The 57,671-nt window shown below is 57.7% G+C and carries 45 protein-coding genes, 1 pseudogene and 1 riboswitch (2 of these 47 running past the window's edge); of the genes and pseudogenes, 16 read left to right on the top strand and 30 right to left on the bottom strand.

Features of this window, described 5'->3' with window-relative positions; all coding sequences use genetic code 11:
• From brnQ to CRD20_RS01635, 5 genes and pseudogenes are all read right to left on the bottom strand, one after another.
• Positions 1-383, bottom strand: partial view of a branched-chain amino acid transport system II carrier protein gene (gene brnQ, locus CRD20_RS01650; protein WP_187404721.1) — the start only. 1,021 nt of this gene lie to the left of the window's left edge; 383 of the gene's 1,404 nt are visible here — the first part of the coding sequence; it begins with the start codon at positions 381-383; the stop codon falls past the left edge of the window.
• 467 nt (positions 384-850) lie between these two features.
• Positions 851-2,542, bottom strand: a complete 1,692-nt coding sequence (gene ptsP / locus CRD20_RS01645; protein WP_016423057.1) for a phosphoenolpyruvate--protein phosphotransferase — start codon at positions 2,540-2,542, stop codon at positions 851-853.
• 88 nt (positions 2,543-2,630) lie between these two features.
• On the bottom strand, positions 2,631-2,897 hold the full coding sequence (locus tag CRD20_RS11090) for an HPr family phosphocarrier protein (protein WP_224433282.1): 267 nt from the start codon (positions 2,895-2,897) through the stop codon (positions 2,631-2,633).
• Between the two features lie 162 nt (positions 2,898-3,059).
• A pseudogene (locus CRD20_RS11085) lies at positions 3,060-3,875 on the bottom strand (PRD domain-containing protein); the annotation flags it as partial.
• A 65-nt stretch (positions 3,876-3,940) separates the two neighbouring features.
• The gene (locus tag CRD20_RS01635) at positions 3,941-6,061 is read right to left on the bottom strand and encodes a glucose PTS transporter subunit IIA (protein WP_049189584.1); all 2,121 of its coding nucleotides are present in this window, start codon (positions 6,059-6,061) and stop codon (positions 3,941-3,943) included.
• Positions 6,062-6,322: 261 nt separating this feature from the next.
• Here CRD20_RS01635 and CRD20_RS01630 point away from each other — a divergent pair, with 261 nt between their 5' ends.
• Positions 6,323-7,240: a 2-dehydropantoate 2-reductase gene (locus tag CRD20_RS01630; RefSeq protein ID WP_049189583.1), complete on the top strand. Its 918-nt coding sequence runs from the start codon at positions 6,323-6,325 to the stop codon at positions 7,238-7,240.
• Positions 7,241-7,292: 52 nt separating this feature from the next.
• Complete coding sequence (locus CRD20_RS01625; protein WP_049189582.1) at positions 7,293-7,910, top strand: DNA-3-methyladenine glycosylase I; 618 nt, start codon at positions 7,293-7,295, stop codon at positions 7,908-7,910.
• A gap of 83 nt (positions 7,911-7,993) precedes the next feature.
• Here the strand turns inward: CRD20_RS01625 and CRD20_RS01620 are convergent, their stop codons facing one another.
• From CRD20_RS01620 to glnA (CRD20_RS01595), 6 genes are all read right to left on the bottom strand, one after another.
• Positions 7,994-8,653 carry a hypothetical protein gene (locus CRD20_RS01620; RefSeq protein ID WP_070546241.1) on the bottom strand — a complete coding sequence of 220 codons (660 nt, stop codon included), beginning with the start codon at positions 8,651-8,653 and terminating at the stop codon, positions 7,994-7,996.
• Between the two features lie 309 nt (positions 8,654-8,962).
• Complete coding sequence (locus CRD20_RS01615; RefSeq protein ID WP_187404720.1) at positions 8,963-9,253, bottom strand: PspC domain-containing protein; 291 nt, start codon at positions 9,251-9,253, stop codon at positions 8,963-8,965.
• Positions 9,254-9,305: 52 nt separating this feature from the next.
• Positions 9,306-9,500, bottom strand: coding sequence for a PspC domain-containing protein (locus CRD20_RS01610; protein ID WP_048732581.1), 195 nt, complete (start codon positions 9,498-9,500; stop codon positions 9,306-9,308).
• A 163-nt stretch (positions 9,501-9,663) separates the two neighbouring features.
• Positions 9,664-11,121 carry a type I glutamate--ammonia ligase gene (glnA, locus tag CRD20_RS01605; protein ID WP_048732579.1) on the bottom strand — a complete coding sequence of 486 codons (1,458 nt, stop codon included), beginning with the start codon at positions 11,119-11,121 and terminating at the stop codon, positions 9,664-9,666.
• Positions 11,122-11,193: 72 nt separating this feature from the next.
• Positions 11,194-12,366: a tyramine oxidase subunit B gene (locus CRD20_RS01600; protein ID WP_187404719.1), complete on the bottom strand. Its 1,173-nt coding sequence runs from the start codon at positions 12,364-12,366 to the stop codon at positions 11,194-11,196.
• A 959-nt stretch (positions 12,367-13,325) separates the two neighbouring features.
• On the bottom strand, positions 13,326-14,762 hold the full coding sequence (glnA, locus tag CRD20_RS01595; RefSeq protein WP_048732575.1) for a type I glutamate--ammonia ligase: 1,437 nt from the start codon (positions 14,760-14,762) through the stop codon (positions 13,326-13,328).
• A gap of 404 nt (positions 14,763-15,166) precedes the next feature.
• On the opposite strand from glnA (CRD20_RS01595), the gene CRD20_RS01590 reads away from it, so the two are divergent.
• Entirely contained in the window at positions 15,167-15,685 is a 519-nt protein-coding gene (locus tag CRD20_RS01590; RefSeq protein ID WP_016423046.1) for an RDD family protein, read from the top strand.
• A gap of 2 nt (positions 15,686-15,687) precedes the next feature.
• On the opposite strand, the gene CRD20_RS01585 is transcribed toward CRD20_RS01590, so the two are convergent.
• From CRD20_RS01585 to CRD20_RS01555, 7 genes are all read right to left on the bottom strand, one after another.
• Entirely contained in the window at positions 15,688-17,307 is a 1,620-nt protein-coding gene (locus CRD20_RS01585) for an aspartate:alanine exchanger family transporter (protein WP_180802898.1), read from the bottom strand.
• Positions 17,308-17,574: 267 nt separating this feature from the next.
• On the bottom strand, positions 17,575-18,354 hold the full coding sequence (locus tag CRD20_RS01580; protein ID WP_005511046.1) for a DUF4191 domain-containing protein: 780 nt from the start codon (positions 18,352-18,354) through the stop codon (positions 17,575-17,577).
• 93 nt (positions 18,355-18,447) lie between these two features.
• Positions 18,448-19,506 (bottom strand): lipoyl synthase, encoded by a 1,059-nt coding sequence (gene lipA / locus CRD20_RS01575; RefSeq protein WP_049192902.1) that lies wholly within the window; start codon positions 19,504-19,506, stop codon positions 18,448-18,450.
• A 9-nt stretch (positions 19,507-19,515) separates the two neighbouring features.
• Entirely contained in the window at positions 19,516-20,319 is an 804-nt protein-coding gene (gene lipB / locus CRD20_RS01570) for a lipoyl(octanoyl) transferase LipB (RefSeq protein ID WP_016423043.1), read from the bottom strand.
• A 152-nt stretch (positions 20,320-20,471) separates the two neighbouring features.
• The gene (locus tag CRD20_RS01565) at positions 20,472-22,097 is read right to left on the bottom strand and encodes an inorganic phosphate transporter (protein WP_016423042.1); all 1,626 of its coding nucleotides are present in this window, start codon (positions 22,095-22,097) and stop codon (positions 20,472-20,474) included.
• Between the two features lie 569 nt (positions 22,098-22,666).
• Positions 22,667-24,697, bottom strand: coding sequence for a 2-oxoglutarate dehydrogenase, E2 component, dihydrolipoamide succinyltransferase (gene sucB / locus CRD20_RS01560; RefSeq protein ID WP_187404718.1), 2,031 nt, complete (start codon positions 24,695-24,697; stop codon positions 22,667-22,669).
• 173 nt (positions 24,698-24,870) lie between these two features.
• Positions 24,871-26,409 (bottom strand): leucyl aminopeptidase, encoded by a 1,539-nt coding sequence (locus CRD20_RS01555; protein WP_187404717.1) that lies wholly within the window; start codon positions 26,407-26,409, stop codon positions 24,871-24,873.
• A 222-nt stretch (positions 26,410-26,631) separates the two neighbouring features.
• On the opposite strand from CRD20_RS01555, the gene CRD20_RS01550 reads away from it, so the two are divergent.
• Positions 26,632-27,747: a branched-chain amino acid aminotransferase gene (locus tag CRD20_RS01550; RefSeq protein WP_016423039.1), complete on the top strand. Its 1,116-nt coding sequence runs from the start codon at positions 26,632-26,634 to the stop codon at positions 27,745-27,747.
• A gap of 489 nt (positions 27,748-28,236) precedes the next feature.
• Positions 28,237-30,114 (top strand): VWA domain-containing protein, encoded by a 1,878-nt coding sequence (locus CRD20_RS01545; RefSeq protein WP_187404716.1) that lies wholly within the window; start codon positions 28,237-28,239, stop codon positions 30,112-30,114.
• A 561-nt stretch (positions 30,115-30,675) separates the two neighbouring features.
• Here the strand turns inward: CRD20_RS01545 and CRD20_RS01540 are convergent.
• The 4 genes from CRD20_RS01540 to CRD20_RS01525 all read right to left on the bottom strand — a co-directional run bounded on the left by CRD20_RS01540 (position 30,676) and on the right by CRD20_RS01525 (position 34,063).
• Positions 30,676-31,548 carry an adenosylcobinamide-GDP ribazoletransferase gene (locus tag CRD20_RS01540; protein WP_187404715.1) on the bottom strand — a complete coding sequence of 291 codons (873 nt, stop codon included), beginning with the start codon at positions 31,546-31,548 and terminating at the stop codon, positions 30,676-30,678.
• 5 nt (positions 31,549-31,553) lie between these two features.
• Positions 31,554-32,591, bottom strand: a complete 1,038-nt coding sequence (gene cobT, locus CRD20_RS01535) for a nicotinate-nucleotide--dimethylbenzimidazole phosphoribosyltransferase (protein ID WP_049190512.1) — start codon at positions 32,589-32,591, stop codon at positions 31,554-31,556.
• Between the two features lie 102 nt (positions 32,592-32,693).
• Complete coding sequence (locus tag CRD20_RS01530) at positions 32,694-33,287, bottom strand: bifunctional adenosylcobinamide kinase/adenosylcobinamide-phosphate guanylyltransferase (RefSeq protein ID WP_187404714.1); 594 nt, start codon at positions 33,285-33,287, stop codon at positions 32,694-32,696.
• Positions 33,288-33,298: 11 nt separating this feature from the next.
• Positions 33,299-34,063 (bottom strand): DUF3043 domain-containing protein, encoded by a 765-nt coding sequence (locus tag CRD20_RS01525; protein WP_070605656.1) that lies wholly within the window; start codon positions 34,061-34,063, stop codon positions 33,299-33,301.
• A 306-nt stretch (positions 34,064-34,369) separates the two neighbouring features.
• Here CRD20_RS01525 and CRD20_RS01520 point away from each other — a divergent pair, with 306 nt between their 5' ends.
• Positions 34,370-34,711: an iron-sulfur cluster assembly accessory protein gene (locus CRD20_RS01520; RefSeq protein WP_005512007.1), complete on the top strand. Its 342-nt coding sequence runs from the start codon at positions 34,370-34,372 to the stop codon at positions 34,709-34,711.
• 179 nt (positions 34,712-34,890) lie between these two features.
• On the opposite strand, the gene asnB is transcribed toward CRD20_RS01520, so the two are convergent.
• The gene (gene asnB / locus CRD20_RS01515) at positions 34,891-36,816 is read right to left on the bottom strand and encodes an asparagine synthase (glutamine-hydrolyzing) (protein ID WP_187404713.1); all 1,926 of its coding nucleotides are present in this window, start codon (positions 36,814-36,816) and stop codon (positions 34,891-34,893) included.
• A 500-nt stretch (positions 36,817-37,316) separates the two neighbouring features.
• Between asnB and CRD20_RS01510 the strand changes: the two genes are divergently transcribed.
• Both CRD20_RS01510 and CRD20_RS01505 read left to right on the top strand, forming a co-directional pair.
• A complete protein-coding gene (locus tag CRD20_RS01510) occupies positions 37,317-38,492 on the top strand; it encodes a cytochrome c oxidase subunit II (RefSeq protein WP_070642387.1) in 1,176 nt (391 codons plus the stop codon).
• A 35-nt stretch (positions 38,493-38,527) separates the two neighbouring features.
• Complete coding sequence (locus CRD20_RS01505; protein ID WP_048732551.1) at positions 38,528-38,974, top strand: cytochrome c oxidase subunit 4; 447 nt, start codon at positions 38,528-38,530, stop codon at positions 38,972-38,974.
• A 163-nt stretch (positions 38,975-39,137) separates the two neighbouring features.
• On the opposite strand, the gene CRD20_RS01500 is transcribed toward CRD20_RS01505, so the two are convergent.
• The 5 genes from CRD20_RS01500 to CRD20_RS01480 all read right to left on the bottom strand — a co-directional run bounded on the left by CRD20_RS01500 (position 39,138) and on the right by CRD20_RS01480 (position 45,447).
• The gene (locus tag CRD20_RS01500) at positions 39,138-40,865 is read right to left on the bottom strand and encodes an ABC-F family ATP-binding cassette domain-containing protein (RefSeq protein ID WP_187404712.1); all 1,728 of its coding nucleotides are present in this window, start codon (positions 40,863-40,865) and stop codon (positions 39,138-39,140) included.
• A gap of 168 nt (positions 40,866-41,033) precedes the next feature.
• The gene (locus CRD20_RS01495) at positions 41,034-42,662 is read right to left on the bottom strand and encodes a cytochrome bc complex cytochrome b subunit (RefSeq protein WP_070642393.1); all 1,629 of its coding nucleotides are present in this window, start codon (positions 42,660-42,662) and stop codon (positions 41,034-41,036) included.
• The gene (locus tag CRD20_RS01490) at positions 42,659-43,870 is read right to left on the bottom strand and encodes a ubiquinol-cytochrome c reductase iron-sulfur subunit (protein ID WP_070642396.1); all 1,212 of its coding nucleotides are present in this window, start codon (positions 43,868-43,870) and stop codon (positions 42,659-42,661) included. Before CRD20_RS01490 ends, CRD20_RS01495 begins: the two co-directional genes overlap by 4 nt.
• Positions 43,867-44,757 (bottom strand): c-type cytochrome, encoded by an 891-nt coding sequence (locus CRD20_RS01485; RefSeq protein WP_070642399.1) that lies wholly within the window; start codon positions 44,755-44,757, stop codon positions 43,867-43,869. Before CRD20_RS01485 ends, CRD20_RS01490 begins: the two co-directional genes overlap by 4 nt.
• A gap of 75 nt (positions 44,758-44,832) precedes the next feature.
• Positions 44,833-45,447 (bottom strand): heme-copper oxidase subunit III, encoded by a 615-nt coding sequence (locus CRD20_RS01480; RefSeq protein ID WP_141752719.1) that lies wholly within the window; start codon positions 45,445-45,447, stop codon positions 44,833-44,835.
• Between the two features lie 536 nt (positions 45,448-45,983).
• On the opposite strand from CRD20_RS01480, the gene trpD reads away from it, so the two are divergent.
• The gene (gene trpD / locus CRD20_RS01475; RefSeq protein WP_070767288.1) at positions 45,984-47,051 is read left to right on the top strand and encodes an anthranilate phosphoribosyltransferase; all 1,068 of its coding nucleotides are present in this window, start codon (positions 45,984-45,986) and stop codon (positions 47,049-47,051) included.
• On the opposite strand, the gene CRD20_RS01470 is transcribed toward trpD, so the two are convergent.
• On the bottom strand, positions 47,048-48,637 hold the full coding sequence (locus CRD20_RS01470) for a DEDD exonuclease domain-containing protein (protein ID WP_048731219.1): 1,590 nt from the start codon (positions 48,635-48,637) through the stop codon (positions 47,048-47,050). The two genes, trpD and CRD20_RS01470, sit on opposite strands and share 4 nt — an antisense overlap.
• A 414-nt stretch (positions 48,638-49,051) precedes the next feature.
• Positions 49,052-49,194, top strand: a riboswitch (cyclic di-AMP (ydaO/yuaA leader).
• Positions 49,195-49,208: 14 nt separating this feature from the next.
• Here CRD20_RS01470 and CRD20_RS01465 point away from each other — a divergent pair.
• The 7 genes from CRD20_RS01465 to CRD20_RS01435 all read left to right on the top strand — a co-directional run bounded on the left by CRD20_RS01465 (position 49,209) and on the right by CRD20_RS01435 (position 56,424).
• A complete protein-coding gene (locus CRD20_RS01465) occupies positions 49,209-49,787 on the top strand; it encodes a C40 family peptidase (RefSeq protein ID WP_048731217.1) in 579 nt (192 codons plus the stop codon).
• A gap of 345 nt (positions 49,788-50,132) precedes the next feature.
• Positions 50,133-51,203 carry an NlpC/P60 family protein gene (locus CRD20_RS01460; RefSeq protein ID WP_370545778.1) on the top strand — a complete coding sequence of 357 codons (1,071 nt, stop codon included), beginning with the start codon at positions 50,133-50,135 and terminating at the stop codon, positions 51,201-51,203.
• 53 nt (positions 51,204-51,256) lie between these two features.
• Positions 51,257-52,411, top strand: a complete 1,155-nt coding sequence (locus tag CRD20_RS01455) for a glycosyltransferase family 4 protein (RefSeq protein WP_049192937.1) — start codon at positions 51,257-51,259, stop codon at positions 52,409-52,411.
• A gap of 9 nt (positions 52,412-52,420) precedes the next feature.
• The gene (locus CRD20_RS01450) at positions 52,421-53,434 is read left to right on the top strand and encodes an ROK family glucokinase (protein WP_187404710.1); all 1,014 of its coding nucleotides are present in this window, start codon (positions 52,421-52,423) and stop codon (positions 53,432-53,434) included.
• Positions 53,435-53,535: 101 nt separating this feature from the next.
• A complete protein-coding gene (locus tag CRD20_RS01445; protein WP_016423019.1) occupies positions 53,536-54,327 on the top strand; it encodes a 1-acyl-sn-glycerol-3-phosphate acyltransferase in 792 nt (263 codons plus the stop codon).
• 151 nt (positions 54,328-54,478) lie between these two features.
• Complete coding sequence (locus CRD20_RS01440; protein WP_016423018.1) at positions 54,479-54,970, top strand: polyadenylate-specific 3'-exoribonuclease AS; 492 nt, start codon at positions 54,479-54,481, stop codon at positions 54,968-54,970.
• 68 nt (positions 54,971-55,038) lie between these two features.
• A complete protein-coding gene (locus CRD20_RS01435; protein WP_149420634.1) occupies positions 55,039-56,424 on the top strand; it encodes a class II 3-deoxy-7-phosphoheptulonate synthase in 1,386 nt (461 codons plus the stop codon).
• Between the two features lie 71 nt (positions 56,425-56,495).
• Here CRD20_RS01435 and CRD20_RS01430 read toward each other — a convergent pair whose 3' ends face one another.
• Positions 56,496-57,671, bottom strand: partial view of a Stk1 family PASTA domain-containing Ser/Thr kinase gene (locus tag CRD20_RS01430; RefSeq protein ID WP_187404709.1) — the final stretch only. 1,197 nt of this gene lie beyond the right edge of the window; the window shows 1,176 of its 2,373 coding nt (coding positions 1,198-2,373); its start codon lies off the right edge, out of view; its stop codon occupies positions 56,496-56,498.

The raw sequence follows: 57,671 nt of genomic DNA, 5'->3' as shown, positions 1-57,671 counted from the left end.
GCCAGTGAATCACTGCCGAAAATCGGCTGGACACCGGTTTCGTACGACACGGCACCGGTACGCGGCAGAGCGTAGAAAGCACCGATGGAAAGGTATGCGATTACCGGGAAGCCCAAGGAAAAGATGCGGCCCGCGCGGAACGCTAGGTCACGCAGGTTGTTGCCTGAAATGGCGATAGCGATGATGGCCAGAACTGGCAACGCCACACCGGTGAGCAAAAAGCCGGTGATTGAGGGGCCAAAATTGGTACCGGAATCCACTCCGAGCTTCGGCGGGAAGATGAGGTTGCCCGCGCCGAAGAACATCGAAAACAGCATGAGAGCTGTAACAACGATAATGGAAGCGAAAGACTTCGGGGACTCCACTCCGCTCGACTTGGTCATGAGAATTGTGTTCTTTCTAAATTAGTGTCGCCCGTAAGGTCAAGGGCGATGCTGCAAGCTGCTGTGGCGATGCCATTGTTGCCGGTGCTGCGGTGGCGCAAACGCCCGTTACAGCAGCGCAATTGCAGTTCGTGTGCCCATGTAGATGAAAGGCCACGATGTCGAAAACTGACACTCTTAATGTGAAATTGTGAATTTTCACGGGCTGGGTGGAGCCTGATGCGTGAATTAAGTTGCGGCTTGTATGATCCGTCTTTATTTGAATTATTAAGGGGCTTCGACGGCGTTGGTGGTGCCGACGAAGGCACTCTATTTATCCTAATGGGGCGTTCGAGAGAGGGAAAATCAAGAAATTTCCCAGAAAATTTGCTGCCTGTGATGGGGCAGCGAACATAAGAGAAAGAGCCTGGCGCACACGTTTACGCTGACAGCGTGTGTACGCCAGGCTTAGTGCTAATTCCGTCGCTCTACAGCAGATCCTTCACCTTCGGATCCACCAGCGCGGTCACTGCGGCCTTCGCATCGGCCGCAGTTTCGGCATCGACAGCGTATGCTGCCATCTGCTGGCAGGTAGCGCGGTCGTGGAGGCGGAGAGCGGCGCGGACGGCCGGCACCTTCTTGGAAGCCATGGACAGCGAGCTCACGCCGAGGCCCACCAGGACCAGTGCCAGCAGCGGGTCACCGCCGGCTTCACCGCAGACACTAATGGGCTTGCCGGTAGCATTGCCGCCCTTGCATGCGGACTTAATCATTTGCAGCACAGCCGGCTGCCATGGAGATAGGAGATCCGCCAGAGCCCCCTGCATACGGTCGGCCGCCATAGTGTACTGCGACAAGTCGTTAGTACCAATGGAGGCAAAGTCCACAATGGACAGCAGCTGCTTCGCACGAATCGCTGCTGCGGGGACCTCAATCATGATGCCGACCTTCGGCAGGCCACGCTCACGCGCTTTGTCCGCAAACCACTTTGTTTCTTCGACCGTTGCGATCATCGGAGCCATAACCCGTAGGTCAGCCTTGCGCCCGGTGGCGTCAAACGCAGCGGCGAGTGCATCCAGCTGCGTATCCAGCAAATCTTCCCGAGCCTGCGACAGGCGCAGTCCGCGGCGACCCAGCGCCGGGTTTTCTTCCTCGCCTAGGTCGGCAAAGCTCAGCGGCTTATCCGCACCCGCATCCAGCGTGCGCACAACCACGCGTCGCTCACCGAATGCCTTCAGCACACGAGTGTAGGTTTCCGTTTGTTCTTCCAAACTCGGAGCCTTGTCGCGGTCGAGGAAAAGGAACTCAGTACGGAACAGGCCGGTGCCCTCATTATCCTGCGCTGCCGCAGACTCACCATCTTCCGCGGTACCAATGTTGGCCAGCAGATTCACCGGGTAACCATCAGCGGTCTTGCCTGCGCCCACAGACTGCGCTAGGGCTGCTTCCCGGCGTCGAGCGCGCTCTTCCAACGCGGCGACCTCATCGGCGGTCGGATTCGCAATCACCTCACCGGCGCCGCCGTCAATGGCGACGAAGGTTCCGGCCTCGAGTTCCATGACGCCCTTCGCCTTAACGACGGCTGGAATGCCCAGCTGTGCTGCGAGGATAGCCGTGTGACTGGTCGGCCCGCCACCAGCGGTGGCAATGCCTACGACCAACTCGGGGTCAAGACCCACGGTTTCGGCGGGCGCGAGATCGTCGGCAAGCAGAATAGTTGGGGTGGAGACATCCGGGACGCCCGGTTTTGGCAGGCCACGCAGCTCGCAAATTGTGCGGTCGCGAACATCGTAGAGGTCGGTGACACGTTCAGCCATGTAGCCACCGAGACTGGTTAGGAGCTGCGCGTAGTCCTCAACGGCATCGTGAACGGCCTGGGTGACGCCGGAGCCTGCCTTGAGTTTCTTCACCACGGCCTTGGCGAGCGCCCTATCGGAAGCCAGTTGCGCAGTGGCCTCCAGAATCGGACGTGCCTGCGGGCTGGAGTGCTCAGCCTGCTTCTTCAGCGACTCTGCGACGTTGGCCATCGCTTCGCGGACGCGCTCACCATCGGCGACGGGATCGGTCGACGACGGTTCTTGAGTATCAACTCCCGGGGCGGGGAGTACCTTTACTACTTCAGCGCTGGCCGTACCGGTCGAGACACCGATGCCATAGATGACAGTGTGCTGCTCGTTCATTGCTTCCGATCTCCTTTTCGGGACCTCTGCGGGGATACTCGTCGGTCGTGGTGTGCCGTGGTGTTATCCAGGAGCGTTCTAGCTGGGCTTACTCGGCATCAAGGTCGCGCTCGAGCATGGCTGCAAGCTCGTCCAGAGCTGCAGCTGCGGAGTCGTCCTCGCAGCTCAGCGTGACTTCGTCGCCGTGCTTAGCGCCGAGGGTCATGACCTCCAGGATCGAGGCGGCATCGGCCTCTTCGTCGTCAAGGGAAATGACAATGTCGTAGTCGTACTCAGCAGCAGCCTGAGTGAACAGGGAAGCCGGGCGAGCGTGCAGGCCTACGGAGGAACCGATGGTAGCGGTACGAGTAATCATGGTTGAATCCTTTCGGGTCGAATATGTGAAATTTTCTGACTCAGGCACAGTGCCTGTACACCTCACCGCTGGTGCTTGCTTGTCATCAACGTCGCGCACGCTCCGGGAAGCCCTGGAGGCGGTGGGAGATACAGCCGCTGCCTGCACAATGCGTGCAATGTGCAGGGTGAGGTAGGAAACTTCGTCTTCCGTCAACCCCGACCCCAGACGCAGTTCAATGACTGCGGAAATACGCTGTGCGCAGCGAAACGCCTCTGGGGCGGAGTCACGGATGGCCTGGCCAATAGCGGAGGAGTGATCTTTCAACTGCTCATGCTTGGCAATCCGGACGAACAGGTAGCGCAGGTGTGTGATGAAGCGCCCCACATTGACAGTCTCTGGCTCCAGCGTGATGCCAAAATCACTTTCAATGATTGTGAGCAGCTGCTGCAGGACGCCCGTCATGGTGTAGGTGAAGCTCAAATCACCCGTGGCAAACCCGGCGTTGACCAGGTGCAACGTAATAGCCACTGCTTCGGAACGGGGCAATGGTGCTATACGACGGTCATTGAGAGCGCGATTGATATGCGACAAAATCGCCTGCGCCTGCGCGTATTCTTCACTATAAAGTTGGCTGACTTCCGCGAGCAGCGGGTAATCTGCTCGCTGCCCGTTAGCTGCCCTCATGATGGCGAAACCAATGTGATCGGCCAACGCCACAAGGAGGGAAGCGTTCTTCGTCATCGATTCCGGCAGGCCGGCTGCGGTTACCGCATCGGTCACAAGAGTCATGTGAGCCAGCGGAATTTCTGTGAGCATCGTGGCAATATGGTCCGGATCACGGCCTTCCGCTGGGACAAAGATGCGAACAACTTTGCTCGAATCAACCGGCTGCCCCGGGCGGGCCTTGAAGCCAATGCCGCGGCCGGTGATGATTTTCTCGCCGGTCGCGTCCTTGGCCAGGACCACGTTGTTATTGAATACTCTCAGGATTTCCATGTCGGTAACCGTGAACTCCTCCATAAGTTGAGGGATTTCAGGCCGGTATGCCTTCTAGAAATCAATTATGGCTGAACTTCGATGACCGTGTCGCCGGCTTGGACGGAGATGCCGGTGACCGGGGAAACCTTGGTCAGCTTCTTGGTATTGGTGATGGTCATCAGTGTCGTGGTTGGGTAACCAGCTTCCTTGACCTTGTCGAAATCGACCTCGGCAAGTACATCGCCGGCCTCGACGTGCTGCTTCTTGGAAACCTGGACATCGAAGCCTTCACCGGCCATCTTGACCGTGTCGATACCGACGTGGACGAGTACCTCTACACCGTCATCGGTCTTAATACCGAAGGCGTGACCGGTCTTTGCCACAGTCATCAACGTGCCCGATACGGGTGCGACCACGGTAGAACTGGTCGGCTTGATACCGACACCGTCACCGAGAGCACCGGAGGCAAAGACCGCGTCGCCGGCCTCGGCAAGGCTGACAACCTCACCGGCAACCGGGGCCTGCACCTGTACAGGCTTGGTATCAACGGCAGTTGCGACACCACCGGCGCCAGCTGCCGCAGCAGCCGGTGCGGCAGCCTCGGCGTTGGTACCAGCGTCACCGGAAGCCTCAGCTGGAGCCGAATCGGAGCCACTGGTGGCAGCGTGTGGGGTGGCGTCGCTGGGTTCGTCGTCAAGCTCTGCGGCGCGTGCGGCCTCGGCCTCAGCCTTCTCTTCCGGCGTGCGGTAGTCGGTGAGAATGATGGCGAACATGGCGACGAAGAATGCCACGGCGACGGAAATCAGGTAGACCCACATCGGTTTAAACACGACAGTGGTGATGAGGGAGGTGAAGACGAAGGCGTTGGTTGTCACACCACCGAACGGAGCCGACAGGATGGCGATAGTCAGACCGCCGGCGAAACAGCCGAGCAGCATGCGCGGGTAAATCCGCTTGAAGCGCAGGTGAATACCGTAGAGGGACGGCTCGGAGATACCACCGAAGAGACCGGCAGCGAGTGCACCCGTTGCAGTTTGGCGCATCTGAGTGTCGTGGTCGCGCATGGAAAGAACCAGCACACCGGCAGTTGCTCCGAAGCAGGCGAAGTTCCAGGCACCCATCGGGCCTTGGATGAAGTCGTAGCCGAGAGTCTGGATATTGACCAGCATCAGCGCATTCAGTGGCCAGTGCAGGCCAAGCGGTACGAGGAACGGGTAGAGCATCGGGATGAGAATTGCGAACACAAACGGTGCGTTCGAGTTCATCCATGCCAGGCCGGAGCCGATGCCGTTACCAAGCCAGATGCCCAGCGGGCCGATGAGGAAAGCGGTCAGCGGAATCATGATCAGCATGGAGATAAACGGCACGAAGACCATCTGCACATTCTCCGGGAAGATCTTCTTCAAACCGTGGTAGACCACTGCCAGGATGGCGACCATAATCAGCGGTACAAAGACCTGTCCGCCGTAGTCATTGAGCTGCATTGGCAGGCCGAAGATGTTGGCGGTGAAAGTTTCGGTACCGAGTTCCTCGTTGACTGTCTTGATGGTGTCCGAGAAGCGATCGGTATCCTGCAGACTCATAAACTCCGGCGTCATTAGGGCAGCCATGATGGCTGCGCCCAGCCATGGATCTACCCGCAGCTTCTTCGCTGCGTTGTAGGCGACCATGATTGGCAGGAAGTAGAAGACGCTGCGCCACATGGCATCGACGAAAATCCAGGTGGCGGACTTATCCTCAGCGCGGAAGTCGACGATGTTCAGGCCGTCGAGTACAGCCGCAATCGCGATAATCAGCGATGCACCCAACAGCACGCCCAGGATTGGGCGGAAGGAATCCGAGAGGTACTCGAAGAAGTTGTCCAACCAGGAGTACTTGCCGCGTGCCTTCGAGCGAGCTTCTGCCTTAACGTCTGCGTCGGACTTAGTGGCGACTGCGCCGGCGCCCTTCATTTCCGGTAGATGCTTAATTGCCGTGTACATCGATTCGACGCCACCGCCACAGATGACCTGGTAGCGGTTATCGCCCTGGTGAACGACACCGAGTACGCCCGGCACCTTGTCAATCTTGTCCTCGTTGATCTTGGAGACATCACCGAGTTCAAAACGCAGACGCGTCGCACAGTGCGTCATGCTTGTGATGTTTCCGGGTCCACCGAGGTTTTCAACTATTGCCCTCGCGCTGGAATCTTTTGACGACCCCATCGTGACCTTCCTTCACAGTAAGCAGGGCCGTTAAACGCAAAAAGACCCGAGGCGCCACAAACTGTGGGCCTCAGGTCTTGCCTCAAAAGAGTAACAACCCTGGGTTGATATCTATTAACTTCGACCCTACTCCGCTTTACATAGTTTTGACAAGGTAGTAATTCAAGCTCAAATTTCACATTTGGGGATAGCCTGGATTGCCTGTGGACAACCGCATGCAACCTATTTCGCGCTCAGTGCGGAAGTCGTAAGGTGGCAGCTATGAGGATTGGAGTTTTAGGTGTAGGAGCTGTCGGCGGCTGGTTTGGCGGTCGCCTCGTGCAAGCGGGTTATGATGTCGTCTTTCTCGCCCGCGGCGAGACCCTGACACGTCTTCGTGAGGTGGGGCTCACGCTTATCGACGAGCACGGGGAACGCAGCATTATCCCCGTCAAAGCAGCCGACAATTGGGGTGAACTCACTGCCGATGGCGTCGACGTCGATGTTGTGATTGCAGCAACCAAGGCGCTGCCGGGCAACGATCCTTTCCCGCAAGTTCCGGCTGGTGCAGCAGTGGTGACCACCCATAACTCGGTGGAAATCCCTTATTTGGCAGCGGGGCGGTTCGGTGAGGACAAGGTGTTCCCGGGTGTTATCCGCGGTTTCTTTATCCACACTGGCCCGGCAGAAGTCACCTTCCGACCAGGACCGATGAGCCTGAACATCGGCACATTCGATGACTCCACTAATGACCTGGTCGGGGCAGTTATCGAGGCATTGCACATGGCTGGGCTCGGTGGCGAACAGCTCCCGGATATCTGGGTCGATATCTGGGCAAAAGCGATGTTCGTGGCTAACCTCGGTGCCCTAGGTGCCCTGGCTGATAGTCCGATTGGTTACTTGCGTTCGGAAATGCGCGACAGCTTGACGCGGATGTTTGAAGAAACCGAGGCAGTCGGTCGAGCCTGCGGCGTTGCGCTGCCAGAGGACATCGTGTCGCGGACCTTGGCCTTTACTGATGCTCAAGGGTACGACAACACCTCGTCGATGCAGCGCGACTACACCGCGGGACTTACCAATGAGCTCGATGCCCAGATTGGCGCAATCCGCCGGATGGGGCAGAAGGCGAAAGTGGAAACGCCGACGCTGGATCTGGTGTATGGCGCTCTGGTTGGGCGTCAACACAAGCATAAGAATTAAGAGCTGCGGTGCTCAGCTAAGTCAAACCGGAATTGGGGGATTGGAAAGACTGATGAAAATTGGATCGGACTACACGGAAAACAATGGGCTCATCATCGGTGAGGATGGATTGGCTCGACCGGCATGGGCTGCTCACAGTGAGCTGCTGAGAGAGTACTACGACACCGAGTGGGGGATGCCGGTGCGCGATGAGCAAGGACTATTCGAACGGCTCAGCCTGGAGGTATTTCAGGCGGGGTTGTCGTGGGAGACAGTGCTGAAGAAGCGGCCCGCGTTTCAGGAAGCCTTCGCGAACTTCGACCCCGATGCGGTTGCTGATTTCGATGACGAAGATGTCGAAAGATTGATGAATGATGAACGAATCATTCGGAATCACAGGAAGATTACCGCGGTAATCAATAACGCCGCGGCGACGATTGCTCTGCGTGAAAACGGCGGCTTAGCCGAGTTGATGTGGTCGTTTAAACCGGAGAAGTCTCCCGAGCCACGTTCAATCGAAGAGGTGCCCAGCTACTCCGAGGAGTCCAAGGCGCTTGCCAAGGCATTGAAGAAAGCTGGTTTTAAGTTCGTAGGCCCCACCACGGTCTTTGCATCAATGGCTGCCGTGGGGATTGTCGATATCAACATTGTTGGCGCACATCGGCGCGGTGCCTCTGGCGTTTTTGGCTAGGGGAAAGGGGGATTTAACTAGCTAGGGGGAAAGAAAAAGAGCGTGCCACCCGGCACGCTCAAAATCTTTCGGTTCGTGTAGAACTACTTGTTCTCGTAGGAGTCGGAGTAGTTCTGGCCGTCCTCAGAGGTCCACTTCATGGTGTCCTTAGTGAACGGCTGCTCCCAGCCGTTTTCAATCTCCGACTCCGGTGCGGTCGGCAGACCAATCTCGTTTTCCAGTGCACCGTTGGCAACCCAGGTCTCGCGAATCTTACCGATCAGCGGCTGTGCACCATTAGTCTCTGGGGACTCAACGAAGGTGACGTTCTCGTATTCAGCGGCAACCGCGTCGCCGACCTTCTTAGCGGACTTGAACTCGCCAGCCTCAGAATCGTACGGGGAGGTGAAGGAAGAAGCTGCCTCGGTGATGGACTCAGGCAGGTCAGCCTCTGCCACATCCTCGCCAGCAGCGTCGCCCAGCCCCAGACCGTTCATAGCCTCGCCGGCCTTGTCCTTAGCGCCATCAGCAGCCTCGCCGGCCTTGTCCTTAGCGCCATCAGCAGCCTCGCCAGCCTTGTCCTTAGCTCCGTCCATAGCGTCGCCAGCCTTATCAGTGGCGTCGGTTGCTACCTGGCCCGCCTGATCCTTGGCGTTGTTAGCAGCATCCTGTGCGTCATCGGAAGAACATGCAGCCAGGCCGCCGAGAAGAGCGGCGGAGCCAACGATTGCGGTAGCGATACGGGTCATCTTCTTGTTCTGCATTTCAAAACCACTTTCTTGAGAGCTAACTAAGTTACCTATTCAATTATTGGCATCTTCCACTATTTGTCCGAATTAAATTCAAAGAGAAATTGACAATTCTTTTGAATATCGGACATTCGAAGATGGTGTGGCTTCAAAGCCGTACAGAAAGAACACTAGGTAATTCTGGGGCCTGTGCAAGTCAAATGGCGCGAATCTGTGCACTCTATGCTCTATTTGTTACCGAATTTGCGTGATTGCGAAATTGGAATAGTGCTGGTGAGGGCGTTGCGAGTAACGGAAAGGTATCAATCTTATTAAGCTTGACGTTTATTGCTTATTTTCTTTCTCTGCGTGGTTGGAGCCGCGGGCATCGTCGTCAAGCGTGTACTCGCCATCTGGCAGGACGAACAAGGCCAAGAGGTAAAGAGCTAGGAACCCAGCGCCAATCTTCCAGCCAAGCATCGATCCAACGCAGGGAAGGATGATGTAGACCATTCGTGTGAAAGTGATATCCCAGCCTTGGCTTTCCGCGATTCCTGCGAGGACGCCACCGAGGAGGCGGTCATTACGCGAGCGGTAAATCTTCTTGGTGGATTTTTCGGGAGCGGCGTCGCTCATTAGATAAATACTCCAAGGTATGGCTATTTAAGTATATTTCGGCAGATCGCGCTTATACGTAAGTTTCCTTCGGCATGATGATCCATGCTGCGAGATAGAGAAGAAACTGCGGACCAGGCATCAGGAAAGACGCGACAAATATAACGCGCAGCAAAGTCGCATCCCAGTTGAAATACTCAGCGAACCCACCGAGCACACCGGCAACCATTTTGTTATTGGTGGAACGGGTCAGTGACTTGTTGTTCATAACAATCAAGGGTAGCCCCAATCCGTTTAGTTCGCAGTGGTGCTAGCTCTACTCAATGTGCCGACTAAAAACAGCGTATCCCAGCTAAAAAACACCGCTACCCCAAGACAGTTAGGTGGGGTAGCGGTGTGGGCGTCGTCAAGCGAGCTTTACGGGGCGAATGCTAGCAGTCGTAGTAGAGCTCGAACTCCTGCGTCGTCGGGCGCAGACGTGCCGGCATAATCTCCTGCTCGAACTTGTAGCGGATATGCGCGTCGATGAGATCCTGTGTGAAGACATCGCCGGCAAGCAGGAACTCGTGGTCCTCTTCCAGCGCCTTCAGCGCACCCTCCAGCGAATGCGGGACGGTGGGGACGTCCTTGAGTTCCTCTGGTGGCAGCTCGTAGAGATCCTTGTCAATCGGCTTGCCAGGCTCGATGCGGTTCTTGATGCCGTCGAGACCAGCCATCATTGCGGCGGTGAAAGCCAAGTACGGGTTGCCCGACGGGTCCGGAGCGCGGAACTCGATGCGCTTGGCCTTCGGGTTTGCGCCGGTAATCGGGATTCGGATGGCGGCCGAGCGGTTCTCCTGGCTGTAGACCAAGTTGACGGGAGCCTCGAATCCCGGAACCAGGCGGTGGTAGCTGTTCATCGTCGGGTTGGTGAAAGCCAGGACTGCACCGGCGTGCTTCAGGATGCCGCCAATGTAGTAGCGCGCCATGTCGGACAGGCCGCCATAACCGTTTTCATCGTGGAATAGTGGCTTGCCATCCTTCCACAGTGACTGGTGGATGTGCATACCAGAGCCGCCATCGCCGGCCAACGGCTTCGGCATGAAGGTAGCGGACTTCTGGTTGAACTTGGCGGTGTTCTTCACCACGTACTTGAAAGTCTGCATGTCATCGGCGGCGTGCAGCAGGGTATTAAAACGGTAGTTAATCTCCTGCTGACCGCCCGAACCCATCTCGTGGTGGGATCGCTCAACATGGAAGCCAACATCCTGCAGGTGCTCGCCGATTTCGTCACGAAGATCCTGCATGTGGTCATACGGAGCAGTAGGGAAGTAGCCGCCTTTGGTGCGCACCTTGTGGCCGAGGTTGCGCGATCCGTCCGGGTTTACCTTCACACCGGAGTTCCACCAGCCCTCAACCGAGTCCACCTCGTGGAATGACTTGTTTGAACTGGAGTCGTAGCGGACGGAGTCGAAGATGTAGAACTCTGCCTCAGCGCCAAAATTACAGGTATCGGCGAAGCCCAGTTCGTTCAGGTAGTTCTCGGCCTTGCGGGCAATATTGCGCGGGTCGCGACTAAACGGCTCGCGGGTGTGCGGGTCATGGACGAAGAACTTCATGTTCAGCGTCTTCGACTTGCGGAACGGGTCGATGAAAGCCGTGTCCAGGTCGGGCAGCAGCATCATGTCGGAGTTATCCACCGAGGTGTAACCCGCAATGGACGATCCGTCGAAGGCGAGGCCCTCGTAGGCTGAGTCCTCATCAAACTCGGATACCGGAACGGTTAGGTGCTGTTCGATGCCGGGAACGTCGGTGAACTGGACGTCTACCCAGCGAATGTCATTGTCCCGGATGTATCGTTGGATTCCTTCCGGAGTTGTCTGGTCACTGCTGGGTTTGAACTTACCCATTGGTAAAACTCGCCTACTTCGCGTCTAGCTTGTTGAGCTTACTAATCGTGTTGTCGAACTTACTGGTCACTATTACTTCAGCAGCGGAACATCCCACAGGTTCAGCTTGGTGCCGATGCCCTTTGCCAGGGCGTTGTCGTAGACATCGGTGGCCCAGGCGACGTCCTCGACTGGCATGCCTCCGATGGAGTAGCAGAAGATCTGCTCGTCGTTCTGGCGACCCGGGGCCTTACCGGAAGCGATATCACCAATGTTGACAAGCTTCTCGGCGGGAAGGGTGCCCTCTTCCTTCATGTCCCACCAGCGGTTACCCGGAATACCGAGCAAGCGCTCATAGGTCACGTCTGGGCCGTTCTCGTTGAACCACTCTTCGTACAGGCCGGTGTAGTCAACGACGAGGTTGCAGTCGTCGGAACGCACGAAGTCGTCGTCGAGGCGTGCAGCGGCTGGCATGAGCAGCAGCGCGCCGGGCTTCAGGTACTCCTTCTTAAAGTACGGGAAACCGGACGGGCCATCGGAGGAAGTCGAGGTGCCGGCGATGAGGATGTCGGAGTCGCGGATGGCCTCTTCTTCGGTCTCGACGATACGGACCTCTTCCAGCTGCGGGAACTCGTTCTTAATCCAATCCACAGCCTTCTGGGTCGAAGCCTGGGAGCGGCCCTTGACCTTAACCTTCTTAATGCTCGGACGCTGCGACATAGCGGAGCCGAGAATGGTGCGGCTCATAACACCCGGGCCAATGATGCCAACGACCTCGGCGTCTTCGACGGCCAGGTGCTTGACGCCGACACCCGGAACAGCGCCAGTGCGGTAGGCCGACAGGAGGTTTGCCGACATGACAGCCTTCGGGGCACCCGTAATTGCATCGTTGAGAATGAACAGGTGGATCGAACGTGGCAGGTCGTTCTGGCGGTTATCGGCATTGGAGCCGTACCACTTCACGCCTGCGCCGTTGAAGCGACCGCCGAGGTAAGCGGGCATTGCCATGAAACGACGGTCAGGGCCATTTGCCGGCATACCCTCATGGATTGGGTTATCCGGGAAGTTGATCTGGGCACCGTGGGAGTTAGCGGAAGCGCCGGCCATGCGGTAGTCGCCGTCAGCCAGCAGAATCAGGGTTTCTTCCATGGTCTCAACACACTTGGCGAAATCCGTGACACCAGCTTCAACCATGTCAGGTTCGCTGAGGTAGAGAAAATCAATGCGAGTTGAGTTTTCTGGGTTGGCAGCGTTTTCGTTAGTCAAGAATGCTCAAATCCTTCTTACTGTTCATCGGCCACCCTATGCGGCGGCTGTGCTTAAGAAATTCCAGATGCATGCTCTCCAGAATCAATCAAAACGCCTCGGCGTGGGCTCTCGAGGCGCCATTTCCGAGGGGTATGTCGTACCACCATACGGAAAAACCACAGCGTAGGGGGCGTTTACGCAGTTTTCAGCACGCCATTTCTGCTTTACGACGGTCACAGCGACAGAGCCCAATTTCCGTCAATAAGTTGCCCGTAATAACTACTTCGACATGCACAATTGATACTTTTTGAGAACGATTACAGATGAGTGAATTATCCTCCCACGCATCAATGTTTATGAACTTTGTCACATGTCATTAAGTTGCGACACATTTCTGGTTCAACGGGCGTGATTGCCTGCATCCTACCTTCGCAGCATGCCCCATCCGCTCTTGGTGTTCGCCCCCCTTGCGGTGTCCCTCGCATCCGTCCCTCGTGTTGTCCCTAGCGCCACCCTCGCACTTATGGGCAGTTTTCTGGCACTTATCGACGATTTTTCGTCACTTATCGACGATTTTTCATCACTTATCGACGGCTGTCCGGCACTTATGCGCACGGTATCCTCCCCACCCTGTCACTTGTCGATGCGCTGTTCACTTATGGCCACGCTATAGCGCATCGACAAGTGAATATTGCATCGATAAGACTGGGGCGGAGAGCGTGCAACTCTACTCGTGCAGGAGTCGCGGCCCTTTTGTGGTGGTGTATGGCCCTGTTCAGGGGAGTGGCCCGGAACCGCGCACAAATTCGTGCTCACATACGCGCGCGTATGCGGGCCCAAGCACCCACAGCCAGCATGACCGCAACGAAAAACCGCCTGACCACATTAACTGTGGTCAGGCGGCATCTAACAAGCTCGTTGGGCGGCCACTAGGAGCAATGGGGGCTGCTTGCTGTGGCCGTCGTGAAGCGAAAACTTTAGCAGTCGTAGTACATTTCGTATTCCTGCGGAGTGGGGCGCAGGCGAACCGGCTCGATCTCGTTTTCGTACTTGTAGTCGATGTAGGTCTGGATGAGGTCCTCGGTGAAGACATCGCCCTCGAGCAGGAACTCGTGGTCATTGCGCAGGGCCTCGAGTGCGGCCTCGAGAGAGGTCGGAGCCTGCGGGATGTCGGCAGCTTCCTCCGGCGGGAGCTCGTAGAGATCCTTGTCAACCGGAGCGTGCGGCTCGATGCGGTTCTTCACGCCGTCCAGTCCGGCCATCATCATGGCAGCGAAGCCAAGGTACGGGTTGCCCGACGGGTCCGGGGCACGGAACTCGATGCGCTTTGCCTTCGGGTTGGAGCCGGTGATCGGAATGCGAACAGCGGCAGAGCGATTGCGCTGCGAGTAGACCAGGTTAATCGGAGCCTCGAAGCCCTTGACCAGGCGGTGGTAGGAGTTCAGGGTCGGGTTGGTGAAGGCCAGTACCGCACCTGCGTGGTGCAGGATGCCGCCGATGTACCAGCGAGCGATGTCCGACAGGCCTGCGTAACCGGCCTCATCGTGGAACAGCGGCTTGCCGTCCTTCCATAGCGACTGGTGAGCGTGCATGCCCGAGCCGTTGTCGCCAGCCAGCGGCTTCGGCATAAAGGTGACGGACTTGCCCTCTTCCCAGGCGGTGTTCTTGATGATGTACTTGAAGGTTTGCAGGTCGTCTGCAGCGTGCAACATCGTGTTGAACTTGTAGTTGATCTCCTGCTGGCCACCAGTGCCGACCTCGTGGTGGGCGCGCTCCAGGTCGAAGCCGGCGTCAGCGAGCTTCAGGCACATCTTGTCGCGCAGGTCCTGGTAGTGGTCGTACGGAGCGGTAGGGAAGTAGCCGCCCTTCAGACGGGTCTTGTAACCCAGGTTTGCAGAGCCGTCCGGGTTCTGGTCCTTGCCGCGGTTCCACCAGCCTTCGATGGAATCAACTTCGTAGAAGCCGCGGTTGGTGTCGGTCTCGAACTTGACGTTGTCGAAGATGTAAAACTCCGCCTCAGCGCCGAAGAAGCAGGTGTCGGCGATGCCGGTAGAGATGAGGTATTCCTCCGCCTTCTTCGCGACGTTACGCGGGTCGCGGGAGAACGGCTCGAGGGTAAACGGATCGTGGACGAAGAACTTGACGTTCAGAGTCTTTGCCTTGCGGAACGGGTCAATGCGCGCGGTGCTCAGGTCGGGCAGCAGTGCCATGTCGGACTCGTCGATGGAAGTGAAACCACGAATCGAGGAACCGTCGAATGCCAGGCCTTCGGCCATCGCGTCCTCGTCAAATGCGGATGCCGGGATGGTGAAGTGCTGCTCGATGCCGGGAACATCCGTGAAGCGGACGTCTACGAACTCGACGCCCTCTTCCTTGATATACGCGACTACTTCCTCGGGAGTTTTGAAGGACATGTGCGGTCTCCTTAGTTGGCCTTGTTTAGTACGCAGCAGGGAATTCTTGCACGCTGTTTCGTGCACCTGCCGCGCTGTCAAGGACTGGCCGGTTGACGCCTTCAAGCTTAACGAACCACGCATTCATTCTGGAATTAGAACCACGAATTTCTGGCATGGCGCGTGAGGAATTCGCCAATACGGAATGGGTTACGCAAATAGGGAGTAAGTTATCTGTTTGTGGAAACACGGCAATATCCTGCGCATTCGCGTCACACACGCTTTACGACGCGCCTTTAGCTCCCATGCTGATAAGAAAATGGAAAAGGCGACGCAACATCGCCCCCGGATTACCCCCGCACGCGCTGAATGGCTGTCCCAGCCCGTGATTTGATAGCCGGATTGCTGCATTAGACTATGAACCCATGGAAGAAAAGCACAGTTGGCTAGATGGCCCTCAGATTCCGGGAGAGTTCGATAATCCGGACAAGCTCTCGGACTATCCCGGCCAGGCATTGGGTCTTGCCCCCGATGGCCCAGGATCGCAAGCGACGTTGATGCGTCGCGTCGGCGGCATTCTCATTGACTGGATTATTTCCTTGATGATTGCCGGCGCTTTTTCGATGTTCTTCGGCCCGAGCGAGGCGCAGATTGACCAGTTCGGGGATTCGTTTATCGCCTGGCAGTCATTCCTTGCGACCTATTCGCCAGTTGTCTTCCTCATTATTGGCACGGTGTCGGTTTGGCTGTTCGCCCGCACTCCGGGCCAGTGGATGATGAAGATGGGTGTCGCTCGCGTGGACAAGCCCGGCGAGCGAGTTGGCTTTGTTCGTGCCTTCTTCCGCAGCTTGCTTACTCTTTTCTTGCTGCCGCCAGCAATCACCGACTCGGATATGCGCGGCATGCACGACCGTGCCACTGGCACGGCCGTCATTTTGGGTTAGCGCTATAGCACCAACACGACCAGGACCTGGGCGAGAATAATCTTCATGATCATGGCCATTGGATACACCGTTGTGTATCCCATTGCCGGCAACTCGTTCTTGGCCTGGTCGTTGACGTATGAGAGCACTGCCGGGTGAGTCTGCAAGCCCGAGAGGATACCCGCAGTTTGGCCGAATGGAATCTTCAGCACACGGTGACCGACAATGAGGGTCAACAGTGCGGAGCTAAACGCGATGATGGCGGCAAGACCCAGAACTGTCAGTGATGCCGGGTCAGACAACGCAGCCTGGAATCCCTTACCGGCAGTGGTGCCGATACCAGCCAGGAACAGTGCTAGACCCATGGTGCGGAACGCCAGGTTGGCCGAGTAGGGGATAGGCCAAACCAACGGGCCAGTGCGACCGACAGCACCCAGAATCAGCGCCACAACCAGTGGACCACCAGCGGATCCCAGGGCTAACGAGCTGCCGCCCGGAAGCGGAATCTTGATGAGACCCACCAAGACACCCAGCGTAAGCCCAAGGGTGAGCGGCAAGAGGTTGACGTCGGAAAGCTTCTTGTAAGAGTCGCCGAAGAACTTTGTTGCGTCCTTGATTTTCTCTGGCGGTGCAACTACGCGGACGCGATCACCAAGCTCTAGGCGCATGTTTGGTTCCGCGACGATGTCGTGGTCGCCGCGGCGGATACGCGTAATGATCATGCCATCCATGCGAGTCTGAAGCTCCGCGATGGGTACGCCAACCACGTCAGATGCAGAGACGAAGATGCGGCGGAAGTCCAGGCGGCCGTCGTGTGTCGGATCGCCTGGCATAAGCTCGCCAAGGTACTCGGCGGCACGAGCAATTTCTTCCTCTGTACCGACGACGGAAATAATATCGCCGACGGAGACAGTGTCACCCGGTGATGGGATGTAGAGGTGGCCCTTGTACTCAATGCGTGAAACCGTAATGTCCAAACCGAACTTCGACGGAAGGTCAGTGATGGAAGGCAGGTCGTCCTTGAGGATCTTGATGTCCCGAGTATGCAGCGGAAGCGCGGCGACACCTGCGTCAATAGCTTCCTGGTCGTGATCGACACGGAAGACCTTCGACATAATACCGATAGAGGCAATCACTGCCAGCACGCCGATTGGGTAGGCCAGGGAGTAACCAATCACCGGCATATCGTGCGCAGCGGCCAGCTCGCCCTTATCCGAAATGAGGCTAGGAAGAGCATCGACGATTGCTGCCATAGCCGGGGTGTTGGTCAGGGCGCCTGTGAAGGCGCCTGCGCCTTCCACCGGGTCGATAGGCAAAAACTTGATCAGCAGGAAAGACTCGATGGTGACAACTGCGAGCACACCAATGCCGAACAGGTTGTGCTTGATGCCGCGCGAGCGTAACGAGCTGAAGAACTCGGGGCCCGCCTCCAGCCCGATGGTGTAGACGAATAATGCCAGGCCCACGATGTAAATCAACGGGGAGATTTGAATTTCCGGCTCAATAGTCGCGAGGATAAGGCCGACGAAGAGGACGGCAGCCACGCCAAGCTTGAAGCCGAAGATCTTGATCTGGCCAATTGCCAGGCCAAGAAACAAAATCACTAGAAGCGCTAAGAGTTCATTTTCAGCCAAGAGTTGCACATATCCCATGGTGGCACAACTAGCAGTAATCTTCATTAAGCATTGTTTCCAGCAAGGATACGACCTTTGCTGACAGCGTGATAAGTGAGAGCAATCACTTCAACAAGACATCAATAACTGTGTGTGAAGACATGGCTTTAGGCATCGTTTTAAAGCTTTAAAGCACAAAAAAAGGGGGCCCGAAAGCCCCTTTTTTCTGCTTCAACCTAGATTGCCCCTCGGTGGGTTGCCCGAGCAACCGACCCTGGTGAAACCTAGCTAAAACCTCTAGTGCTTCTTGCCGCGATTGGCGGCACGGCGCGCACGACGGTTCATGCCGGCCTGTGGGTTAGCGCCCTTCGGCATTGGACCCTTGGGCATGTTCGCGCGCGCATCGCGAATACGGTCCATCGACTGGATGCGCTCATTCAGAGCGTTAGCCTGATCCTTATTCAGGTTGCGCGGCAAACGCATGAGTTCGCGCTGCAGCTTCTTCGGCGGGACCTGGCCCTCGTCGCTACCAGCAATCATGTCGTAAATCGGAGCTTCGCCCGCAATGCGTGCCAGCGACTTCTTTTCACGAGCAATCATCTGCTTGACGCGGTTCGGATCACCTTCACCGACCAGCACAACACCGGCGTTACCAATAACACGGTGAACAGCATCCATGTGCTGATTAGCGACAACACCGGTCTTGACGTGCCAGACATAGCCAACGCCCTGACGCATATTGTCCAGCGTCCACGCCGCAGCGCCGGCCTGGCCTTCCGCCTCTGTGTAGAAGGACGCCTCAAGACGCTTAGAGAAGATGTACATCGCGACCATAAAGCCGATCGAGATACCAATAATCGTCAGAACCCAGGGCCAGACTCCACCAATGAGCAGACCAAGCAGTAACAGCAGGATAATTGGACCGAAGAAGCCCAGCGCCATGTAAGGCACGAGCTTGTTGTCCCGCGAGCGCTGCAGCTTAAACGCCTGCCACATCTGGCTACGAGTCTGCTTACGCTGAGCGCGCTTGGCGGCGCGGTTCGCCTTCTTCATTTCTTTCGCATCATTGGTCGCCATAATCACCAACTTTAGGGCATGCGATGTAGTTTTAGGCAATAGACCGCGCCGTAGCGCCGTTTCGCTTTACGACGGCGCTGCGGCCGTCAGCCTCTAGGAAGCCGGAATAGCCGAAGTGACTGGCGTATCCTCCGATGCGCCATAGCGGTCGAGCAGAGTCGAGGCTTCCTGAAGCGCGAGGTTGTTGTCGTTGTCGTCGGCAAGCGCGGACAGATGCGCCGGCAGTTCCTGACCGCGGTGCGCCAGTGCGCGGGCGTAGAGCCGTCCAGCGCGGTAGGAAGAGCGGACCAGCGGGCCGGACATGACGCCGGCAAAGCCCATCTCTTCAGCGGTCTTGGAGAGCTTGACGAACTCCTCCGGCTTAACCCAACGTTCAATTGGATGGTGCAGTGGAGTGGGGCGGAGGTATTGAGTAATCGTCAGAATATCGCAGCCGGCATCGTGCAAATCCTGCATAGCGGAGATGATCTCGTCATAGGTTTCGCCCATGCCCAGGATGAGGTTGGACTTGGTAACCAGTCCAGCTTCGCGAGCGCGAGTGATGAGTTCCAAGGAACGCTCGTAGCGGAATGCGGGGCGGATGCGCTTGAAGATACGAGGCACCGTCTCCACGTTGTGGGCGAAAACCTCAGGCTTGGCATCGAAGACCTGCTGTGCTGCAGATTCGTCGCCACGGAAGTCATCGACAAGGAGCTCGACTCCGGTATTCGGGTTGAGTTCGTGGATCTGGCGGCAGGTCTCAGCGTAGAGCCAGGATGCACCGTCGGGCAGATCGTCGCGGGCGACACCGGTGATAGTGGCGTAACGAAGACCCATCTCGCGGACGGATTCCGCAACACGACGCGGCTCATCCTTATCCAATGGGTCGGGCTTGGCTGAGTTAATCTGGCAGAAGTCGCAGCGGCGGGTGCACTTATCGCCGCCGATGAGGAAGGTGGCCTCGCGGTCTTCCCAACATTCGTGAATGTTCGGGCAGCCAGCCTCCTGACAGACCGTGTGCAAAGAGGCACCCGAGACACGGTTTTTCATGTCCTTGTAGCTGGGGCCCGGACGAACCTGGTTGCGAATCCACCGGGGCTTGTTCTCGATAGGGGTCTCGGCATTTCGTGCCTCGACGCGCAGTAACTTACGTCCTTCTGGCTTAACAGTCACAGTTTCATCCTACTCTTTTGTTGATGAGTACTCGAATATGCCGGTGGTGGAGTTGTGCTTCACCCGGTGTGGCAGGTCCTTCGTGGGGTCGGGCGCGGAGCCGAAGGAATGGTCGGCAACGGTCAGATGGCCTTCCAAAGCATCTTGCAAATCTGCCAGAAGCGGCTCTGTCATCTCTGACACGCTAACATCTCGGTCAAGCTCCCGGGATAGGGTGGTCACTCCAGCGTCGGAGATGCCACACGGGATGATGTAGTTGTAGAACTCCATAGAGTTGTCGCAGTTCAGACTGAGTCCGTGCATGGTTACACCATGGGTCACGCGGATTCCCAGTGCCGCAATCTTTCGGTCGCTCAGTCCGTTTGATGCGGGAACCCATACCCCCGAGCGGCCATCGATGCGGCCAGCAGCCGCGATGCCAGCTCGGCGAACGGTTTGAATGAGGGCTTCTTCCAGTCTGCGGACGTAGTCCACCACATCGACCGGCTGAGCGAGCTTGATGATGGGATACATCACAAGCTGGCCCGGGCCGTGCCAGGTGATGCGGCCACCGCGGTCGACATCGACGACCGGCAACCCATTGGTAGGACGGTCCTCCGGCTGGGTGCGCTTTCCTGCTGTGTAAAGACTCGGGTGCTCAAGCACGAGAACCTGATCTGGAATTAGGTCTTTCGCACGCTTGGCAGCAAGGTCTGCCTGTAGGTGCCAGGTCTCTTCGTAGTCGACAAGGCCGAGATGTTGAATCTCGATGTCGGAGCTTGATTCCCGAATGGATTTATCTGCGCGAGTAAAAGGTTTTCTTGGGGCAGTCATGGTGGCCTATAGGATACGCCGAAATTCTGTGAGCCTCAGAATCCTTGTTACTTGGATAGCGCCAGACTTACTTGGATAGCACCAGACGTAAAAATACCCCGGTGGTCACTAGAAAGTGACCGCCGGGGTAAAAGTGGCGTGCTTTTGTGGGCTTAGCCGAAGACGACGCGGAGGATGGAAACGGTAATTGCCGAGATACCTGCAGCGGCCGGAAGGGTAATAACCCAGGCCAAACCAATCGGCTTCATCAGGTTCCAGTTAGCGGCGCGGTTAACGATACCGACACCGAGAACGGCACCAATCAGAATGTGGGTGGAAGAAACCGGCAGACCCAGCAGGGAAGCAATCATAACGACCACAGCAGCGGAAAGCTCTGCGGCAAAACCCGATGCTGGGTGGATCTCAGTCAGGCCGGAACCGACGGTCTTGATAACGAAGCGGCCGATAAACCACAGACCGGAGATGAGAGCGACACCCATGGTGGTCATGACTGCCAGCGGAACACCAGACTCGGAAGAGATCTCGTTGGTACGGAGAACATCCAGAATTGCCACGAACGGGCCAAGCGCGTTAGCGATGTCGTTCGAGCCGTGGGAGAAAGCGAACGCAGCAGCGGTGAAGACCTGCATCCAGCTGAACAGCAGGAAGGTGGAACGATCCAAATCCTGACGCTTCAAAGTACGCGCGAAGATGTAAACGGCAAGCCACACTGCGGTGGCGATCATGCCCATAATCAGAAAGTTGTCCAGGCTGGAAAGCCCTAGGTGAAGGTTCTTCAGACCCTTGAACAGCATCATCGCGGAGATGACGATAGAGCCCAGGGCTGCTAGACCCGGAACCCAAGCTTCCAGCGCACGGTGAGCGCGGACATCATCAACCTTGGATTCGATGTGGACGAGCTTGCGGAAGTACTCAGACTCCAGGTCATCCGGAGTCCAGTCGTTGTCACGCATCGTCGTCGCGTCGCGAAGCATCGCGTTGGTGTACGAGATCTGATCGTGCTCAGGGAGCTTTTCGAAGTCGTCGCGGTGCTGCGCCTTGAGGTCCGCCTTTTCCTGGTGGATGGCCTGCAGCTGCTTGGAAGCCTTGTCGTTGTAGACGAGAATCGAGTTCTTAATGCCGCCGAACAGGAGGAACGCGACCAAACCGCCGAGGAGCGGAGAGAGGACCCAAGAAACGGCGATCTGACCAATCTGATCCCACTGGACCATGCTCCAGCCACCCTTGCCGGTGATGAAACCGACCGTCAGTGCGGCACCGACGATACCGCCGACGATGGAGTGGGTAGTGGAGACTGGCCAACCCATGCGGGTGGCAACGAGGAGCCACACTGCCGCGCCGAGAAGCGCGGACATCATGATGAAGGCGAACTCCATCGGGTCCAAACCGTGGATTGCGTTCAGGTCCACAATGCCGGAACGGACGGTGTCAGTAACCTCGCCACCAGCGAGGACGGCGCCCGAAACCTCAAAGACTGAAGCGACAACAAGCGCCTGCTTCATGCTCAGGGTGCCGGCACCGACTGAAGTACCGAAGGAGTTAGCAACGTCGTTACCGCCGATGTTGAACGCCATGAAGACGGCGAACGCGATGGTAATCAGAAGGATTGCCGTATTTGCCTGCGGGCCCACAAAGTCATAAGCCCAGAAGACAAAAATTACGATGTTGATTGCGAGAAGCCCGCCGAAGAAGAGGTGCCACCACTTATCTGAGGAGCTCGATTGCTCAGATGATGTGGTCCCGGTCGACGAACTAGTATTCGCTGGAGCCGAGGACATGCTCCACCTTTCTAAGTTACGTACAGAGAGCAAAAATAGGCACGCCAAAGAAGCCTGCTGTCTAATGATTTCTTAGATTGGTAAAGGCTAATTGCTAACTAGGTGACGGCGAGGTTAACAAATAATGAATTTAATTATCGCTATCTTCAGCTCTCGTCGGTGTAGCTGAAAGCGATAGCCGGAACTGTGTGCGGGGGTGTGTGGTGTTCTCGCATTTCGGCAGGACAAAAAGTATGCGCATTTGCTACTTGCAGCTTTGCTTTCGGTTCGACCCTCCCGCTGTCTGCTAATGGCTTAACGGCGCAATAACAGCACGTTAATTCTTTGTGCCGATGGAGCCTTTGCTAGCTATGTGTGGCTACGTGAAATCTGAGCACTAGCCAAGAATAGGGGGCCTGCGCATTTGAAGGAATCGCTGATTAGGTTCAACTGCGGGACGAATGCGGCAAAAGAAATACCCGCGTCAGCCGCAAAGTGCGACTAACGCGGGCAGGGAAGAGGTAGAACCTCCTGCTAGCAAGCCAGCTAGCTTCCCGCGGCGCTACTACCCCAGGACGGGAGCAAGCTGCTTAGAGCTGCAAATCCGATTCGAAGTTAGCAACCTCGAGGCGATCAACAACGGTCGTCATGAAGCGACCTGCATCAGCGCCGTCGATCAGGCGGTGATCGTAGGTAATTGGCAGGAAGACCATGGCGCGAATACCAATGGCATCTGCCTCATTCTCGGTGACGACTACTGCGCGCTTCTTAATCGCGCCGGTGCCGACCATTGCGGCCTGCGGCGGAACCAGAATCGGAGTGTCGGTCAGAGCGCCCTCGGAGCCGATGTTGGTAATGGTGAAGGTGCCGCCGGACAGGTCGTTCGGGGTCAGCTTGTTGTTGCGAGCGCGGTCTGCGATGTCCGCAATAGCAGCAGCCAGCTCCGGCAGGGACATATCCTGAGCGTTGTGGATGACCGGGGAGAGCAAACCACGCTCGGTATCGACAGCGATACCCAGGTTGACCTGCTCGTGGTAGGTAATCTCCTTGGTCTCTTCGTTCCAGGAAGCGTTGACGTTCGGGTGGCTGACCAGAGCCTCAACGATTGCCTTTGCAAAGAATGGCAGGAAGGTCAGCTTTGCGCCGTGCTTCTTCTCGAACTCAGCCTTCTTAGTAGCGCGCAAATCCCAGATGGCAGTCATATCGGCCTCGTGGACCTGGGTCAGCTGTGCGGAAGTCTGCAGAGACTCGAGGGTCTTGGCAGCGGTGATCTCGCGGATGCGGTTGACACGCTGGGTGGTGCCGCGCAGCTCAGCGAGCTCAGGGCGAACGCCCTTGGTGGACCAGTTGGAGCCGGACTCAGCAGTAGTCTCCTGGCCGCCCTCGGCAGCGCGCAGAACATCCTGCTTACGAATGCGGCCGCCGATTCCAGAGCCCTCGACCTTAGTCAGGTCAACGCCGTGCTTGTCAGCCAGCTTGCGGACCAGCGGGGTGACGTAAGGAACGTCCTTGTTAGCGGAAGGCTTGGATTCAGCCTTCGGAGCCTCAGCCTTCGGAGTCTCCTTCTTCGGCTCTTCCTTCTTTGGCTCCGGCTTGGACTCTGCCTTTGGAGCTTCCTTCTTTGGCTCCGGCTTGGATTCAGCCTTTGGAGCTTCCTTCTTCGGTGCAGCCTTCTTTGGCTGGCCACTGCCAACGCGAGCGATGACCTCGCCGACGTCAACGGTGTCGTCTTCGTCGTAGAGGACCTCGAGCAGGGTACCTGCGACCGGGGAAGGAATTTCGGTGTCGACCTTGTCGGTGGAAACCTCGAGCAGTGGCTCGTCGACCTCGACGGTGTCGCCGACCTTCTTCAGCCAGGTGGTGATGGTGCCTTCGGTGACGGATTCGCCGAGCTCCGGCATCTCAACGTCAGTTGCGTCGCCAGCGTCAACGTCGGTGGAGTCTTCCTCAGTCTCCTCGTTAGCCTTTACTGGCTCCTCGTCCTTCTCGACTGTGGCAGATGCCTCCTCGGCCTCTTCCTTGGCGGCTGGAGCAGCGTCTGCATCGCCAACGCGAGCGATGACCTCGCCGACGTCAACGGTGTCGTCTTCGTCGTAGAGGACCTCGAGCAGGGTGCCTGCGACCGGGGAAGGAATTTCGGTGTCGACCTTGTCGGTGGAAACCTCGAGCAACGGCTCGTCGACCTCGACGGTGTCGCCGACCTTCTTCAGCCAGGTGGTGATGGTTCCTTCGGTGACGGACTCGCCGAGCTCCGGCATCTCAACATCAGTAGCGGAACCGGAGGCAGCCTTCGGTGCTTCCTTCTTTGGCTCTTCAGCGTCTTCCTTCGGAGCCTCTTCCTCGGTCTCCTCAGCGGAATCGTCAGCGCCTTCCGGCTCTTCGCCCGGCTCGCCGACCTTTGCGATGACCTCGCCAACATCGACGGTGTCGTCTTCTTCAAAGAGAATCTCGGTGAGAACACCGGCGACCGGAGATGGAATTTCGGTGTCGACCTTGTCGGTGGAAACCTCGAGCAACGGTTCGTCGACCTCGACGGTGTCGCCGACCTTCTTCAGCCAGGTGGTAATGGTGCCTTCGGTAACTGATTCACCGAGCTCCGGCATCTCAATAGAGGTCGCCATGTTTGTGCACTCCTCGAAAAGTTAAGAAATCTCGTTTTAAGACGGTTATTACAAATTAGCTTACAGGTTGAAAACTCTGCTTGCCCCGTGGGCTGCGCCCGCTTTCGACTGGTGCTTGGAATAGCTCATTCCAGCCATGATTCCAGCCGGGCGGGACGCAGTCGGATGACCGGCTACTTCGTTGCCAAATCCTCAATCACAGAGAACATCGTCCGAACCGGAACACCAGTGCCCCGCTTCGGGGTATAACCATACTCCCCGGTGGTGTTGAAGGCCGGACCGGCAACGTCGAGGTGAACCCATTCAACATCCTCGCCAACGAATTCGCGCAGGTATGCAGCTGCAACACTCATACCGCCAAAGCGAGAGTTCGTGACATTCCGCAGGTCAGCCACCGGCGACTTCAGCGCCTCTGCTAGCTCAACTGGAATCGGCATTGCCCAACCATTTTCACCAATGCTCTGAGACAGCTCTGCAACACGGTCACGGAACTCGTCGTTACCCAGGACACCCGGGGTGCGCTCGCCAAGAGCGACTAGCTGCGCACCGGTCAGGGTGGCGGTGTCAATCAGGTGAGTCGGATTGTCTTCGCAGGCGCGGACAATGGCATCTGCGAGTACGAGGCGGCCCTCTGCGTCGGTATTCAGAATCTCAATGGTCTTACCGCCGTACTGTGTGATGACATCGCCCGGACGGTACGCCTTACCGCCCGGCATGTTCTCCGCCATTGGAACGGTTGCGGTCACTGGGGTGGATACGCCTAGGCGAGCAGCCAGGACGACTGTGGCAATAACAGCCGCAGCGCCGCCCATATCGGAGATCATGTTCTCCATGCTGGCGCCCGGCTTCAGCGAAATACCGCCGGTATCAAAGGTGATGCCCTTACCGACCAGTCCCAGCGAATTCTCTGCCGACTCATCGCCCTTCCAAATCAGGCGCACCAGGCGCGGCCCGCGCGAGGATCCACCCCCCACGGCATTGAGGCCTCCGAAACCGCCGGCGCGCAGAGCGTCGTCGTCAAGCACCTCGACCTCGAGCCCCGCGTCACGGCCTAGCGCTGCAGCAGCGTCAGCAAACGTCTCGGGGTAGAGGTGCGACGATGCTGTATTGACGAAGTCACGCGCGGTGGCAACGGCATCCACAATCGCTGCAGCGCGCTTTACGACGTCGTCATCAGCGCCCAACACAACCACCTTCTGGGTGGCCTCGTTGCTTTCTTCGTCGCTCTTCTGACCGGAGTAAGCGTAAGCGCCCAGCGCAAAGCCCTCGGCTGCAGCCTGCGGATCGATGGCGCCGAGAGTGTTAAAGACCACCTTGGCCTTGGTTATACGGCGCGCAGCGGCGCCGCAGGCACGGCGGATGTCCTCGGCATCCAGGTCCTCAGAACCCACGCCAACGCCCGTGACACTGTCGACATCCAGGCCAGCAGGAGCCGGGATGGTGGTCACGGACTCGGCCTTAGCGCTGGCGGAGACTGCCTCAAAGGAGGCGAGCAGCTGCTCTGCAACCGAACCGATGGCCTCGGGTGCGACCAGCTCGAGGCCATCCTCGCCGTCGATAAGCGCGACGAGGACCGCGTCGGCGTCCGCGGGCAGAGAGTTGTCGGCAGCGATGACCACGCGAGTGCCGATAGCCGGCAGGTAATTGGACAAAACAGCGGCGTTGCGAGAGGCGCCGAGCTGTGCCGAATCATTGTTAGCGGGGACTGACATGTAGTTGCATCTCCTTGTAGTCGTACTATGTGGTACACCACCGTATCCCTATTTGCCGGTTCGTGTCCTTCATCCCTGGACAGCGGACTGACGAGCCAGCGCCACGACTATTGGAATGTACCCGCGCCTAGTGCCCGCGACGCTGACATTGCCCTGACTAACACGGTCTTTCGGGGGCGAGTATTGATACGACTCGATCCTCGACGGTTTAGGATGAAAGACATGTCTGCTTTGGAATTTGCAATCGAACGTAACCCGAATCCACTCTCTGATGCCGAGCGCGAGGAGATTTTGGCCAACCCTGGTTTCGGTAAGCACTTCACCGACCACATGGTCCGAATTGACTGGACTGCAGACAAAGGCTGGCATGGCGCCAAGCTGCAGGCATACGGTTCGATTGAAATGCAGCCGTCTTCTTCGGTCCTGCATTACGGGCAGTCGATTTTTGAGGGACTGAAGGCGTATCGCATGCCGGATGGTTCCATTGTTACTTTCCGCCCGGAGCAGAACGCTCGTCGCTTCCAGCGCTCCGCTGACCGCATTGCAATGCCGCAGCTGCCGGAGGAGACCTTCCTCGAGGCAATCCGCCTGCTGGTTGAAGCCGATGCAGCATGGGTGCCGCCAGCTGGTGGCGAAGAATCCCTGTACCTGCGTCCAATCATGTTCTCCACCGAGAGCACCCTGGGCGTGCACCCGTCGAACTCTTACACCTTCCTGCTCATCGCTTCACCTGCCGGCGCGTACTTCTCCGGTGGCATTAACCCGGTGACCGTGTGGATCTCCCACGAGTACGTGCGTGCCGCGCCGGGCGGCACCGGTGCTGCGAAGTTCGCAGGTAACTATGCAGCTTCGCTGGCGGCTCAGCAGCAGGCAGAGGAAAAGGGCTGCGACCAGGTTGTGTGGCTGGACGCTGTCGAGCGCAAGTACATCGAGGAGATGGGCGGCATGAACCTGGCGTTTATCTACCCGGATGAGAATGCTGACGCTGGTGTTCGGCTGGTGACTCCAGAGCTGTCTGGTTCGCTGCTGCCGGGCATTACTCGGGCATCGCTGCTGCAGGCTGCTCAGGATCTGGGCATGAATGTCGAGGAGCGTCGCATTTCCACCGAGGAATGGAAGAATGATGCCACCTCCGGTGTTATGAGCGAGGCATTCGCCTGCGGTACTGCTGCAGTCATCACCCCGGTCGGTTTTGTGAAGTCCGCTGAGGGCGAGTTCGAGATCAACGGCGGCGAGACCGGTGAGTGGACTATGAAGCTGCGCGAGCGGCTGACCGGTATCCAGCACGGCGAGGTTGAGGATACCCACGGTTGGATTTACAAGCTCGTTGAGGCTTAGTTTCGGCGTAGGTCGGCTAAGAAAAATTTAATAGTGGTTACTAGAATTAGTACTTTCGCAGCCCCTGTTTAGTATTCGCTGGTCAGGGGCTGCGTTTTTGCTTTGCTGGCTCCCCAACGGCTGTGCGATTTTCTCATGGTTCATGAATTGTTCAGACGGCATTTGTTTAGCCGTTAAAAACACCTCTAGCGTGACCGGGGTCACTGTGAAAAACTACCAACACGATTGATTTTTGTAGTTGGGAAAACAGTTTGAGGCGCTGTGATGGTGGTAGTTCAAGACTTTTTTAAAGATAGTTTTTCGTCAAGTAGTTCAAAGCGCCTAAGGGTAACCATCGTTGTCACTCTGTTGTTGGCTGCGTGGACGATTGGGTTTAGTGCGATTCCGGCTCCGGTGGCGGCAGCCCAAGATTCGCCTTCGCCGTCCGGGGTGGAACAGCCCGCTCCTACGGGCGAAGGGGGTACGGGCGAAGCAAAAGCAGAGCTGATCATGGATCTGTCTGGTTCGATGCTTGCCGACGACGCCGGAGGCACCCGCCTCGATGCGGCAAAGCGCGCATCCACGGAGCTGATTGACTCCCTCCCGGATGATGCGCTGCTTGGCATGCTGGTTTATGGCCAGCGCGAATCCAGTGATGAATCCAACCGCGAACGTGGTTGCCAGGACATCGAGGTTCTGTCGCCTGTCCAAAAGGTCGACAAAGAAGGCCTGAAGAGCAGGATTGCCGGGTTGGAAGCTCAGGGCTACACGCCGATCGGCAATGCACTGCGTAAGGCGGCGGATGAGCTTGGCCCAGACGGTGAGCGGTCAATTATTTTGGTCTCTGACGGTATCGACACCTGCGCGCCGCCACCGGTGTGTGAGGTTGCGAAGGAACTGGCAGGGCAGGGTGTTGGCCTGACGATTCACACAGTGGGCTTCAAGGTCGATGAAGAAGCTCGCGCTGAGCTGGAGTGTGTTGCGCAGGTATCCGGTGGACAGAGCATGACTGCGGACGATGCCACCCAGCTCGCAGACCACATGAAGTTCTTAACTCAGCGGTCAGTGCAGGGCTACGAAACCACGGGTACTCCTTTCGAGTTCTCCGAGACTAAGGAAGGCGCGAAATGGCTCGGCGAGGGCAAGTACCAGACGACGCTAGTGCCAGAGGTTGCCCAGCACGATCGCACCCCGCTCTACTACCGAATCGCGGTGCCGAAGGGACACAACGCGATTGTTACCTCAAAGGTGTTAGCGAATATCGATGCTGAGGGTAAGGGCCAGCAGGATGTCCGAACTGAAGTTGACGAAATCATCAATGAAACTGGCGGAAAATGCCAGGACGACGGTCGTATGGGGTCGCTGACTGGCGCCGAAGCTAGTGCCGATTCGTGGACTCCAACTTCGGCCGATGCAAGCGTTCTTGCATGGGATAGTGACCGCATCGAATCCAGTTGCGATCAAACCAAGTGGCTCGTCGCAAATAACGTGTGGGTCTATGACGGTGATTCAGTAGCGGACTATCGTGATGAACCGGTGAAGGTCGAGGTTAGCGTCCAGTTTGAGCCAGTCCTGAAGAAGCAGGATGCTGACAAACTAAATGAGGGGCGGTCTTCTTCGACCGGCGACAAAGCCTACAAAAAGGCCACTTTTGGAGAGGCCAAGCCCGTAAACGGTGGCAATAACGCAGCCCAAGCGCCGGAAGCTAAATCTGGGGATACCATCTCTGACACAATCGTGCCCGGTGAACAGAAGTTCTACAAGATCCCTGTCGAGTGGGGTCAGCGACCAGTGATTGCTGCCCGCACTGGAAATTCGGAGCGCGATAATGCCGATTCCATGGGAGTTGCGCTGTTGAATCCATTCGAGGTTTCCGTGGCGGATGGAACAATGCACTTTTATCAGGATTCCGAGGACCTGAACTTGTCAACAGATCGTCCGGTCGAATACAACAACCGAGAATCTAATGTTGGAGGACGACCTGTAGCCAACGCCGGCTACTACTACGCGACTGTCCGAATGGCTAACTATCGCCCGGATGAAGAGGTCAGTGGCATCGATCAGCCGTTCCAGCTCGCATTCCTCCTGGACAACAAGCCAACTAAGGGGCCTGACTGGCGACCGACTGACAAGAACGGCCCGACTCCATCCGATAAGCCGATTCTGGCCAAGGGAGAGTCGGAACAGGAATCGTCAAAGGACTCGTCAGAAGATGCGTCGAATGAATCTGACTCCTCGGATACGGATTCTCAGGCATCCGCATCCTCGTCGGACATGGAAGATGAGGGCATGAGCCCGTTGGTCATTGGCACCGTTGTAGCAGTGGTCGCCGTGTTTATCGGCATTGCCGGCGCAATCGTCTACCAGAACAAGAAGCGCAAGGAGTAGACAAACCGTAAGATCAGAAAGTTCCTGAGCAGGGGGGGAGGGGAAGGCAGCAAAAGTGTGTCCGCCTGGCGTATCGCTGGCGGGCACATTTTTGCTACTTAGCCACAACAACTGACAACTCCAAGAATTAAGGGCTGCAGATGTGAAACTGTGTGAGTTTATGACACTTTCATGCCATTTTTCAGGCCATTTTTGACATAAACGCAGTCAGTAACTCGCATTGGCCCGCTGTCGCTAACATAACCGCAGTCACTAGCCCCCACTGAACCCAAACCCCACTGAACCTAAACCCCGGGAGTGTCACCCCAACAAAGAAAAGCGCGTCCCGTGCATCGCTGCGGCGGGACGCGCTTTTTTAATTAGCTGGGAGGCTAGAAGGTGTGCTCGTTCTTGGCGCCCCGGCAAACGGTCGGCGCAAAATAATTTGGGCGAGCCCCGAAACGAGCCTCCTGTACTCCGCCTTCCCGGCGGTGTGCCCTCAGAATACGTCCGCGTCAAAGCGACCGTCAATAGTTCTTTTTAAAGAAAACCCCAACGGGGGCAATGCGCGCATTTTCCCTGCTAGAACCCTATGGCAAGTGCCACGGCACAGACAGCGCACGTTATCTCAATGACCGCACCAAACACGTCGCCGTTGACTCCGCCAAACCTCTTCACGCAATGCCGCGTCAGCAGCAGTGTAACGCCAAAGCTCAGTGCACAAGCGACTACGCCCACGAGCCCAACCACCCAGCCCGACACAGCGAGCAGCAGTATCCACCAGCAAGTCACCGTGACTGTGGACTGAGTACCGGCAGTCAGAGAGCCGAAGCCGCTGTTCGAAAAAGGCGGAAAGCCGCGCCAGCAGGCAGTCGTTGCTGCCGCGCGAGAGGCTACAAAAGGCAAGCACAGCGCAACCACACCAGGCCACATCTGACCAGCAGACCACTGCGACAGCACACTAGCCACAATCACGGCAAAAGCAGTCGTCGTCGTCAACATCGTCAGCACGATGGAGCCCACGCCCATTGGGCCGGTGCTCGGATCGCGCAGCACCTCCCGCGCCCCCTCCGGCGGCTTATACGAGCCGAGGGCATCCGCCACATCCGCCAGCCCATCCAGGTGCATCGCGCGGGTCAACATCTGTGCCGCCACCATAGTCAGGGCGCCGCCGAGGAATGGGATGACGTCGTAAAGCGTGGGCGTGCGTGACGACGACGTTGCGAACAGCGCCGCCGTGATGAGAACTGCACCCGCGGCAGGAACGAGCCCAGCTACTGGCAGTGCGGCGATGGCGCGACGGCCGGTGATGCGGTCGAACACGCTCGCGCCTTTGAAAGGCAGGATGGTGAGCCAGGACAGGGCAGTGGTGATGGCCTCAGCGGCGGCATTGCCGTGAGCAGAGGGATCGCCGTCGAGGTTGTCCTTGCGAGACGGGCCGGCTTTGTCGGACAAGTCGATTAGTCCTTGGTGCTTACGCCTGCGTCGGCGAAAGTAGCCATGTTGCGCAGGACCGATACGCCGGACTTGACCAGCGGTAGGGCAGCGACGGCGCCGGAGCCTTCGCCAAGACGCATCCCGTATTCGAGAAGTGGTTCCTTATCCAGGTGTCGAAGGGCAAGCGCGTGCGCGGGCTCTGCCGACTTGTGGCCGGCGACCCACCAATCGCGGGCGCCCGGAGCGAGCTGGTCAGCCAGCAGAGCAGCGGATGTGACAACCACTCCGTCCAAAATCACAGGAGTGCGACGAACCGCTGCTTGCGCCAAGAACGCGGCCATCACGGTCATATCCGGCGAGGAAATACGACGGAGCACCTCAACCGGGTCATTGCGCAGGCGACGCACGCGGAACATGGCATCGCGTACGGCAGCGACCTTGAGCTTCCACCCCTCGTCATCAATGCCAGTGCCTCGGCCGACGACGACCACCGGTTCGGAGTTGGTCACGGCACCAATCAGCGCCGCGGCTGGAGTGGTGTTTCCGATGCCCAGGTCGCCGGCAATGAGCAGGTCAGCGCCTTCATCAACGGCGGCGTCGGCAATCGCGATGCCCGTGCGGATGGCCTTATCGACCTCCTCCTCGCTCATCGCATCCTCGCGGTCGATAGAACCACAGCTGCGACGGATACGGTATGGCCCTTCGGCATCGTGGTCGAGGGAAATGTCCACACCGGTAACAGTGGCTCCCGCGATGTCAGCGATAGCGTTCACGCCGGCACCCTTTGCCTCGATATTGGCAAGCATCTGGATAGACACCTCGGACGGGTACGCGGACACCCCGCCCTGGGCAACACCGTGGTCACCAGCGAAGACATAAACACGACAATCGTCCAGGTCACGCGGAGGGCATTCTCCCTGACACGCCGAAATCCAAATGCCGAGTTCTTCCAACCGGCCAAGTGAGCCTGCGGGCTTAGTCAACTGCTCATGGCGCGCGCGGGCGGCCTGTTCAGTCTCTTCGTCAGGGCGTGCTACCGGTCCAAAATAATCCGCGTTCATACTCTCAAACGCTACCCGAAAACGATTTGTCTACCGACCATTGGTGCACCGTTATTCGCATTGCTAGGCAGACCGTCATAGGGGAAGCGGCGTGGCGTGAATCTAGCTCGCCGCCTTGACTTCCATGGGGCAGCCAGCCACAACTAGGACAACACGATCACAGATAGCTGCGAGCTGCTGGTTGAGAAGGCCAATCTCATCACGGAAAAGCCGCCCTGAACGGTGTTCGGGAATGACACCGAAGCCCACTTCGGGCGACACAATGAACAGGTCGGAATCTGCGGGGAAGTTGCGCACGGCGTCGACAAGCGAGTGCGTCCACGGCGCGACGCTGCCCCTCGGCGCTTCCCACAGCCCCTGCGCGTCGATGATGTGCGTCAGCCAGGTGCCGACATCGTCCAGCAGCATGCGCCGCTCCGGCGACGCGAGAGCTTCCACCGCATCGACGTCATCAACCGTGTGCCAGGCCACTCCGTGCTCTTTTGCCTGTGCTTGACGACGAATGCGGTGCTCCTCAACCCTGGAGTGAAAATCGCTATCACCGGGCCAGGGCCGTGCTGTTGCGATGTAGTGCAACACCGTTGAGGCTGCAGCATCTGAGGCACCGCCGGTTGAGGCTGCGGCGGTGGCCAGCAGCTCGTGCTCAGCCCATGAGGACTTGCCTGAGCGGGCGCCACCGAGAACCAGAGTGCGCATGGCAGATGAGGCTACTTGATTTCGTCGCCGATGTTGACCTGCGGACGCGGAGTACGCAGACGACGCGGCTGAGAAGCGCGGGAGTAAGCGTAGAAGCCCAGTCCCCAGGCCCCTTCGGTGGTCTTCGGGAAGCGCTCACGCGTCAACTTGATGGCACGGCGGCCGATGTAAATGCCCTCGATGATCAGGGCGATGATGAGAACCATCGCGATGAGAGATGCGATGTTGGCCAGCTTCGGCAGGGAAGTGCCAATCATCATAATCAGCAGCAGAATCAGCGCGAACGGGAGGAACACGTTAGCGAGGAAGCGACGGGAATCAACCCAGTCGCGGACAAACTTGCGCTCAGCGCCCTGGTCGCGTGGCAGCATGTAGCGCGGATCGCCGGCGGCCATGCGCTCGTCGGCAATGCGACGCTGCTCACGTCGCTCTGCTCGCTCGCGTGCCTTGGCGGCCTTGAGCTCTTCCTTGGACATGGAAGCCTTGAGCTCCTTGCGGCGCTGGCGAGCTTCCTTAGCGGTCAGCGGCGCCTCGACCGGGCCACGGCGGATGCCGCGTTCGCGCTCAACCTCGTTGCGCTTCGGAGTGGGGCGCCCCTTCTTGGGAGTAAAAGCACCGCTGTGCTTCTTCTCGGGCTGCTGAGACTCCGAAGCGGTGCCCTTGGCCCCGCTGGATGCGGTCGCGTCGGTGGCTACGTCTCCGGCGTTGGTTGCGTCAGCGTTAGCTGCGTCAGCTGCCTTGGACTTTTTGTCATTCTTTTTCCACGGTAGATTCACGACCCCAGATTATAAGGTCTCCAAGGTGCTTCCCTAATTAGGTTGCAGGTTGAGGGGCAGGGGCGGGGCAAGGGCGAGGTTTTGGGGATGACCGCCGCGGGGCAGGCGGGAAGAGTGCGCTTGTGGCGTGGGAAGCCGTGGTGTGGTTGCGATGTGGCGGCAAAAAGACTTTCGATAAAGAGAAAGAAAAAGAGAACCCAGAATTGGGAATTAAAGACTGGCCGGTAAGGTTGTGATAAATAATGACGTAGCCGACCTTGGGGTCGACTCGCATTCTTAAACACTTCAACAAGGAGGACACGCGCTATGACTACTGCTCAGAGCACTGGCGTTACCCTGACCGAAGCTGCGGCTGCCAAGGCAAAGGCACTTCTGGACCAAGAAGGTGCCACCGACCTGGCACTGCGTATTTCCGTGGCTCCGGGCGGCTGTGCCGGCCTGCGCTACCAGCTCTACTTCGATGACCGCAGCCTCGACGGCGATGTCGCCGAAGTTTTCGGTGGCGTCAAGCTGGTCGTTGATCGCCAGTCGGTTCCGTACCTGTCCGGTGCCACCATCGACTTTGCTGACACCATTGAACAGCAGGGCTTCACAATCGATAACCCGAATGCCACTGGCTCCTGCGCTTGCGGTGACTCCTTCAACTAAGTCATTAGCTGAGCAGAGCTGTCAGCAGACGCTGTGAAAAGCGTCGGATAGTAAAAAGGCTCGGACCTCACTCTTGTTAACTGAGTGAGGTCCGAGCCTTTTCTATTGGTTGCCCCAGCGATGGTGACAGCCTGCCGGGGCAGGATGGGGCTGAATCGCGGGGACCGTCGTAAAGCGAGCTAGAGCTCGACGGGGTAGTCGCGCTGCTCGATGTCCGGAGTAATGCGGTCTTCGATGAAGATGCCGTGCCAGACCATGAAGGCCAGGATGGTCCAGAGGCGGCGGGAGTGGTCGCGCTCGGTTGGGTGGTGCTCGGCGAGCATCTTGAGCACGGCGTCCTTATTAATGAACTCATCGGTCTGGGATTCGCGGATGATGTCCTCGGCCCAGCCGTGCAGCTCGTCGCCTGCCAGCCAGTGGCGAATCGGCACCGGGAAGCCCAGCTTGCGGCGGTTGAGCACGTGCTCCGGAACAATCTGCTCCATGGCGCGACGCAGTGCGTACTTGGTGGTGCCGTGAGAAACACGCATGTCCACCGGCAGCGTCTGTGCAACGTCGAAGACCACACGGTCGAGGAACGGCACGCGCAGCTCCAGGGAGTTAGCCATGGTGATTTTATCGGCCTTGACCAGAATGTCGCCACGCAACCAGGTGAACAGATCCAAGTGCTGCATCTGAGTCACAGGGTCCCAGCCTTCAGACTGCGCGTAAATCGGCGCAGTGACATCGCTGTGGTCCCATTCCTTCTTGGCCCACGGCAGGACTTCCTGCAGCTGCTCAAAGTTAAAGGAACGAGCATTGCCGTAGTAGCGCTGCTCCAGCGGGGTAGTGCCTCGCTGCAGCAGCGACTTGCCGCGCATGCCCTCTGGCAGAGCTTCGCCGACCTTAGCCAGACCGCGCAGGAGGGGAGAGGGAACCTTATCGAACGGCTTCAGCGACAGCGGCTCCTTATAAATGGTGTAACCACCAAAGAGCTCGTCTGCGCCCTCACCGGACAGTACGACCTTAACGTGCTTACGAGCCTCTGCGGCCACGAAGTACAGCGGCACCAGTGCAGGGTCAGCTACCGGGTCATCGAGGTACCACATAATCTTCGGAATCGCCCCGGCGAACTCCTCCGGCGAGACGACCTTCACAATGTGCTCGACGCCAATGGCGGCGGCGGACTCGGCAGCCACATCGACCTCGGAGAAGCCCTCCCGCTCGAAGCCGGTGGTAAACGTCAGCAGGTTCGGGTTGTGGCGCTTAGCCAGGGTTGCAATCGCAGTGGAGTCGATACCGCCCGACAGGAACGAGCCCACCGTGACGTCGGCACGCATATGCTTCTCGACGCTGTCCTCCAGCGCACGAGCAATGCGGTCAAAAACATCCTGCTCAGCGCCCTTAGTCACTGGCTGAATCGGGAAATTCGGCTTGAAGTAGCGGGTCTGCTTAACTTCGCCGCCAGGCGTAACGATGGCACTGCAGCCCGACTCCAGACGAACAATGTCGGTGTGCAGCGACTCCGGCTCCGGCACATACTGCAGGTCGACGTAGTGCTCCAATGCGCGCTTATTCAGCTTCTTCGCATCGATGCCCATCTCCGGCGCGGCCTCGAGCAGGGACTTCTTCTCAGAACCGAAAATCGTGCCGCGCTCGGTGGTGGCGTAGTAGAGAGGCTTAATGCCGAACGGATCGCGCGCCAGGAAAAGCTTGCGCTCGACGCTGTCCCAAATAGCAATGCCGAACATGCCGCGCAAGTGCTTGACGACGTCCGCTCCCCAGTGGTGGAACCCAACGACGATTGGTTCACCATCGCCGGAGGTATTAAAGGCGTAGCCTTCCTTCTCCAGCTGCTCGCGAAGCTCGACGAAATTGTAGATTTCGCCGTTGAAGGTCATGGAGTACCGATTCGGCTGATTCTCCGGTCCCCACTGCAGCGGCTGGTGGCTGTGGGCAATGTCAATAATGGATAGGCGATTGAAGCCGAAAACTGCGTCCTCATCGTGCCACGTGCCTGCATCGTCAGGACCGCGGTGCCGCATGCAGGGCAGAGCCCTTTCGACAACGGGAACGAGCTCCGCTGCGTCAGAATTTGCAGTCAGGATTCCGAGAAGACCACACATGCTTCGTGCGCGCACCTTTCGCTTTAGTGTCACTTAGTGGTTTTTCGGCGGTTTCGTAGCTAGCGGCTCAGTGCGACTGGCTGTCGCCTGAACTGGTGGCCGTGAAGGACCGCCGCGTGGCTGAGTAGTTGGGGTGAACCCCAGATTGGCGCCACATAGAAATGCTGCACCTACTTTAATGCCTTTTGGGGAAAAGGGAGAATGTCTTAGTTCGCCGTGTCTGGCCTCAGGGCGGGGTTACGCGGAACGGTGTGCGCGTCGGCTCGTGGCGCAAACACTAAAAAATTCATAGACTTGGGAGCGTCAACAGGGTGTAACTGGTGAGAATGCCACCCCCGATAGGCGGGTCTTTCTCAGTATTTTATTAGGGCAGATATACTCAAAGGCACCCCACAGTCATATTTATTGTGGAGAAAGCTTAAGAATCGACTACTCTGCTTGGGTAGGACGAAACCTTAATCGGTTATCGAAAATTGTGTGGATCAGGAAGGCAGACACACGTGAATCAGCGTAGAAAGTTCGGAGTCGCCCGTAAGCTCGGCGTCCTCGGCGTTGCCGCCGGTAGCGCAGCCTTGCTTGCCGGCTGTGATGTTAATCCTCCGGAGAACGGCTTCTTCAAGCTGCTCCGCTTTGGTTGGCCGGAAGGTGTTACCCCGGAAGCACAGTCCATGGGTAACTTCTGGGTTTGGACCTGGGTTGCAGCTTGGATTATCGGCATCATTGTTTGGGGAGTCACCCTTTACTCGATGGCAAACTTCACAGCTAAGAAGGCTGAGAAGAAGGGCAAGGGCGAGTTCCCGCGCCAGACTGCATACAACGTTCCGGTTGAGTTGTCGCTGACTATTCTGCCGATTCTGATCGTGATGACACTGTTCTTCTTCACCGTTCAGACTCAGGACCAGGTGACTGCTCTGGATAAGGATCCGGAGGTCACTGTCGACGTCACTGGTTTCCAGTGGAACTGGAAGTTTGGTTACGGCAACATTTCCGCTGACCTGATGGGCGGCGAGGAATACAACGGTCGTATTGAGAAGCCGAAGGATGAGCAGTTCTTCACCGAGGGCGGTCACCACGCTCCGTCCAAGGAAGATCGGGACGCTCAGAAGCAACACCCGATTCACGGTAATTCCAAGTCCGATGATTCCTACCTGCACTACGACGAGATTGAGACCCTCGGTACCACCGAAGAGGTTCCGGTTCTCGTTGTTCCGGAAGACACTGCAATCCAGTTCGACCTCGCGTCCGCTGACGTGATTCACTCCTTCTGGGTTCCGGAGTTCCTCTTCAAGCGCGACGCGTTCCCGCACCCGGAGGCCAACAAGTCCAACCGTGTCTTCCAGATTGAGAAGATTGACCCGGAGAAGGTGGCTAACCGCCCGGAGGACAACCCGAGCGACAAGGTCAAGAACGCATTCGTCGGCCGTTGTGCTGAGATGTGTGGTACCTACCACGCAATGATGAACTTCGAGATTCGTGCTGTCTCCCGCGAGGCATTCACCGAGTACATCAAGTTCCGCCAGGAGAACCCAGAAGCTACTAACGCTGATGCTCTGAAGCACATCGGTGAGCCGGCATTCGCAGTCTCCACTTCGCCGTTCAACTCCGGTCGTGTCGACACCCGCGACATGGGTGACCATGGTGCTAACACCATTGACCTGAACGCGACCGCCAAGTAAACCCAGCAAGATTCTTACCTAAAGGAAGTTCTCAAATGAAGTCTGCAGCAAAGCTCTTCTACGGACTTACCGTGTTCCTGGGGTTCATGGCTGTCGTCTACATCTTCGGCACTCAGTACCTCCAGGACACCGGTAACGTCATCAACGAAAGCCAGGGTCGCCTCGAGTGGGCTGGCGCAACCGGCCTGGTCCTCGCAGCGCTGATGACTCTGATGCTCGGTGGATACTTCCACTTCACTGAGCGCCGCTCCGACATCACCCCGGCTGACTTCGAAGAGGCAGAGATTGCCGACGGTGCAGGTACCCTCGGTTTCTTCTCCGCTAGCTCGATTTGGCCATTCGTGATGACCATGGGCATCCTGCTCATGGGCTACGGCATCGCATTCATGGCCTACTGGCTGATTGTCCTTGGCGCGGTAATCCTGATCGTCTCCAGCACCAAGCTCAACACTCAGTACATCACTCCGCCGGAGAAGCACTAGTCCGAGTGTAATCAGACTGAACCACAGTCGTAGATAACCGAAAAGTCTCTCCCACTAACAATGGCGTTAGTGGGAGAGACTTTTTTGTTTGGGTGAGTGGGAGGGGATTTCTAACTGGTGTTACCTCGCCGGTTAGGATCTGTAGTTAATATATGATTCCGCATCAAGCGAATTCGACGGGTTTCTGCCCCTTAGGTAGTTCGATGACCTCACCGTCAGTCACCTGCAGATGACGCGCTTCGAGCGAGTTGATCATGCGGTGATCGTGGGTAATCACAATAATTGTGCCCTCTGCAGATGCGATCGCGTCTTGGACCTGCTCGATCAGATCTACACTCAGATGGTTCGTAGGCTCATCGAGCAGCAAGATCTCCGGCGGATTGGCTACGACCAACGCTAACGCCACCCGGCGCTGCTGGCCGATGGAGAGGCTTCCTACCGGTCGATTGGCATCCTCAGGGCTAAGCAATCCAAAGTCGTCGAGAGGCACGCGGGCATTGGGCGCAAGGTCGTACAACTCACGGGCGGACTTCTTTGGGTTTTCCCAGTCTTGTTCCTGAGCCAGCATGACTACTCGACAGTTCTCGCCGATACGCACCTCGCCAGCCTGCGTCTCAACTTGCCCCATGATCGTCTTAAACAAAGTAGATTTGCCGGCCCCATTAGGGCCGGTGATCACGACCTTGTCGCCGGGACGAATAGTCAGTGAACCAACCCGAATTCGATCTGGGACGACCACACCGCGCATCTTGACGTGAAAATCTTCATCGCTGCCCGAAGCAGCGCGCTTGGTCGGTAGGGGTGCGGTCAACGGGGCATCAAAGCCCAGTAGTGCCGGTGGACGCTCCACACCTTCCTCAATGAGTTCCTCCAGCCGCTGCTTAGCCGAACGCACGCGGCGGGCGATTTGCCGCTCTACACGACCGCCACGGCGGTCATAAGCCATCTTGTTATTGTCCGTCATTTCTCGACCCGGTGAGACCTCACGAGCGCCATTCTCGATGGTGTCTTCCAACCGATTGCGTTCATGCTCCTCCGAGCGCCACTGGTGCTCCCATAGCTCACGCTGGTGGCGACGGTGCTTCGCGTAGTCGGAGTAATTACCACGGAACAGCCCAATACCAGGGCGCCCCGGCACCAAGTCTCCAATTACAGTACAAACGGCATCCAGGAAGTCGCGGTCATGTGTTGCCACCACAACCACTCCAGGGTGGTTCTGGATGGTGTCAATCACGAGCTGGCGACCGCGTTCATCGAGATGGTTGGTGGGCTCGTCGAGAAGCAAAATCTCTGGCTTTCGGATGAGCGTAATCGCGAGCCCCAGCCGCGCCCGCTGCCCGCCGGAAATCTCCGTGGTTAGTTGCTCTGTCAGGGGAGCGCCGTCCGGAGCAGCACCGGTCAGGCCGAGATGGTCGAGCACAATCTCCGCATTATGTTCGGCGTTCCAGTCATCGTGAGCCATGACGTCCGAGAAGGCCTTCGAATACGCCTTCTCTGCCGCCTCAGACTCATCTGGGGTCTTTGCTAAGGCCATCGCCTCAGCTGCTTCTTCTAGCTCCGCTAAACGACGTTTCGAGGGGCCGAGGGCCTCATCGATAAGCATTTGCACCGTGGAGTCGAAAGGCGCTTCCAGCTCCTGAGAGCCGAGGACACGCGTGCCAATATGAGTCACCGTACCGCTCGTGGGCCGACGACGACCAGATAGTAGCCAAAGAAGTGTGGACTTGCCGGCTCCGTTGTCTCCAACCAGACCGAGGACATCGCCGTCGGAAAGCGTGAGCGAGACATCGCGCAGAACAGGCGTGGCCTCGTAGTCGAAATTGACACCGTTGGCGACAAGCTGTGTGGCGTTGTTCGAAAGATCGGTGGTGGGGGAGGGACTGGTAGACATATGTCCATTTTAGTACTGGTAAACAGCAGATTTGGTATCCGACATATGTGGGGGTCAAGGCGAGCGCGGAAAAATCTGGGGAACAAAAAACCACCCCGGTCAACATCCGAAGTGGATGCGGACCAGGGTGGTCTTATTTGAGCGCAGTAGAAAACCTACCGCGGAGTTTTACTGCTCGAGCTGGCGACGCTCTTCAGCGTTTTGAGCTTCGAGGTCACGGAACATCTGAGCCTGCTGCTCGTGGTTCTCGTGCTCGATACGAGCTGCCTCTTCGGCGATCTCCGGGGAGTCCGGGCTGAAGAAGCTACCGCGACCCGGGCTACCAGCGGCGCCCAGTTCGTTCATGGTCTTCGGGACGTAAGCACCCTGGTACTCGAGCGGAACGGCGTGGCCGTGCTCGTCGACCGGACCCAGTGGCTGGTGGACCTCGATGAAGGAACCATCAGGCAGCTGGTTGATGATGCCCGTCTCGATGCCGTGCTCCAGGACGGCGCGGTCAGAGCGCTGCAGGCCGATGCAGATTCGGTAAGTGACGAAGTAAGCGATCGGAGGCAGGATGATCAGACCGATACGGCCAACCCAGGTCATCACGTTCAGCGAAATCTGGAAGTGGTATGCGATCAGGTCGTTACCACCGGACAGAGTCAGCAGGGTGTAGAAGACCAGAGCCATGGCACCCAGGCCGGAGCGAACCGGCACGTCGCGCGGACGCTGCAGCAGGTTGTGGTGGGCGTTGTCGCCGGTGATCTTCGCCTCGATGAACGGGTAAGCGAAGAGCAGGACAACCAAAATACCACAGAGCAGGGCGACCCAGAAGACTGCCGGGATCGTGTAAGAGCCCAGGTAAAGCTCCCACGGCGGCATGACACGGGCAGCACCGTCAGTCCACAGCATGTAGATATCCGGCTGGGAACCAGCGGAAACCTGCGACGGGTTGTACGGGCCAAGGTTCCAAATTGCGTTGATCTGGAAGATACCAGCGAACAGCGCCAGGAAGCCGAACGTAATCAGACCGAAGGAAACGGACTTGACTGCGAAGATCGGGAGAATACGAACGCCGACGACGTTGTTCTCGGTACGACCTGCGCCAGGGAACTGGGTGTGCTTCTGGTACCAGACCAGAGCTAGGTGAGCGGCAATCAGACCCAGCAGCAGGGCCGGGAGAATCAGCACGTGTGCAATGTACAGGCGCGGGATAATCATGTCACCCGGGAAGTCGCCGTTGAACATCATCCAGTGCAGCCAGGTGCCGATAATCGGCAGACCAATGATGATTGCGGACATAATACGCAGACCAACACCGGAAAGCAGGTCGTCCGGCAGGGAGTAACCCATGAAGCCCTCTGCTACGGACAGCAGCAGGAGGATGGAACCGATGACCCAGTTAGCCTCACGCGGCTTGCGGAATGCGCCGGTGAAGAAGATGCGGAACATGTGCGCCATGATGGACACGGCGAACAGCAGAGCACCCCAGTGGTGAATCTGGCGAATGAACAGGCCACCGCGAACCTCGAAGGAGATCTGCAGGGCGGTCTCGTAGGCGCGAGACATCTCGACACCGTTGAGCGGCGCGTAGGCACCGTCGTAAATGACCTTCGACATCGACGGGTCGAAGAACAGAGTCAGGTAAACACCCGAGAAGAGCAGGACTACGAAGGAGTAGAGTGCAATCTCGCCCAGCAGGAAGGACCAGTGGGTAGGGAATACCTTATTGAGCTGCTTACGCATGCCGCCAGACAGGGTGTAGCGGTCATCCATATTTTTAGCAGCGGTTGCTAGTTTTGTTGGATTACTCATGACTGACGCTCCCAGAATGCCGGACCGACGGGCTCAACAAAGTTGCCCTTTGCGTACATGTAGCCTTCCTCATCAACGCTGATTGGCAACTGCGGAAGAGCGCGAGCAGCGGGGCCGAAGACTGGCTTGCCGTAGTGCAGTGCATCGAACTGCGACTGGTGGCACGGGCACAGAATGCGGTTGGTCTGCTGCTCGTACAGAGAAGTAGGGCAACCGATGTGTGTACAAATCTTTGAGTAGGCGAAGTAGTCGCCGTAGTGGAAGTCTTCCTGGCCCTGGCGCAGGACAGCCTTTTCAGCATCCTGAGCACGCAGGCGAATCAGCATAACCGAATTGCGGGAGCCGTGAATCGAGTGCATGTGTGCCTCGTAGACATCAGCATCCTTCGAGTACTTGTCGCCGTCGTTGACGTCCTCCTCTGGAAGCGGGAAGACAGTCTCCATGGAACCTGCGGACAGGTCCTCTGGGCGGAGGCGAACCAGGCGGGAAACGCCCTTGGTGGTGTAGCCGTGTTCGCCCTCTTCAGCAATAGCGCCGGTGTCGCGGCCCAGGTAGACCTTGTGACCCTTCTCGACGAGAGTCCAGCCGGTGGTCCATAGGGTGCCGTCACCAGTGACGTCAACGTCGTGGCGCGGCTTCCACGGGTTCTTAATCATGCCGCCAAGCGGAAGGATCATGCCGATACCAGCCAGGACGGCGCCGGTACCAAGGAGGCCCTTGATAGCGGAGCGACGACCCAGGGTAGAGGTCTGCCAAGAATCGTTTAGCAGAGCAACGATGGTCTTCTGGTCGACCTCTTCGGACGGACCATCGTGGCGGCGCTGAACCGAAATCTCTTCCGGAATGAAGCGCTTGGTGAACTTAACTGCACCAATACCCAAGGTGACGATGCAGCCACCGATGGTGATACCCAACAGTGGGGTGTACATGGTGTACAGCCACAGACCCTCTTCGCCGTGACCCTTGTAGTGCCACGGGTAGAACAGGTAGATGGCGATGAATGCCAGGCCAAGAATGACCGACAGTGCCAGCCAGATGGCGACACCACGAGCCGCGCGCTTTTCAGCCGGGTCGTTGGCAATCGGGAAGCGTTCCTTGCGGTAAGCAATGGTCACGTCATCGAGTTCAGCACCCAGACGAGCGAGATCCGCATTGCTCATCTTCGACAGCTCTTCGGAGCTGTACTTCTTGTTTTCGTTATTACTCATCGGCGGGATCCAATCCAAAGAGCGGCCGCTACGAGAGCGACAATGCCTACAATCCACATGGCAAGACCCTCAGTAACCGGGCCGATGCCACCGAGACCCCAACCACCTTGGGTCGGAGTTTCCTTGGCGTTCTTGATGTAAGCGATGATGTCCTTCTTCTCGTCAGCAGACAGCTGGCGGTCAGAGAACTTCGGCATGTTCTGCGGACCAGTCAGCATGGCCTGGTAGATTTCCTGCTCGTTTGCAGGATCCAGGACCGGTGCGTACTTACCGCTGGACAGTGCGCCACCACGACCAGTGAAGTTGTGGCAGGAGGCACAGTTCAGGCGGAACAGTTCGGAACCGCGAGCAATGTCAGCCTTGTCAAGCTCACCGTTCGGGCCGGCGTTTTTACCGCGCAGCGACTCCATAGCGATGGAGCCGTCCTCGTCGCGGACGATGCCGGCGCCGCCACCGTTAGCCTGGACGTAGGCTGCGATAGCCAGCGTCTGCTCTTCGGAGTAACGCGGGGTCTTACGTTTTGCCTGAGCCTCATTGCGGAGCATCGGCATACGACCGGAGTGAACCTGGAAGTAAACCGAGCCTTCGCCGACGCCAATCAGCGACTTACCGCGGTCCTTAACGCCCTGAAGGTTGGCACCGTGGCAAGTAATACAAGCAACGTCGTAAAGCTCCTTACCCTGCTGAATCATTGCGGCTTCATCCTGCTGAGCAGTAGCCGTCTGTGCATCAGGGGTCAGAGCATTAGCGAGGAAGCCCGCGCCGGTGAGGGCGAGAGCCATAGCCATAATGCCGGAGGCAGTACGGCGCATCTTGCGGCGGCCCTTTGACTTTGGGGCCGCAGCCAAGGACGTGGTGTCCTTGGTTTCGGAGGTTGTGTTTTCCATCTTTTTCCCTTTAAGACTGTTCGTGGAAAGTGGATGGGCTGTAGGCCGTACTGAACAAAGGACGGCCAATACGGCCTACTGGATGAAGTAGATGGTGATGAACAGGCCAATCCACACGACGTCGACGAAGTGCCAGTAGTACGAGACCACGATGGCAGCAGTGGCCTGTGCCGGGGTGAACTTCGACTTTGAGGTACGGATAAGCACCACAACGAAAGCCAGCACACCCGCGAGGACGTGGGCTGCGTGGAATCCGGTGGTGATGAAGAAGACCGAACCGTAAATGGAGTTCTGAATGGTCAGACCGTGGCTAACCAGGGTGAAGTACTCGTAAGCCTGGCCGACGAGGAAGATTGCACCCAGGGCGGTAGACAGTGCGTACCACTTACGGAGTGCGAAAACGTCGCCACGCTCGGCCGCGAACACGCCCCACTGGGCAGTGAACGAAGACGACACTAGGATCACGGTGATCAATAGTGCGTACGGGACATTGAGGTGGCCGGTACCCCAATCCCACGATTCGCCCTGGCCGTTCGCGCGTGACACGAAGTACATCGCGAACAGGCCGGCGAAGAACATTAATTCCTGAGACAGGAACACAATCGTGCCGACACTGACCATATTCGGTCGGTTCAGTGTCGCAGCACGACGTGGTGCTGTCATACCTTGATTTTCAACTGCGCTCGTCACATCTAACAGTATGTACTGTTCTTAAGGAGTAGTCACGTTGCAACCCCCGTTTTTGTATAAAATTTCCTAAAATCCCAGGTCGCGAGGAAAGGTTTCTGAGAATTTCACTAATTTTTCCCCCTGTTGGGAACTTTCCGGAGTCTTTATCCGACGCGGGTGAATTCGAGGGGTTTGTTGTGCCGAGGTGCGCGGTGTCCATCCCCCTGGACTGCCAGGTTCACCTCCGGCGAACCTGGGTTAGCGATACTGCGGCATCAGTTGTCGGCTAGTTTATCGCAGGTTCGGCTCTGTTTAATATCGTATCTTTCCAGCTGCCCCAATGGGGGTGAGGTTTTCGGCGAACGCAAAAGGTGGACCTGGTGATGCGCTGGATTTATGGGGGAGGTAACTTGTCTTATTACGTACATCACTGTGGGATTTTCTAAAAGACCTGTGATGTGGCGCACCTGGTGGGCGGGATAACCAGCAGTACCTAGGTGCAGTTGTATTAATAAAGTACGAGTACAGACTTGACAATCTAGTGGAAGGGAGTGGCGATGAGCGAGATCGGCGATAAGAGGGCGGTCGAGAACTGGCGCCATGTTCTCTCCACGATTGGCGCTGGCCGCGAGGTTTCCGGTGAGGGCATTCGATTCGCCATGGATCAGATTATGTCCGGTGCTTCTGGGGACGTGCAGACCGCAACGTTTGCTTTCGGTCTCCTCGCCAAGGGGATTACGGCTGCCGAGCTTGATGCTGCGGCTGAGGGCATGCTTTCATTTGCCCGCCCGGTACATGATCCACAGCTCGCTGGTGTTATTGAGCGCGGTGCAGTCGATATCGTCGGCACCGGCGGTGATGGCGCAAATACCGTCAACATCTCCACGATGTCCATGATTGTTATCGCGGCCAGTGGTGTGCCGGTGCTCAAGCACGGTAACCGCGCGGCTTCCTCGAAGTCGGGCGGAGCTGACATGCTGGAGGCCTTTGGCATCGACATTGAGAACGGTCTCGTTACTTCTCCGGAACATCCGGATTTCTACGTGCGCTTCCTCTTTGCCGCTCGCTTTCATCCGGCCATGCGCTTCGCTGGACCGGTGCGTAAGGGGCTAGCGGTTCCGACAGTCTTCAACCTGCTGGGGCCGCTGACGAATCCAGCACGCCCGCAGGCGAGCTTGATTGGCTGTGCCTTCGAAGATCAGATGGAGACGATGGCGAACACCTTCGCCCGCCGTGGTCAGCGCGCGCTGGTGGTTCGCGGAAGCGATGGCCTCGACGAGATTACCGTTACTGGTCCCACCAAGGTCTTTATTGTGGAAAACGGTGAAGTTGCCGAAGATGTCATCGATCCACATGACTATGGCATGGAGTACTCCGAAATTGACGCGCTGCGTGGCGGTGACCCTGCTTACAACGCTGATGTTGCACGTCGCATTTGGGCTGGCGAGCTCGAAGGTCCGATTCGCGATGCAGTCATCCTTAACTCCGCCGCCGCAATCGCCATTTCGCGTGGTCTGAGTGGCCGTCCACTAAAGGAAGCTATGGCCGACTCCATTGAAGAGGTCAAGGAAACGCTCCAGTCGGGGCTGTGCTTGGATATCCTTACCGCGGCGATGAGGGGTTAAGGTTCGCGTCGCGCTTCACGACGTGCTTGCTGCGCGTCAATTGCCCACTGAAGGTATTTTCCTGCGCCCAGCCTAGGGTAGGAAAACTCGCCTCCGGTGGGCTTTATTCGTACCTCCGGGCGCTGCAGCCATTTCCAGATAATACTGAGTTCATCAATTGATGCTCCTTTATATAAGGAGTCATCTGGAGTGACTGTTTGGGCTGAACTCTCCATGAGGTCGATGATGTAGTTCATATCCGCGCCATGTGGTGCAGTGCTGGCGCCGGCCAACCTGCCATAGCGAATTTCCGCTAGATGCCAGCCGCCATTGCCATCGGGGAAAGCGGCTTGCAGAGATGGGATGGCGGCAAGCATGCTCAAACGCTGCTGCTTGTCCAAGCTGATAATGAACTCCGCGGTGCGGTCACGCTGCACTGCCGCGCGTTGGAAGCGGTGTGCTTCGGCAAGTGCTGATATCTCTGCGATCATGTCTGCGATCTCGTCGGCGCCGGTGGTGGAGATCTGGGCGGTTGTCATCGCAAAGTCGTCGTTAAGCGCGGAGAACCTGTCGCGGATGGCAGTAGCGGTGTCGCGCGTGCGGAACGGACCTAGGCTGCGGGCGTCGGTGACTTTCCGGCTAATTTTGGCAGGCCGACCGGGGCTAGTGGGGACGATGTACCAGCCGCGGGTTGGTTCGGTGCGTTGTCGGTTGTAGGGCGGACGGAGTGCAGAAATCAGACGAGCCTCGCGGATTTCTGCAGCGAAGCCGTGCGGGCACTCGATGATCTCGACGCGTTCGGCTAGAGAGACCATTTCCGTAATCTTGCGACGAGAATCAGTGCCGTTGAAATACTGCAGAAGTCTACGTCGCAAATCGAGAGCTGTACCTATATATAAGGGGTCGTCATTTCTTGACCGAAAAACATAGACACCAGGGGTGTGCGGAGCTCCATCGGCAAGGTGCCGTTTAGCACGAACCTCTGGAGCGACGGTGGGCGAGTAGTGCACTAGCTCGGACGCTGTTTGTACTTCATCGCCAGCTAGTCTCTCCATGAGGTAGTGAAGGACGTCGACGGTTGCGATTGCGTCGTCAAGCGCCCGGTGGGTGGGGCGATTCGGAGAACCGACGTACCGTGCGAGCTGTGAGAGCTTGAAACTGCCAACTTGTGAGCGGTCGAGGACGCGACGCGCCAACGTGAGAGTGTCTACGACACTGGGGCTCGGCCAATCTAGGCCCAAATCTGTGCAAGCCTGGCGGAGGAATCCAATATCGAACTTGGCATTATGCGCAACCCAGACGCTTCCCCGGGCAAATTCGAGGAACTGAGTAATAACTGTGCCGAGCTGTGGGGCAGTTTCAACATCGGCGGTAGTGATACCGGTGAGAGATGTGATGTGGTCGGGGATCTCCATGCCGGGGTCGATGAAGCTGGAAAAGGTGCCAATCGTCTTACCGCCACGGGTTTTGATGGCCCCAATTTCAATGATGTGGTCGTTCTTGGCCTTCAGTCCAGTCGTTTCTAGGTCTACGACGACAAAGGTGGTGTTGAAAAGAGAATCATCGACGGTGCCTTCGAGAGGGAAGTGCTGTTGTCCTGAATCCACATCAATAATCCTATTCTGAGCGCTCCTAGCGGTGTTAAAACTGTGAAACTTGAGCAAATTGAGCCGCCACAAGTTGGAGTGTGACATAAAACACGTTTTGAGCCCGCGATAAAAATGTGTCGACTTTAAGGCATTGAGTGTAAAGTTCTCGGCGGACTTCAAAATGCCAGGTAGTGACACGTTTATCAAACTGTTATTATTCCGCTATAGGGGGGGGTGTCTAGTTGTAACAGCTTGGTAACGGTTTAGTTCTATCGATGGTAACAACCGGGCCTCGAGCGGTTTTCTGGGCAAACGGCTAGACAAAACTTGATGCCATTTCGTAACCTTATCGAGACATTGAAACGGGGCCACTGAGTTGGTGCCGGTCATTGATAAGAAAACGCAGAGCCTTATCGAAGGTCCTGAGGGTCTAAGTAGTGAGAGCCTCAGGGGATTCGAGCCGGGGACCCACCTCGAACCATGGGGTGAATCCCAAAGGGAAATCCCGGAGGGTAGGAAGTCTTCCATTCTTCCGAACCCGTCAGCTAACCCGGTCGGCTAAACAGGAAGATTTTGGAGTTTCAAAACAATGGGCAAGCACCACCGCCGTTCTAACTTTGCACGCAACGCAGTCGCATTTGGCGCAACTGTCGCCGGCGTTACCGCTCTCGCAGTTCCGACCGCTAACGCTAACCCGCTGAACGACATCCAGGGCGCACTGAACGGCTTCGATACCCCGCAGGTTGCAGGTATGCAGGATGTTGTTGGCAAGTTCAACGACATCGCAGGTGAGGTTACCTCCGGCAGCGTTGCAAACGTTGCAGCACCGTCCACTGGTTCGGCTATCGTCTCCGCTGCACGTTCCAAGATCGGTTCCCCGTACGTGTGGGGCGCTACCGGTCCGAACTCTTTCGACTGCTCCGGTCTGACCTCCTGGGCATACCAGCAGGTCGGTAAGTCGATCCCACGTACCTCCCAGGCGCAGGCTTCCCAGGGTACCGCGGTCTCCAGCCCGGCGCTGGGTGACATCGTTTCCTTCTACTCTGGCGCTACCCACGTCGGCATCTTCTCCGGCAACGGCAACGTGATTCACGCTCCGCAGTCCGGCGATGTCGTCAAGGAAGCTCCGATGAACTACATGCCGGTTCACAACTTCGTCCGCTTCTAATCTGTTTGAACGGATGACAACCTGCGGGGCCTTGATGCCCCGCAGAGCCTTGGCTCTCTTTTGAGTGAGGGGGCACTGAGGCGAGCGCCCGGGTGCTGACGCTATGCGCGTCGTAAAGCACTATAGGGGTGCTCGCCTCATTTTTGTTTTTCTACTGCGGTTACGCAATGCGTGGAGTCGAAGGGCCATCCTGGTTACTCCCTTTGGATACCCCTTTGTGCTGGCGGTTTGTCGGTGTGTTGTTCCGCGGCAAGGCTGCTACAATTTGCTCGAATGCGTCAAGTGGTTTGATGTTTTGTTTTTCGGGGAAGAAATTTGAATACACAACTTGAAAAGGGTTTGGATTTGTCGCGTCACCGTGTCTCTCGTCGTCGCCACAACTCTCGTCGCGGTGTAGTCGGGCTTACGGTCGTGACTGGGCTAACCTTTGGCGCCGTAGGTTTGGCGCCGATTGCGTCTGCACAGGATGAACAGCCAGCCCCGGATCTGGCTACTGCAGACGGCATTATTGCAGAGCTGGAGAGGATTTCTCGGGATACCGAAGCGGTTTCTGAGGAAGTTACCGAGCTGGATTCCCAGGTTCAGGCCAAGGAAGAGGAACTCCGGCACGCCGAGGGGGAGCTGAAGCACTCTGAGGATCAGGTTCTCCGAGCACAGGATGACCTCAAGGCGCTCTCTGGTGAGATTTCTTACTTCGCGAAGAAGCGGATGCGTGGTGAAATCGTCGACCCATTGTCGGCCGCCCTGGGATCTGCCAGTGCTCAGGACGCTATCGACCGTGCCGGTTACATCAACAAGATGTTCCGCGACAACGATGAAGTCGTCAGCCGTGCGGTGCAAGCCCGCAAGGATGCTGAGGATGGTAAGGCCAATGCGCTGCGTCTGCAGGGCGATATTCGCAAGCAGCTCGATGACCTGGCTAAGCGTCGCGATGATTTGGACAAGCGCAGCGCCGAATTTGATGAGCGCGCCGAGCATGTCAAGTCCATGGTTGAATCGCTGAGCCCCGAACAGCGGGAAATTTGGATTTCCAAGAACAACCCAATTACCGAAGGGTTGGACAAACTGCTCGGATCTTCCGCCGCAGTTGATGCCGCTCTGTCGAAGCTGGGCTCCCCGTACTCGTGGGGAGCTGCTGGTCCCTCTGAGTTCGATTGCTCGGGTCTGATGTACTGGGCGTACCAGCAGATTGGTAAGTCCATCCCGCGGACCTCGCAGGCGCAGCTCGCCGGTGGTACTCCGGTGAGCCGCGACCAGCTGCAGCCGGGCGACATCATCGGTTACTACCCGGGAATCACGCACGTGGGCATGTACATCGGCAATGGTCAGATTGTCCATGCTTCCGACTACGGTATTCCAGTCCAGGTCGTTTCCATCGACCAGGGTGGCCCGTACCAAGGCGCTGTCCGCTTCTAACTAGCGGCAGGTGGCCTCGCGTCCTTTTAGTCAAGGTAGATAAACTCGGCTCCATGTCTGCGCGCGTACTGCTCATTACGAATGACTTCCCGCCTCGCGATGGTGGAATCGAGTCCTACCTGCGTGATTTCTGTGCTCGTTTGGATCCGGAGAACCTCGTAGTCCTCGCGTCCTCGCGAGCTCCGAAGGAAAAGCTCCGCGCCTACGACGAGTCGCTACCGTACCGTGTTTACCGCATGCGTGATTCCGTGCTGCTGCCACTGCCGCACGTAGCTCGTCGCGCCGCTCAGATTATTCGCACCGAACGCATTGACACCGTATGGTTTGGTGCCGCCGCGCCACTTGGTTTGCTTGCCGACGCATGCCGTCGCGCAGGTGCCACCCGCATCGTTGCTACCACTCACGGACATGAAGTGGGCTGGTCGATGCTGCCATTGGCCCGCCAGATGCTGAGGCGCATTGGTAAGAGCTCCGATGTTGTGACCTATATTTCCCGCTACACCCGTGGTCGATTTGCGGCAGCCTTTGGTCCGCAAACAGCATTTGAACGCCTGCCTTCCGGTGTCGATATCGAGCGATTTTCTCCGGACCCCGAGGCGGGACAGAAGATCCGGCAGCACCACGGAATCGGTGAGTCTCAGCCGCTCATCGTCTGTATTTCTCGGCTAGTGCGCCGAAAAGGCCAAGATATGCTGATTCGCAGCATGCCTAAGGTTCTTGAGCAGCACCCGGATGCCAGGTTGCTGATCGTGGGTGTTGGTCCGTTGAACCGAGAATTGAAAAAGCTGGCAGTAAAGCTCGGGGTCTCCGAGCAGGTCATTTTTGCCGGCAAGGTCTCTTATGATGACCTCCCCGCCTATTACAATGCGGCCAGCATTTTTGCCATGCCCGCCCGAACCCGCGGACGTGGCCTCGATGTAGAAGGCCTCGGCATTGTCTACTTGGAAGCACAGGCCTGCGGTGTCCCTGTCATAGCTGGCAAGTCTGGTGGCGCCCCGGAGACAGTTATCGATGGCGAAACTGGCATCGTTGTCGACGGGGCCTCGAAGCGCAGCGTCGCCACCGGGCTGGTTGAGATTTTGGATAATCCGGAGCGCGCAGCGGCGATGGGAGCCTGTGGTCGGGAGCATGTTGTGCAGTCGTGGACCTGGGAGGTCATGGCTGCTCGGGCTCGCCGAATTCTCCGAACCTGCGCAATCCCTTTATAATCAACTGTTATGTCCACCGATATTCCGATTCATCCGAGCTCAGACGAGTCCGACGCCGCTGATCGCCCGGCTATCGGCTTTGATATTGGTGGAACAAACCTGCGCGCTGCAGTGGTCAGCGCTGATGGGCAGGTGCTGTATCGAGTTCAGACCAGTTCTGACGGCAGTGTGGATGCCATTGAACGTGGCATTGTCCAGACATCCGAGCGCTTGGTTGAACGCTTTCCAGATGTCAGCGCCATCGGTTTAGCTGTAGCTGGTTTTTTGGATTCTGACCGTCAGACGGTTCGTTTCGCCCCGCATCTGCCGTGGCGCGATGCGAACGTCGTCAAGCGTTTATCCTTGCTTCTCCCATGTCCGCTGCAGCTTGAGCACGATGCCAACTCGGCCGCCTGGGGCGAGTATCGCTTTGGTGCGGCTCGCGGTGCGGATAATTGGGTGCTGTTTGCGCTGGGGACGGGAATCGGCGGCGCGATGATGCAGGGTGGTGAGATTTACCGTGGCGCGTACGGCACGGCGCCGGAATTCGGCCACCTCACCGTTGTGCCGGATGGTCGTCCCTGCTCCTGCGGAAAGCGTGGTTGCTTGGAGCGTTACTGCTCGGGTACGGCGTTGGTTAACACCGCTCAGGAACTCTCTGAATCCGGTCGCTACTTCTCGCGGCTTACCGACGGGCTCGTGGCCGGCTCGGTAACTGGTACCGATGTCGTCTCGGCTGCTCGCCAGGGGGATGAATTGGCTCTAGCTGCGATTGATGACTTTGCTACCTGGCTGGGGCGTGGCCTGTCGATGGTGGGCGATGTCTTTGATCCGGAATTGATTGTTATCGGTGGCGGTGTTGCCTCGGCGTCTGATCTATACCTGGACAAGGCCAAGGCCGAGTTTGCCCGCAATCTCACCGGCGCTGGTTATCGTCCGGTAGCGGATGTGCGGGTCGCTGAACTAGGCGCGGATGCTGGGTTGATCGGTGCGGCGGATATTGCGCGCAGCGTTGTGGCTGCCGAGGGTGCGGCATCGTCGTAAAGCGTCAATTGGGGAATGTAGGGGAATTCGCCCGCGAAAAGGTGGGGGAATGGCTGCGGAGATGGATCGTCGGACCACCTGAACCTGTATAGTTTTAAACTGTGAATAATCGCTGGTACAAGTTCTTTAAGTACATCCTCATTGGCCCTTGGCTGCGGATCTATAATCGCCCGTACTACATCGGTGGTGAGAAGATTCCTCAGGAAGGTCCAGCGCTGATGGCGTCGAACCACCTTGCTGTGATGGATCACTTTTTCTTCCCACTGGTCTGCCGTCGTCAGCTGACGTTCCTGGCGAAGGCGGAGTACTTCACCACGCCGGGCTTTGTCGGCGGTATCCAGAAGTTCTTCTTCTCCTCGGTGGGGCAGGTGCCGATTGACCGTACCTCTGGTGATGCAGCTCGCGATGCGCTGAACGCCGGCTTGAAGGTGCTGTCACGCGGTGACCTGCTGGGCATTTCCTTGGAAGGCACCCGTAGTCCGGATGGTCGACTGTACCGCGGTAAAACCGGTGCGGCACGTGTAGCGCTGGAGTCCGGTGTGCCGGTGTTCCCAATGGCGATGATTGATACGGAGAAGGCCAACCCGATTGGTTCGTGGATTCCTCGTCCGGTGAAGGTCGGAACGATTATCGGCGATCCGATTGATCCGTCGGAGTACAAAGCCAAGTACAGCGATGAGTATGAAGCGGCCAGGGCGCTGACGGATGACCTGATTAAGGAAATTCAGAAGCTTTCGGGTCAGGAATATGTCGATGCTTATGCGACTGATGTGAAGAAGTCCTTGGAGGCCGGCACCGGCTATCCAGCGGGAACCGAGCCGGGTGGAGAGCTGACCACTCCGGCTCCGGGGCCGAAGCCGACCCCTCGTCGCTGGTTCCGACGCGCTCGCTAGAATAATTAGGCGCAGATAGTTTTCGCGACAGTGGGGCTGCACACTTCCTATGGCGATTCGGTGCATGGGTAAGATTTGCTCGGTAGGGCTCCACGGTCTTTTGGTCGCGAGGTAGCCGACGCGAGGCCGAGGCTGGAGAGGATTCCACACCGTGCGTTATTTTTATGACACCGAGTTTATTGAAGACGGCAAGACTATTGATCTTGTCTCCATCGGTGTCGTAGCTGAGGACGGCCGCGAGTACTACGCGGTGTCTACCGAGTTCAATGAGAGCAAGGCCGGGCCGTGGGTTCGGGCCAATGTGCTCAATCAGCTGCCCAACCCCTCATCTCCGCTGTGGAAGAACCGGGACACGATCCGCGAGGAACTGCTGGCATTTTTCACCGAACCCGGTACGGGCAGCCCAGAGCTGTGGGCCTGGGTAGGTGCCTACGACCACATTGCGTTGGTGCAGCTTTGGGGCGATATGACCAAGTTGCCGCAGTTTATGCCGCGCTATACCCGTGAACTCAAGCAGTACTGGGAGATGGCGGGTAAGCCACGGTTGCCAAAACAGACTGCAGGTAAGCACGACGCGCTGGCAGATGCCCAGCACAATCTGCTGAAGTTTCAAAAGATTGCACAGAAATTGCCGCTCGATTAAGCAGCGGAATTCGAATATTTGGTGACCTGACTAACACCCTTCTAGCAGGGGCACTACAATGAACTTCTGTGAGTTGGACTATTGATCTCCCTGTAGATGACCTGCCCGATCTGCCACCGCTTCCCGGCGACATGGCTGAGCGCTTTGCTGATGTCGTATCCCGCCAAGCCCTACAGCAGCCAAGCTGGGATGCCCGCGCCGCTGCAAACGTGCGTCGCATTCTCGAATCGGTGCCGCCAATTGTGGTCGCGCCTGAGGTTCGTAAGCTTCGTCAGGAGCTTGCCGACGTCGCTAATGGTAAGGCCTTCCTGTTGCAGGGCGGTGATTGTGCGGAGACCTTTGAGTCCAATACTGAGCCGCACATCCGCGCCAATGTGAAGACCTTGCTGCAGATGGCCGTTGTGCTGACCTACGGCGCATCCACTCCGGTCGTGAAGATGGCTCGTATCGCTGGTCAGTACGCCAAGCCGCGCTCGAAGGACATCGACGGCGACGGTTTGCTCAGCTACCGCGGTGACATGGTCAACGGCGTTGAGCCGACCGAAGAAGCTCGAGTTCACGACCCAGCTCGAATGGTGCGTGCCTACGCCAATGCCTCCGCGGCGATGAACCTGGTACGTGCACTGACAGGTTCGGGCACCGCTGACCTGCACCGTCTGCACGAGTGGAACCGTGAGTTCGTCAGCAACTCGCCGGCTGGCGCCCGCTACGAGGACCTGGCACGCGAGATTGACCACGCACTGCAGTTCATGGCTGCCTGTGGTGTTGCGGACTCGAACCTGCAGACCGCGCAGATTTACTGCTCGCATGAGGCGCTGGTTGTTGACTACGAGCGCGCTATGCTGCGCCTTTCTGAAAACGATGGCAGCCAGGAGCTGTTCAACCTCTCCGCGCATCAGCTGTGGATTGGTGAGCGCACCCGTGGCATTGAGGATTTCCACATCAACCTGGCTGCCATGATTGGCAACCCCGTCGGTGTGAAGATTGGCCCGACCACCACGCCGGAGGAGGCTGTCGCTTACGCTGACAAGCTCGACCCGTTCTTCCAGCCTGGTCGCCTGACCCTGACTTCGCGTCTGGGCAATGACAAGGTTCGCTCCGTGCTGCCTCCCCTCGTTGAGGCTGTGGAAGCTTCTGGTCACAAGGTCATTTGGCAGTGCGACCCGATGCATGGCAACACTTACTCGGCCTCCAATGGTTACAAGACCCGCCATTTCGACCGCATTGTCGACGAGGTTCAGGGCTTCTTCGAGGTGCACCGCTCGATCGGTTCGCACCCGGGCGGTATCCACGTGGAGCTGACCGGCGAAGATGTCACTGAGTGCCTCGGTGGCGCGCAGGACATTTCCGATGTCGACTTGCCAGGCCGTTACGCATCCGCCTGTGACCCGCGTTTGAACACTCAGCAGTCGCTGGAGCTGGCCTTCCTGGTTGCCGAGATGCTGCGCAACTAGTTGCATCCAGCTCAGCTAGGTACAACTAGCCCAGCTAGTGCAGCGCCGCACTCATTAGCGCGCCGCACTTTTTACAGAGTGCTGACCGAAATGCTGTCACCCGCCGTGGCCTTAGCGCCCGGTCGGGGTGACTGCAATACGATGCGATCGTCTTCGTTCGCAGAGCCGTCGATGTCGAGCTGAAGATGCTGTTTCTCCGCTTCACGACGTGCCTGCGCAACAGTTTTACCCAGCAGCTGCGGAACCTTCACTGCTCTGGACACCGTCAGCGTGACAGTCGCATCATTGGGGTTAACCAGACGACCTGCACTCGGTGAGACTGCGTCGACACGGCCGTAGTCGCGCGAGGAGGAGGACGCGTCCTTTACTTCGCTTACCTCAATGCCCTCGCGCTGCAGAATTTGGCGAGCAGTATCCTCCGACTTGCCCACTACATTGGGCACTTCGATGCCGTTGTTAATGGTCAACGTCACAGAACTACCGCGTTCGAGGCCAGTGCCTTCCTCAGGAGACACGGAAAGAACCTCTTCCGGCTCAGCAGAGGAGGAGAACTCCGCCGATACCTCCCGGACTTCCAGTCCGGCCTTACTCAACAGCTCACGAGCTTCATCCTCTTGAAGGCCCACGATTTTTGGCACCTTCACCGGTGCTGGCCCCTTGGAGTAATGCACAGTCACAACCGAGCCAACTTCGACGGTCTGTCCTGGAGCAGGAACCGCAAAGACCAAGCCGCCGGTGGAGACATCATCGGAAAAAACGGGGTCTCCGACCTCTTCTTTCAACGTCCGCTTAGCTAGGGCAGCGCTGAATACTTCCTTTGAGTGGTTCGCGGGATATGCGGGCACTGTCGGGCGGCCGAGGCTGACCAGCACGCGAACATCATCACCGCGGACAACCCGCGCTCCAGCCAGGGGGTCCGAGCCAATAATCTGGGACACTGCGACATCGTTGTCGTAGCGCTCATCAACCACCGGTTCAAAGCCCGCCTCACTGATTGCGGTCATCGCCTGTGGTTGCGACAGCCCAGTGATAGAGGGCACTTCGCCGTAACGGCCAGAGCCCAGCCACCATGCGCCAAGCCCCATGCCCAACGTGGCAACCAGGGCGATAATCAGCCACAATGCACATCCACGGCGCGTCCGCTGTCGGGTAGCTCGACGGCTCTTAGGCGTCTGAGTCTGAGCAGATCGCGGCTGCGGATGCTGTGGGTGCTGTGGGCCCTGAGTGTCCGGCGGCAGCGGATATTC

Source organism: Corynebacterium sp. LK33 (assembly GCF_014334955.1).
Lineage (GTDB): Bacteria > Actinomycetota > Actinomycetes > Mycobacteriales > Mycobacteriaceae > Corynebacterium > Corynebacterium jeikeium_D.
This window is presented reverse-complemented; position numbering and strand designations above follow the sequence as displayed.

Bases quoted from the DNA above. Each gene is read 5' to 3' on its own strand.
- CRD20_RS01590 (WP_016423046.1), top strand. From the start codon at position 15,167: ATGGAAGAAAAGCACAGTTGGCTAGATGGCCCTCAGATTCCGGGAGAG.
- ptsP (WP_016423057.1), bottom strand. From the start codon at position 2,542: ATGAACGAGCAGCACACTGTCATCTATGGCATCGGTGTCTCGACCGGT.
- CRD20_RS01495 (WP_070642393.1), bottom strand. From the start codon at position 42,662: ATGAGTAATCCAACAAAACTAGCAACCGCTGCTAAAAATATGGATGAC.
- CRD20_RS01630 (WP_049189583.1), top strand. From the start codon at position 6,323: ATGAGGATTGGAGTTTTAGGTGTAGGAGCTGTCGGCGGCTGGTTTGGC.
- CRD20_RS01500 (WP_187404712.1), bottom strand. From the start codon at position 40,865: ATGTCTACCAGTCCCTCCCCCACCACCGATCTTTCGAACAACGCCACA.
- CRD20_RS01610 (WP_048732581.1), bottom strand. From the start codon at position 9,500: ATGAACAACAAGTCACTGACCCGTTCCACCAATAACAAAATGGTTGCC.
- CRD20_RS01545 (WP_187404716.1), top strand. From the start codon at position 28,237: ATGGATCTGTCTGGTTCGATGCTTGCCGACGACGCCGGAGGCACCCGC.
- CRD20_RS01455 (WP_049192937.1), top strand. From the start codon at position 51,257: ATGTCTGCGCGCGTACTGCTCATTACGAATGACTTCCCGCCTCGCGAT.
- CRD20_RS01625 (WP_049189582.1), top strand. From the start codon at position 7,293: ATGAAAATTGGATCGGACTACACGGAAAACAATGGGCTCATCATCGGT.
- CRD20_RS01550 (WP_016423039.1), top strand. From the start codon at position 26,632: ATGTCTGCTTTGGAATTTGCAATCGAACGTAACCCGAATCCACTCTCT.
- CRD20_RS01490 (WP_070642396.1), bottom strand. From the start codon at position 43,870: ATGAGTAATAACGAAAACAAGAAGTACAGCTCCGAAGAGCTGTCGAAG.
- CRD20_RS01580 (WP_005511046.1), bottom strand. From the start codon at position 18,354: ATGGCGACCAATGATGCGAAAGAAATGAAGAAGGCGAACCGCGCCGCC.
- CRD20_RS01615 (WP_187404720.1), bottom strand. From the start codon at position 9,253: ATGAGCGACGCCGCTCCCGAAAAATCCACCAAGAAGATTTACCGCTCG.
- glnA (WP_048732579.1), bottom strand. From the start codon at position 11,121: ATGGGTAAGTTCAAACCCAGCAGTGACCAGACAACTCCGGAAGGAATC.
- cobT (WP_049190512.1), bottom strand. From the start codon at position 32,591: ATGAACGCGGATTATTTTGGACCGGTAGCACGCCCTGACGAAGAGACT.
- CRD20_RS01555 (WP_187404717.1), bottom strand. From the start codon at position 26,409: ATGTCAGTCCCCGCTAACAATGATTCGGCACAGCTCGGCGCCTCTCGC.
- asnB (WP_187404713.1), bottom strand. From the start codon at position 36,816: ATGTGTGGTCTTCTCGGAATCCTGACTGCAAATTCTGACGCAGCGGAG.
- CRD20_RS01485 (WP_070642399.1), bottom strand. From the start codon at position 44,757: ATGGAAAACACAACCTCCGAAACCAAGGACACCACGTCCTTGGCTGCG.
- CRD20_RS01530 (WP_187404714.1), bottom strand. From the start codon at position 33,287: ATGCGCACTCTGGTTCTCGGTGGCGCCCGCTCAGGCAAGTCCTCATGG.
- glnA (WP_048732575.1), bottom strand. From the start codon at position 14,762: ATGTCCTTCAAAACTCCCGAGGAAGTAGTCGCGTATATCAAGGAAGAG.
- trpD (WP_070767288.1), top strand. From the start codon at position 45,984: ATGAGCGAGATCGGCGATAAGAGGGCGGTCGAGAACTGGCGCCATGTT.
- CRD20_RS01620 (WP_070546241.1), bottom strand. From the start codon at position 8,653: ATGCAGAACAAGAAGATGACCCGTATCGCTACCGCAATCGTTGGCTCC.
- CRD20_RS11090 (WP_224433282.1), bottom strand. From the start codon at position 2,897: ATGATTACTCGTACCGCTACCATCGGTTCCTCCGTAGGCCTGCACGCT.
- lipB (WP_016423043.1), bottom strand. From the start codon at position 20,319: ATGACTGCCCCAAGAAAACCTTTTACTCGCGCAGATAAATCCATTCGG.
- sucB (WP_187404718.1), bottom strand. From the start codon at position 24,697: ATGGCGACCTCTATTGAGATGCCGGAGCTCGGTGAATCAGTTACCGAA.
- CRD20_RS01465 (WP_048731217.1), top strand. From the start codon at position 49,209: ATGGGCAAGCACCACCGCCGTTCTAACTTTGCACGCAACGCAGTCGCA.
- CRD20_RS01635 (WP_049189584.1), bottom strand. From the start codon at position 6,061: ATGGGGTCGTCAAAAGATTCCAGCGCGAGGGCAATAGTTGAAAACCTC.
- CRD20_RS01505 (WP_048732551.1), top strand. From the start codon at position 38,528: ATGAAGTCTGCAGCAAAGCTCTTCTACGGACTTACCGTGTTCCTGGGG.
- CRD20_RS01565 (WP_016423042.1), bottom strand. From the start codon at position 22,097: ATGTCCTCGGCTCCAGCGAATACTAGTTCGTCGACCGGGACCACATCA.
- CRD20_RS01450 (WP_187404710.1), top strand. From the start codon at position 52,421: ATGTCCACCGATATTCCGATTCATCCGAGCTCAGACGAGTCCGACGCC.
- CRD20_RS01520 (WP_005512007.1), top strand. From the start codon at position 34,370: ATGACTACTGCTCAGAGCACTGGCGTTACCCTGACCGAAGCTGCGGCT.